Raw genomic sequence first — 53,941 nt, forward strand, 5'->3', positions numbered from 1 at the left:
AGCACCACCAAATCAGCGGCCGAGGCGCTGTTCCGCCGCGAATAGTTTCCAGAGCCGAAGCGCCCGCCGGCGAAAAGCTCGAAACTTCAGACCCTCCCTAAATTCCAGCCGGATCAGCTAAATGTTTGCAAGCTACCGACCGATCCTCTCGCTGCTTCGCGGCACCGCTTTCCTGCTGGCGGCGACCGGACTGCACGGGCTGCTGTTGCCGCTGCGCGGCCAGTTGGAAGGTTTCTCGACCGCATCGCTCGGCCTGATGGGCACGGCCTGGGCCGGCGGCTTCGTCACCGGCTGCTTCTTTGCGCCGCGCCTCGTGCGTCGAGCCGGTCATGTACGCGCTTTCGGCGCCTTTGCGGCATCGGGAGCCATCGTCGCACTGCTCACCGGCCTGATCATCGACGAATATGTCTGGATCCTGCTGCGCGCCTTCACCGGCTTCACCATGGCCGGCGCTTTCATGGTCATCGAAAGCTGGCTGAACGAGAAGTCCACCAACGAGAACCGCGGCACCGTCTTCGGTCTTTACATGATGGTCACCTATGCCTCGATCATGGGCGGCCAGATGATCGTTGCCGGCGGCGACGTGAAGTCGGCCTCGCTGTTCATGATCACCGGTATCCTGTTCTGCCTATCGCTGATTCCGACCGCGGTGTCGACGGCTTCGCACCCCAAGCCGCTGCAGGACGTCTCGCTCGACGTCAAGGGGCTCTATGCCAATTCGCCGGTGTCGGCGATCGCCTGCGTTTTGATCGGCATCGCTAACGGCGCCTGGGGCACGCTTGGTGCCGTCTATGGCGCCCGTATCGGCATTTCCACGGCCGAGATCGCGCTGATGATGAGCTTGGTGGTCGTTGCCGGCGCAGCCATGCAACTTCCGGCCGGGCGTCTTTCCGACAAGACCGACCGCCGCTTTGTGCTTGCAGGCCTGGCCTTCGGCGCGGCGCTGTTCGCCCTCGCGGTCTTCCTGTTCGAACCGCGCTCCGGCGTCTTCGTCATCGTCTGCACCGCCGCCTACGGCGCCTTTGCGTATACGCTATATTCGATCGCCGTAGCCCATGCCAACGACCACGCCCGGGCCGAGGATTTCGTCAAAGTGTCGGGCGGCCTGCTGCTGCTCTATGGTTTCGGCACGATGATCGGTCCGCTGCTGGCCGCCGGCCTGATGGGCTGGATGCGGCCGGAAGGCCTGTTCCTTGCGACGGCCTTCGCGCATCTTTGCCTGGCGGGCTATACACTGCTGCGCATCAGCCGGCGCGCGCCGGTGCCGATCGAAGACCGCGACGCCTTCAAGACGCAACCGGCCGAGCGCTCGATCACGCCGGAAGCATTGCGGCTCGATCCGCGCAGAAAGCCTGAAACCAACGGTTGAGATTTAGAAAACTTTGCCCCACAAATAAGGCATGATGTTTTCCGACGCCTTCATGGCGATTGCCGATCCCAACCGGCGCTATCTCTTGGAAGAGCTCCGGCGCGGCCCGAAGACCGTCAACGAACTGGCCGCCGGGTTGCCGGTCTCGCGTCCGGCTGTTTCGCAGCATCTGAAGGTGCTGCTCGACGCCGGACTGGTCAATGCCAAGCCGGAAGGGACAAGGCGCGTCTATACGGTCAGCAATGCCGGCTTCCTGAAGCTCAACATCTGGCTCGACCAGTTCTGGGATGCCGAGCAGCTTGGCTCGCCAGGAAACTGAGTTGCGCCGTGACGTCTTGGCCGTGGCGCACAAAGCGCGTCGAGCAGCTCGCCTGTGTCATGCTTGCGAGTGCCGAGATCATCGTGGCTGTCGAGAAGGCATCCCTGCTCGGTCCTATCGCCTGGCAAGCCGATGAGCTAGCTCAATGGTTGTTGCGTGACGAAAACGCCGTCCTTGTAGGTAGCGCCGAAATAAACCTCGACGCTGCGCAGCCTACCGTCCTGGAACGAATGCAGTTCGGTGTTGCGGAAGACCTTGCCGTCGAGCGTTTCGCAGCGATAGAGAACGAAAGCATCGTTGCCGTCCTCGCAAATCCTCTCGACGGCGATCGACTTGAACAGTGTGCTGTTTGGCCAGCAGCGCGCGAAGTAAGTCGCGCGGTCGATGGCGTCGTCGTAAGGGCTGGTGAAGGTGAAATCGTCTGTCAGCACCGCCTCAATGACGCTGCGGTCGTTGGCCTGGTAGGCGGCGAAGTACCTGCGGATCAAGTCCGATCTGATTTTGACAGGCATGGCGAAAGCTCCTTTGGATTCAGGTGCTGGCGTTGAGCCGCACATCGTCCCATTGAAACAGTGTCGGGCAGCCTAAGCGTTCCAACTTGGACGTTTCTGAACACGGTCGAGCCAATGATGGACATTGACGAGCGCGTCCGGAATGTCGGTTCCGAAGAAAGCGCCAAGCCACGCTGCGACGGCGGCGGTGATATCGGCGACGGAGTACTGGTCACCGGCGATGAACGGACGGCCATCGGCGATCTCCCGGTCGAGCCACGCCCACTTTGCCGGAACGGCTTCTCGCTGCGTTTCGGCGAAAGCCGGGAACTGCACGAGCCGCTCCGCAAACATGGGATCGGAATGCTGGGCAATGCTGCCGATCGTTCCGAAGATCTCGATCTCGGCGCGGCGGTTCCACATTTCGACCTTGCCCTGGCTGACCGCGTGCGAGCCGAACAGTGCCGGCGTCGGATGAAGCGCCTCCAGATAGCGGCAGATGGCGATACATTCGGTGATCACCGTGCCGTCGTCGAGCACGAGCACGGGAATCTGGCCTAGTGAGTTCAGCTCAAGGAATTGCGGCGCCTTGTGCTCGCCTTTTGTGAGGTCGACATTAACCCGCGGAACGTCGATGCCTTTCTCAGCCATGAAGATGCGAACGCGGTAGGAATTCGGACCGATGCCGCAGTAGAGTTTCATACTATCCTCCCAATTCTGCTGGTCTTGGCTTGGGCTGCGGCGCTCACGCGCATTCTACCCGCAGGTTGTCGAGCATCTGGCTCCAGCCGGCCTGATGGTTTTCGGGCTGATCATGGCCATCAAGAAAGGCGCCTTGCTCGGTCATCACCAGCCGGCAGCCTGTGCCTTCTCGACGGAATTCAACCGTCAGCAGGCCGACAAACAATCGCTGGCCGCTGCTGGTCATGCCGCCAGCCGAGACGATGCGTTGGTCGCGCACGATGTCGAGGTAGCGCGTCTCGTTCACATAACTCTCGCCGCCCTTGGGTCCGAAACGGCTGAGCGCAATGCCGCCCACCTGGACTCGAAGCAGTCAATGCTGGTTTCCCACCACTCGCCGGGCGAGCCCCAGCGCTGCAATGCGGCGGGATCGGACCAGGCGGCGAACACCCGCGCCGGCGAGGCGTCGTAGCTGCGTTCGAGCACTATGGTCGAATGGACGACGGAGCGTTCGCTCATGTTGGCCTCCTCAGTTTCCTACCGTTTCGTCCTTGGTTTCCGCAAGAAAGGCGCCGAGCCGGTCGAGCCGCTGTTCCCAGTTCAGGCGCCGTTCGTTGATCCAGTGTTCGGCGGTCCTCAGCGCCTTCGGCTCGATCCGGCAGGTGCGCACCCGGCCCAGCTTTTCGGTGCGGACGAGGCCGCTCGCCTCCAGCACGTTCAGGTGCTGGACGACCGCCGACAGCGACATCGCCAGCGGCTCGGCCAACTGGCTGACCGAGGCGGAGCCGCGCGACAGCCGCTCCACCATGTGCCGCCGCGCCGGGTCGGCGAGCGCCTGGAACATCAGGTCGAGTTGGGCGCTATCTTGCAGCATCGGGCTTAACCGTTGTTGCAGGGGAAGAGCTTGAAGTAGGGCATAGTTTCGCTCGTTCCTTTGGTGGTTCGCCGCTGCGTGGTTTTACGGAGGGCCGAAATACTGAAGCGATTACTTAACTATTGCCACGGAGATAGTGTGTCAAGGTCCGGCTCCGCGTTTATTTGGCTTGGCTATGGGTGACGATGGCATCAACGATCGCGGCCCAGTCGTCGGGATGGAGTTCGTGGCCGCCGCCTTCGATGCGGACAAGGCTTGCGCCGGCAACTGCTTCGGCAAGGGCGGCGCCATGCTCGACCGGAAAGATCGGATCCGCGGTGCCGTGGATAACGAGGAGCGGAACCTTCAATTCGTGCAGGCGACCCCTCCAGACTTCGCCGCCCCGATCTTCACCGCCCCGATCTTCACCGCCCGGATCTTCACCGCTCGTGAGCAAGAAGTGATTGGTCGCGCTCAAGAAGCCGCCGGATCGGTCGTAATCCTGTTCGACGAACGCCCTCGTCAGGTTCTCGTCGAATGGATGCGCGGTGCCGGCGATTGCGTGCGCGTCCTGGACCATGAAGTCGACCACCTGGTCACGGTTCGACCAGTCGACTTTCGCGCCTTCGGCGGAATGCTTCATATAGGCGTCGGTCGTCCCTGGCAGATGCGACGTGTCGATCCCGATTGGCGAAGTGCTGATCGCCGTAAGCGAGATGACCCGCGACGGATGTTTCAGCGCGACAAGCTGCGCGATCATGCCGCCCATCGACATGCCGGCCACATGCGCTTTCGCGATGCCATAACTGTCTAGTACGCGGATGGCGTCGTCCGCCATGTCGACGAAAGTGTAAGGCGGTTCGCCCGGCGCATATTTGGTCGAACGGCCGGTATCGCGATTGTCATAGCGGATTACGAACAGACCCTTGCCGGCCAATTTCCGGCAGAACGCCTCCGGCCACCAGAGCATCGAAGCCATGGCGCCCATAATCAGCAGCATCGGTGGATGCGCGGGATCGCCAAATGCCTGGGACGCGATTTCCGGTTCCACTACCTTCGTCATCTTCGCAGTCTCCTCCTAAACCGATTGCTTTTTGCAATCAGTTGCACGATAATAAGACTGATATGATAATGCAACCGGTTTCTATCGGAGAATCGCATGAGCATCGATCGCCGGTCTGGGTGCCCGATCAATCTGTCGCTTGAAGTGTTTGGCGACCGGTGGAGCCTGATCATCCTTCGCGACATGATTTTCGCCGGCAAACGCCACTTTCGCGACCTGCTCAACGGGTCGCTGGAAGGAATCGCTTCCAACATACTCGCTGACCGGCTGAAGCGGCTGATGGAGCTCGGCATGCTGACCAGGGCGGACGATCCCACCCACAAGCAGAAGGCAATCTACAGCCTGACCGAAATGGCGATCACGCTGGTGCCGATCCTGGCGCATCTCGGCGCCTGGGGTCGCGTCTGGCTGCCTGTCAGCGAGGAGCTCTCGATCCGCGCCGAGCTTCTGGAGAAGGGCGGCCCGCCGATGTGGGAAAAGTTCATGGACGAACTGCGCCACGAACATCTGGGCACGCCTTCCGACACGCCCCCGGATGCCACCGTGCGTGCCACCCTGCGGGCCGAATATGAGGCGATTGCCGCCCGAAAGGCGCCGGGCGCCAGGTGCGATTCCCGCGCCTGACCAACTTATTTTCCCCATTGCAGGTCGGCTCTGCTATTAAAGGAATGAAAACTATAATTTACGGGATTGGAAAAGCCCTTGGTTGAGAACTCTAAGGATACTGCCCGCGCGCGGGCCGATTTGCGTTTCAAGAAGCAGGAAGAGGCAGCCACGGTTCGCCAGAAGGCGATGGCGGAATATGTCGCCGAGAGCGACGCCCGCCAGATAAAGACCAACAAACTGAGGGCGCTCCGCCTTGCCAAGGAAGCGGAAGACCTCGCCAATGCGCCGGCTGCTCCGGTGAAGAAGCCGGCGCGCGCCAAGAAAAAATAGGGCTGGTTCGCAGCGCATAATGCTGGAAGCCGGAATCGGTTTCCGGAAAGAAGCTTTCGCGATTCAAATTGCAGACCGTCCTTTGCGCGTCGCACTGCGCTCTAATCTTCGATAACCTATCTGAAAATCGCCGGCGTCTCCGACGTGCCGGCGCGGGCGTGTCCTGCCCGTCGCCGGCGGGTGCTGATCCGCGACGAGGCCGGCGCCATCATCGGCGCTGTTGAGGCCGGGCCCCTCTAGCCCATGTTTATGTCACGAGTGGCCGCTCGCATCGACACCGAGAAGCCGGCCAGGACGTCGACCAGTGCGATGACCATCAGCGTGAAGAAAACCGAGTGCGCCGCGCCCTTCACCAGCAGGAACTCGACCAGGAACGCCACGAAGACGAAAGTCGACAACAGGTGATCCATGATCGAGGCGTTTGTCGTGCGCGTCGATTTTACGATTTCGATGAAGAAGAGAAGCAGCCCGATCAGCACGATCAGATCGCCGAGCGTCATCGAGAACACCCCGCCCGACATCATGCGGATCGAGAACATTTGGCTTGCCCAGGGATCGTCGCCGCCGCCGAATATTCCCAGAAGCCCGAGATTATAAAGGACGAAGGGCACGATCAGCAGCGGGATGGCACCGAACATCAGAAGGCTCCGGTTGGACAACCTTCTCTAGTATGCGCTCGGCGTTCGCCGTCAAGAATTTTCGTACGCGACCGCGAACACGGACAAAGACCGTGCGAAATAACAATCTCAGCCGGCACGGCTGCCGTCCGGTACGGCTGCTGAGCTCTCTGAAATTGGTTCGGTGGGCGATCATCTCCGCCAAATGCAAAAAGACCGGCGCGATGGCCGGTCTTCGGGAGTCACAAAACCGTCGAAAGCGTTCTCAGCTTTCCTTCGGCTCCAGAACCTGGCGACCGCGATACATGCCGGTCTTCATGTCGATATGGTGGGGGCGGCGCATCTCGCCGGAATTCTTGTCCTCGACATAGGTCGGGGCCTTCAAGGCATCGGCCGAACGGCGCATACCGCGCTTCGACGGAGAGGTTTTTCGTTTCGGTACGGCCATGGATATGCTCCATTACATGGTCAAAATGCCCCGGCTGCCCTCGTGAAAGGGCCGCGTCAGGGGCCGGAATCTGAGAAAGTCGGGTGCCTATACACGCCCTGCGCCGTTTTGGCCAGCGTCGCCGCAAATTTTTTTAAGCTAACGCAGACAGCCGACATAGGCGCCGGACCGGCCCGCGCGCCGCTCGATCAGCGCGGCCAGCCGTCTCAGCCCCGGTCCGGGCTTCGCCGGGTTGCGCGCGATTGGGTTCGGCAAGGTGACGGCAAGCAGCGCCGCCTGGCGACGCGACAATCGTTTTGCCGAAACCCCGAAATGATGCTGGGCGGCGGCCTCGATGCCATAGATGCCCGGCCCCCATTCGGCGATATTGAGATAGATTTCCATGATGCGCCGTTTCGACAGCACCATGTCGACATAGACGGCCAGCGGCAGCTCGACGACTTTCCGGACCGAGCCCAGCGGCCGCGACCAGAGATAAAGGTTCTTCACGGTCTGCATGGTGATGGTCGAGGCGCCGCGCGTCATCTCGCCGGCCAGCGCATCGTCGACGACGCCCCTCAACTCGCCAAGGTCGATGCCGCGATGGAAACAGAACTGCCCGTCTTCCGACATGATGACCGAATTCGCCAGCGCCGGCGCCACATCGTCGATCGAGACCCAGCGCCGGTCATAGCCGGAAAACGTCGCCAGATCCTTCAGCATCAGTGTCGATACCGGATGGACGAACGGCGGGAGATAAAGAAAGGTCAGCACCACCGGCATCAGCGCCAGCACGACGGCGACGGTGATACCGCGCCGGACCCAGTACCGGGGCCAACGCTTGAGACCGATGCGGTTGCCGCGTTTCGGCCCCACCATGTCCAGCCCTTCGGTTTCGTGATCGACGATCGGTTCCGCCAAGCCGCTCAATCCATGCTGCTCCCTGCCCCCGGCATAATGGCGCTTGGCTTCTTGCGCAACGTCTGAGTGTCGGCTACCGGTCCCCGGCATGACGAAAGACGATCAAATGCCGTTCGAGGCAGCGCTTGTCGCGCGCACAGGTCCGGTTGAGGCGCTGCTCAGGCGACTGCTCGACGACCGCCCGCTCTCAGGCGAGATCGCGCGGCCGCAACGTCTGATGGAGGCGATGCGCCACGGCGTGCTGAACGGCGGCAAGCGCCTGCGCCCCTTCCTGGTCATGGAAAGCGCCGCGCTGTTTTCCGCGGACGGCGAGGCGGCGCTGCGCGTGGCGGCGGCGCTCGAATGCGTGCATTGCTATTCGCTGATCCATGACGATCTGCCGGCCATGGACGACGACGATTTACGCCGTGGCCAGCCGACCGTGCACAAGGCCTTCGACGAGGCGACCGCTATCCTCGCCGGCGACGCCTTGCTGGCGCTCGCCTTCGACATCATTGCCGACGAAGCGACAATGCTGCCGGCTGAGCGACGGGCGGCGCTGGTGCTGGCGCTGGCCCGCGCTGCCGGAGCTGGCGGCATGGTCGGCGGCCAGATGCTCGATCTCGAAGCCGAGCGTATCAGGCCGGATGAGGCAGGCATCATCCGGCTTCAGGCGATGAAGACCGGCGCACTGATCCGCTTCGCCTGCGAGGCGGGCGCAATCCTTGCCGGCGCGCCAGCGGCCGACCGTGCAAGACTGGCGGAATTCGGCTCCGCGATCGGGCTTGCCTTTCAACTTGCCGACGATTTGCTCGACCTGACGGCGGACGCGCACCAAGTGGGCAAGGCAACCGGCAAGGATGCAGCCGCCGGCAAGGCGACGCTGGTGGCGCTGCACGGCCCCAATTGGGCGCGGGACCAGCTTCAGCGCCTCGTCGACCAGGCCCACGCCTTGCTTCATCCCTATGGCGACGAGGCCGTGCTTCTGAAGCAGGCAGCCGAATTCGTGGCGGCCCGCAACAGCTGACGCTGTTCCAAGTTGTACTCGCGTCCTATGGCGCGCCGTGTAGCCAAGGAGGGTTGGCGAATTGTTCGGCCAGGAAATCCACGAACACGCGCACACGCGGCGACAGGATTCGGCCAGGCGGATAGACGGCGCAGATTGGTGGTCCGTCATGATGATTGTATCCGGTGAGCAATGCGGTCAGTCTGCCTACTCTGATATCCGGTCCAACCAATATCTCCGACATGCGGACGATGCCGACACCGGCGAGCGCCAGCCGGCGTAGCGCTTCCGTGCTGTTGGCCTCTATCGGGCTGCGGATACGCATGCTTTGCGGACCGTCCGGGCCATCGAATTCCCAGATGTTGAGGCCGCCGCGTGATGTGATGCCAAGACATGTATGATGTTGAAGATCGCCTGGCGTCATCGGGATACCGTGTTTTTCGAGATACCGAGCTGACGCGCAAATGACACGGTGATTGGGCGCCAGCCGCCGCATCACCAGCCTGGAATCGCTCTGGGCGGCAACGCGCACGGCGACGTCCGTTTCCTCAGCCAATAGGTCGACAATCGTATCTGTGAACATTAGCTCGAGCTCGATGGCAGGGTAGCGATCGATGAAGGCCGGTAACATCGGCACGATCAAACGATGGCCGAAGGCGCTTGGAAGACTGACCCGCAGCCGGCCGCGCGGTTCTGCGCCGGGTTGAATCGCGATTTCAGCCTCTTTGATGTCGTTCAGGATACGGCGAGCGCTATCGGCATAGGTGCTGCCTTCCGCCGTCAAGCTGATGCGCCGCGTCGAGCGTTGCAGCAATCGCACGCCAAGGCGGGACTCAAGCCGCCCGATGATCTTGCTGACGGCCGATGGGCTCATCCGCAGCCGGCGTGCCGCCGCCGAGAAATCGCCTTCCTCGACAACCGACAGGAATACACCCATCGTTTCTGGCCGGTCCATGTCATCTATTCCAATTCGTCACAGATGAACGGAAATTATCATGGATTATCGGCACGCGCGATACATAATATGATTTTCCTCTTCAGCATCCAAGATACCGGCGAGGAGGTGCGATGCGATCAGAACAGCCAAATCTGCGCGATGCTCACGAGTTGCATCGGTGGGCACGTCGCCAGCGCAGCGCCGCAATTGGCCGGTTATGTCTTCGTATTATCCGCGTGCTCAGTCGGTCACGTCAAAGGATGGGGAACCGCTCAAGCGAAGCAACGTCCGGGCTAGCGCAACCGGCCGATCGGGATGATTTCCGGCGATGTCGGACCGTATGGCTCGCCACGCCAGTTGCCGAGCCATGCTTCGACGACCAGCCCGGTCTCGTCCAGCATCTGCGCAAGACTTTCCTTTACCGGGAAGGCTATTTTCGATTCGGCGCTGAGCACCCGCCCGCTATCGGAGATGACGTAGTGGGTCGAGTAAGTGACGACGCCGGTAGCGGGATCGCGCCGAAAATCGTTCCACGCTCTTACAGTGCCCAATCTTGGATGACTCAGTTCCCGTTCGGACCGGTCCGGCGTCCACTCGAGCCATTCCTCCGTGGCTGGATTTCGCGTGTCGAAGATGAAGCGCCCATCGGCAGCCAGATGAGCAGCGATCGTGGCAAGCACCGCCTCTCGATCTTCTGGCGTCAGAAACACCTGGAAGGCGTGCCCGGTCAAAATCACCAGATCGAAGCGTCGTCCGAGCCGGACGTTGCGCGCATCGGCCTCGACCCAGTCGACCCTCTGCCCGCCGGCTCTGCGGCGCGCGATGTCGAGCATCGCCGGCGCGGGGTCGACGCCGGTCACGCTGCGCCGATCGGCGAGCGCGGCGGCCAATTGCCCGGTACCGCAGCCGAGATCGAGAACCGAGCCCGCGTCCTTGGCAAAGCCGACGCAATAGTCGAAGTCCACGCCACCTTCGTTCTCGATATCATAGAACTGGACGAGGTCGGGATCGCTGTAAAGAAGGTCGGTCATTGTGGGCCTATAGCTGGAGCCAGAGAGCGGCAGAATTCGTGAATGCGCAGCTTCGGCGGTTTCTTGGCAAATCGGTCGCTACCCATCACCGATTGCGCACCACAATGCATGCACCGCCGACGCTTTGCAGTTTCTGGCAGATGTTGTTGGCCTTGGCTTTGGAGTCGGCGCCGATCCGGACCGCATAGATGCCGCGTCTGCCGATCGGCGTGCGCACCCGGCTGACCACCGGATCATGCCCGCCAAGCAAGTCCGGAAACCGGCGCTTCACACCATTCCATTGACTGAGCGCCGCGGCGCGGCGGAAATTGCCGGCCACCTGCACGCCCCACGGCTTGATATTGATCGACGCCATGGCCACGGTTCTGGACTTGATTACCGGCAGCTTGCGGCAGGCGACCGCGAAGCTCGCTTTCTTGTCGAGCGGCTGGATGGTGCCGGCATAGGCGATGTCGGTGAACCTGTCGGCCGGCTCGCCCATGATGTCCAGAACGTAGTTTTCGGTCTCCATCGGCAGCAAGCCACCGGAACTCAGCCAGCGCGATACCCGGCTTTCACCGGCATTGTAGGCGGCGGCGGCCAGGCCCAGATTGCCGAAGCCGGTTTTCATTTCGGCGAGATATTTTGCCGAAGCCGGGATGGCCTGCTCGATATCGAAGGAATTGGCGAGGCCGCGTATCTTGGCGGTACCCGGCATGAACTGGGCGATGCCTTCGGCGCCGACCGGACTGACCGCATTGGGATCGAAGCGGCTTTCTTTCCAGATCAGCCGGGCAAAGAAGTCCTTGGGCAGGCCGTTTTGATATGCATGGGCCTCGATCAGGTTGCAAACCCGGTCGAGCAGCCGCTGTTTGGCGGGGCGGGGCGGATCGGCGTGGGCGGCTGTCGCCCAGCCGAGCCCGCCAAGCAAAACCAATCCACCAAGCAAAACCGGCGTCGCCCAGGGGAAGCGCCGCACCGACCTACTCCGCCGCGGCCTTGCCAGGTTGCCCAAACCGCTGCTTGATATAATCGGCGACCATTTTTTCGAAGTCGGCGGCAATCGAAGGGCCGCGCAGCGTCGCCGCTTTCCTGCCGTCGACGAACACCGGCGCCGTCGGCGTCTCGCCGGTACCGGGCAGCGAAATGCCGATGTCAGCATGCTTGGATTCACCTGGACCGTTGACGATGCAGCCCATCACCGCGACCTTGAGGTTTTCGACGCCGGGATATTTTTCACGCCACACCGGCATGTTCTTGCGCAGATCCGCCTGGATATTCTGGGCGAGTTCCTGGAACACGGTAGAGGTCGTGCGACCGCAGCCGGGGCAGGCGGCGACGATCGGCACGAACTGCCGGAAACCCATGGTCTGCAGGAGTTCTTGCGACACCTGCACCTCGCGCGTGCGGTCGCCATTCGGCTCCGGTGTCAGCGAGATGCGGATCGTATCGCCAATGCCTTGCTGGAGCAGGATGCCCATCGCCGCAGACGAGGCGACGATGCCTTTCGAACCCATGCCGGCCTCTGTGAGGCCGAGATGCAGCGAGTGGTTGGAGCGGGTGGCAAGCTCGGTGTAGACGGCGATCAGATCCTGCACGCCGCTGACCTTGGCCGACAGGATGATCTTCTCGCGGCCAAGGCCGATCTCCTCGGCCATTTCGGCCGAAAGGATCGCCGACTGCACGATCGCCTCGCGCGTTACCTCCTGCGCGGTCAGCGGAAAGCCTTGGCGCTGGTTGTCGTCCATCAGCCGGGTCAGAAGCTCCTGGTCGAGCGACCCCCAGTTGACGCCGATGCGCACCGGCTTGTCGTACCGGATCGCCATCTCGACGATCGCCGCGAACTGCCGGTCCTTCTTGTCCTTGAAGCCGACATTGCCCGGATTGATGCGGTATTTGGCCAGCGCCTCGGCGCAAGACGGGTGGTCGGCGAGCAGCTTATGGCCGATATAGTGGAAATCGCCGACCAGCGGCACATCGATGCCGAGCCGTTCGAGCCGCTCGCGGATGGCGGGCACGGCGGCAGCACTCTCGTCGCGATCGACGGTGATGCGCACGATCTCGGAGCCGGCGCGATGCAGCGCCGCAACTTGAGCGACTGTCTGGTCGACGTCGGCGGTGTCGGTGTTGGTCATCGACTGAACGACGACAGGCGCACCCCCGCCGACCATCACGCCGCCGACATCGACACCGACCGATGTACGGCGCGGGAAGGGTGAAGAAAAATATCCGGTCATGGCCGGCTGCCCTTTGTTAGCGCCGAATTCCGGAATCGGTTTCCGGAAACAATCATGCGCAAAAATCAAAATACAGCGTCGTTTGCGCGTCCGAAAGGACGCGCGGCGCCGTAGAAGGTCCCGGCATGAGGTGGAGGAGCAAAGATGGCTTGTCAATGGCGACAGGCAGGCAGACCTGTCAAATCGACCGCCGGACAAAAAAGGAAATGCTCCGGCGGCATTGGTTGCCACCGGAGAAGATGGTCGCGCAAAGCGCGCACCCCGCACATGACCCCGAAAATCGAAACGATTTTCGGAAAGGATCATGCGCCAAAATCAGAAGCACGACAGCGCCCTTTGCGCGTCCAAAGGACGCGCGGCGCTGTAGATGAGCGTCAGTGCGTGGTGGGTTTCGGTTTCGCCTTCAATTTCTCAATCTCGTCCTTGAGTGCCAGCTTGCGCCGCTTGAGATTCACGATTTCCAGGTCGTCGACCGATGGATGGTTCATCGCATCATCGATTTCGCGTTCGATGTCGCCGTGTTTCCGCTGCAGCTCATCAAGATGGGATGCAAGAGACATGATTGGTTCTCCCTTTCATGGTTTCCTCGATTGCAGCCGTCAAGGCGCGTCCACCGCAGGCTCGCTTCTGTGACGGCATAATGACAGTTTGCCACTATCGGGCGTCGATGTCGAATGCTGCGTGGTAGCATTCCACGACAATACGAAATGTGGTATTGGCTGCGCGCCGGTGCAAGATACCTCCGGCCCCGCCCAATCAGGCCCATTTTTGGGCGCCGCAGACGTGCAGACGGTAGATAATGTCCGAACAGGAACAGGCCGATATCCGCCTCGAATATTCTCGGCTGAAGCAAGAGCACGCCGATTTTGACGCGGCGATCAACGCGATGATCGCCATCGGCTGCGACCCTCTGCAGATCCAGCGCATGAAGAAGAAAAAGCTTTTCCTGAAAGACCGGCTGATGGCGCTGGAAGACCGGATCATCCCCGACATCATCGCGTGAGAGAATCGACTTACCGTCGCGGCAAATCCTGCTCATCCCGCGATCGAAAGCCTTGCGGCGCGTTCGCGCAGCAGGGCAATGAGATGGCCGGTCTTCTCCTCGGAAGTGTCGATGGGAACCACCAGGCATATCGTCGCCTCGACCTTGCCGGCAGCTGAAAACACCGGCGCGGCCAGGCATTTTGTATAGGCGTCGACAAGACCGGAGGTCACACAGTAGCCGGCAGCCCCGGCCGTGACGATGTCTTTTATGAAGTCGTCCAGCAGCAATCTCCGGCCGTCCGGCAGGACGAGATCGTCCTCAGACACCATGTCTTCGATCACGGCCCGTTCGAAACCGGCGAGAAGCAATCGCCCGGACGCGGTCCAGGGAAGCGGGATCTGCAGACCTGTGGCCGAACTGATCCGGAACGGCCTAGTGCCCGGGCTTGAATGGACAATCGTATAGCGGCCGCTTTGCAGCATGCACAATTCAGAGGTCTCGCCTGTCTCGCGCGACAGATTGTCGACTTCGTGACGCCCTCTCCTGAGCAAGTCGTTGCCGCGCACATAGTCCATTCCGTAGAGATAAAGCTTCTTCCCGAAATAGACCCGATTGCCGTCGACGGCCATTTCCAGCAGGCCGGCATCCACGAGCGAGCGCACAAGCGTGTAGATCGTGGAGCGTGGCGCATTCACTCCTTTGGCGAGATCCCCAATCCCGATCGCTCGCTGGTTCGCGTGAAGAAACTCTAGGATATGGAGCACCCGGTTGAGACCCTTCTCGCGGGAACTCGCAACCTTGTCTTCGTCCGGACCAGCTTCCGACCGCGCTGCCAAGGCATTGCCATCTTGCATTACTGATTCCTGATGATAGTATCTGTCTTGTACAGGATACATGTGTCTTTTGTAAGAGACAATCCAGCAGATCACTGACGCATGTATCGGCAAGGGGAACACGACACGAAGGAGGTCGCCGTGAACGACACATCCAAAAGACGTGAATTTCTGAAACTGGGAATGGCAGGGCTTGCAACGGCCGGAGTGGTGGGCGCAGCAGCAACGATCGATGTTCAGAAGGCGGCAGCGCAAGCTGCACCCGACAGCCTGCTGCGCACCGTTCTTGAGCGCGGCAAGGTGATCGTCGGCACCGGCAGCACCAACGCGCCCTGGCACTTCGAAAACGATGCCGGCGAGCTGGTCGGCATGGATATCACCATGGGGCGCATTCTTGCCAAGGGACTTTTCGACGATACGACCAAGGTCGAATTCGTCATGCAGGATCCGGCACAGCGCATTCCGAACGTGACCACCAACAAGGTCGACATCTCGATCCAGTTCATGACCATGACCGCCCAGCGCTCGCAGCTGATCCACTTCTCCCGGCCCTATTACGTCGAAGGCATCGCCTTGCTGACTCTTCCGAACGCCGAAAACAAGACCTTCGACAAGCTGCTTGCCGGCGGTTCGGCGACACGGATTTCCATCCTGCAGAACGTCGATGCCGAGGCAAATGTGCGAATCGTCCTGCCGGAGGCGCAGGTGATGCAGATAGACACGCAGGCCAACGTGCTGCAGGCACTGGAATCGAAGCGCGTCGACGGCGCCGCCGTCGATCTGTCGACGGTCCGCTGGCTCGCCTCGCGTAATCCGGACAAATACTTCGATGCCGGCAAGAGCTGGTTCTCGATGCTTTACGGCGCCGCACTTCGGCAAGGCGACCTCGACTGGCTGACCTTCGTCAACACGACCTTCACCACTGCCATGTTCGGCCATGAGACGGCGCTCTATGACGCTGCATTCAAGGACTATTTCGGACAGGAGCCGCCGGCGCGCCATCCCGGCTTCCCGGTCATCTGATGCAAGCTGGCGGAAGGGCCGCACCCTTCCGCCTCCTTCTCGTCGACGGCCCTCGATATCACAGGGACACATGGGCTATACCCTAAATTTCAACCTGATCTGGCGGCATTTCGACAAGCTCTGGGGAGGGCTGCTGCTCAGCCTCGAGCTGGCCGTGATCTCCATCGCGATCGGCATCGTCATCGGGCTGCTTCTGGCGGTCTGGTACGTGTCGGCCGGGCGTGCGGTGCGGACCGTCATCGCCGCCTATGTCGAGTTCATCCGCAACGTGCCGCTGATCCTGCTCGTCTATCTCGTCTTCTACGGCCTGCCGACGGTGGTCGACATCGCCTACAGCGCGCAGACCTCATTCATTGCCACGCTGTCGCTCTATAGCGGCGCTTATCTGGTCGAGGTGTTCCGCTCGGGGCTCGAAGCGGTTCCGCGCGGACAGCTCGACGCCGGCAAGGCGATCGGCCTGACGCCCTGGCAAAGGCTGGTCCATGTGCGCCTGCCGACGATGTTGCGGATAACGCTGCCCGCGCTTTCCAACACGTTCCTGTCGCTGTTCAAGGACACGTCCGTTGCCTCGGTCATTTCGGTGCCCGAGCTCACCTACGGCGCCCAGTGGATCAACTTCAACACCTTCCGCATCGTCGAGGTCTATCTTGTAGTGACGGCGATGTACCTCTTGACCGGCTATGCGCTTCTTTATGCGCTTCGGCTTGTCGAGCGCCGGTTCAGGGCGGCGCATTAGGATGCTTGGCCAGATCGCCTATGCCTTGCCTTTCCTGGCCCAGGGTTTTGCCGTGACACTATGGGTGTCGCTGCTGGTCGTGGTGTTGTCGCTCGTCGCCGGCGTGATGATGGGCGTCGGTCTTGTCTATGGCCCGGCCCCGCTGCGCTGGGCGGTGCGGATTTTCAGCGACACCATACGCGGCATTCCGATCCTGGTGCTCATCTTCTTCGTCTATTACGGCCTGCCTGCCGTCGGCATCCATCTGGAATCCTTCTGGGCAGCCGTGCTGGCACTCACCCTGTTCAAGACGGCGCAGGTCATCGAGTATCTGCGCGGTGCGGTCGGTTCCATACCGAAGGGGCAGTCCGAAGCGGCGATGGCGATCGGGCTGACCTTTCGCCAGCGACTGGCTTACGTCATCTTCCCGCAAGCGTTCAGGCGCTTCCTGCCGCCTTGGATCAATGGCGTCACCGATGCGGTGAAGGGCAGCGCGCTGGTCTCGCTGCTCGGTATCACCGACCTGATGCACGCCATCAACCAGGTCATCGGCCGCACCTACGAGGCGATGCCGCTCTACATCCTCGGTGCGGTCATCTACTTCGTCGTCAATTACGCCCTCTCCCTGGCCAGCCGACGGTTGGAGCGGCGTTTCTCCTTTATCCGGGAATAGCAAGATGTCCATCGCCCCGCCCGCCAATCCGGCGCTTCTCGACATCTCCGACGTTTCCAAATCCTTTGGATCCGTCGAGGTCCTGCGCTCCGTCAGCCTGCAGGTGACAAGCGGCGAGGTGGTGACTGTGATCGGACCTTCCGGCAGCGGCAAGACCACGCTGCTGCGCTGCGTCAACTTCCTGGAGAGCTACGACAGCGGCTCCATCCGCATCGACGGCAAGGAGGTCGGCTTCCGCGACGCGGGAACACGCCAGCGCCGCAGCGAGCGCGACCTGGCGAAGATGCGCGCCGAAACCGGAATGGTGTTCCAGAGTTTCAATCTGTTTCCGCATCTGACGGCGGCCGGCAACATCATGCTTGGCCTGCGCAAGGTGCGCGGCAAGAGCAGTACCGAAGCACGTGCCATTGCCGAGCACTGGCTCGGCCGGGTCGGCCTCGCCCACAAGGCCGACAGCCTGCCCGCCGAGCTTTCCGGCGGCCAGCAGCAGCGTGTCGGCATCGCCCGGGCGGTGGCGATGGAGCCGAAAATCCTGCTTCTCGACGAGATAACATCCGCGCTCGACCCGGAACTCGTCGGCGAGGTGCTCGAGGTCGTGCGCAGCCTGGCCGAGGACGGCATGACGATGGTGATGGTCACGCACGAGATGGCCTTTGCGCGCGACGCCTCGAGCCGCATCGTCTTCATGGCGGATGGCGGCGTCAGCGCCGCAGGCCCGCCTGCCGAGATTCTCGGCACCGAGATCGATAATGAGCGTCTCCGCAGTTTCCTGGCGCGGTTTCGTGCCTCGCATTTCTGACATCGGACGGCGAAAGCTGTCGCAAGGAGCCTTTCATGACGCCTTACATCCGGCTCGCCGAATTGGGCCTGACGCTGCCCGAGCCGCCGGCGCCGATCGCCAACTTTGTCACCCACGCCGAAAGCGGACGGCTGATCTTCCTCTCCGGCCAGGGGCCGTTGCGCGCCGACGGCACACTTTGTACGGGCAAGGTGGGCGAGGACGTCACGGTGGAGGAGGCCTATAGGCATGCCCGTCTCACCGGCCTGAACCTGCTCGCCGTCATGCATGCCGCGGCAGGCGACCTCGGCCGCATCGTGCGTGTCGTCAAGCTGCTTGGCTTCGTTAACGCCATTCCGACCTTCAGTGACCATCCGCAAGTGGTCAACGGCTGCTCCGATCTTTTCGCCGCTGTCTTTGATAATATCGGCGGGCACGCCCGCTCGGCGATCGGTGTCGGCTCATTGCCGGGCAACATCACTGTCGAAATCGAGGCGGTGGTCGAGATCGCCGCCTGATGTCTACCAAATGGGATCCGCAAAAATGAAAACCTATTCGGCAAACGGCTCCAACACCATAATTCGCGAACGGCTCGGCCTCCGCCCGATCATCAACGTTTCCGGCACGATGACAGCGCTCGGCGCCTCGATTATCGTCCCGGAAGCGATAGCCGCGATGTCGGAGATCGCGTCGCAGTGGGTGGAGATGGACGACCTGCAACGCGCCGCAAGCACGGTCGTCGCGCGCCTCACAGGAGGCGAGGCCGGCTTCGTCACGGCTTGCTGCGCCAGCGGCATCACCATGGCCATTGCCGGTACAATGACCGGCACCAACCTACTCGCGATCGAGCGGCTGCCGGACGACACGGAGGGCCTCAAGTCGGAGGTCATCGTCCAGCTCGGCCACATCGTCAACTACGGCGCGCCGATCGACCAGTCGATCCGGCTTGCCGGGGCCAGGGTCGTACCGGCCGGCACTGTCAGCGTGACGCAGGACTATCATGTGCGCGAGGCGATTCACGACCGTACCGCGTCAGGCCTCTATGTCGTTGCGCATCACACCGTGCAATACGGCATGCTTTCGCTCGAGGAATTCTGTGAAATCTGCCATGCCAGGGGCGTCCCGGTGATCGTTGACGCCGCCTCCGAATACGATTTGCGCGGCTTTCTCGCACGCGGCGCCGACATCGTCGTCTATAGCGGGCACAAATTCCTCAGCGGACCGACAAGCGGCATCGTCACCGGGCGCAAGGATCTGGTGCGGGCCGCCTATCTGCAGAATCGTGGCGTTGCGCGGGCGATGAAAATCGGCAAGGAAAGCATCGCCGGCACCATGGCCGCCCTGGAGGCCTGGGAGCGACGCGACCATGCCGGCATCCGGAAGCGGGAAGAAGTGGCTTTGCATCTGTGGAGAGACGCATTGCAAGGGCTGCCCGGTATCGCCGCGCATGTCATTCCCGATCCGACCGGCAATCCGCTCGACCGCCTGCAGGTGTTTGTTAAGCCCGAAAGCAGGTTCACCGCCGCTGGCCTTGCCTCGGCGCTGGCGGCAGATTCGCCTCCCGTTATCGTACGCAACCACGAGGTCGAGCGCGGTCACTTCTTCCTCGACCCTTGCAACCTTCATCCTGGCGAGGCGGAGATCGTCGCCGAGCGCCTGCGGGCAGTGTTGAGCGCAAGTGACCGTCCTGCGGATGCCATGAAGTCGGCTCGCAAGGATAGCGCCGGCGCCTTGCGCTGGCCGGATTAGGTAACGATGGCGCCATGCGCCCGAATGCTGCGCAAAGGCATCGCATGCTTGCCGTCGATCCCGAAGTCCGCTAAATGCGCGCCTTTGCCGCCGGGAGCAGAAGCTTGGACGATCACCGCGCCGACGTCGCCATCATCATGGGAAGCCAGTCCGACTGGGCGACGATGCGCCACGCCGCCGAAACGCTGGAGGCACTGGGCATCCCGCACAAGCGGCTGATCGTTTCGGCTCATCGCACTCCCGACCGGCTCTATGACTTCGCCAAGGGCGCCAAGGCCGCCGGTTTTCGGGTGATCATCGCCGGCGCCGGCGGTGCGGCGCACCTGCCGGGCATGACGGCGGCGATGACGCCGCTTCCCGTTTTTGGCGTACCGGTAGAATCGAAGGCGCTTTCCGGACAGGACTCGCTGCTCTCTATCGTGCAGATGCCGGCCGGCATCCCGGTCGGCACGCTGGCCATCGGCAAGGCGGGCGCCACAAATGCCGCCCTTCTGGCCGCGGCCGTGCTGGCGCTGACCGACGAAAAGCTCGCCGCCCGGCTCGATGCCTGGCGCGCCGCCCAGACCGCCAAGGTCGCCGCAGAGCCCACGGACACGCCATGAGCCTGCCTGCCGGATCGACCATCGGCATCATCGGCGGCGGCCAGCTCGGCCGCATGCTGGCCATGGCCGCCGCCCGCCTCGGCTACCGCACGGTCGTGCTGGAGCCGCAGCCGGATTGCCCGGCGGCACAGGTCGCCAACCGGCAGATTGCCGCCGCCTATGACGACACGGCTGCGCTCGCCGAACTGGCGGCAGTCAGCGCCGTCGTCACCTACGAGTTCGAGAACGTGCCGGTCATGGCCGCCAGCGCGCTTGCCGTCACAGTCCCGGTCTATCCGCCGGCGCGCGCGCTGGAAGTGGCGCAGGACCGGGTGGCGGAGAAGAAATTCCTCAACGGCATCGGCATTCCCACGGCAGATTTCTGTCCCGTCGACAATGACGACGAGTTGACGGCGGCGCTGAAAAAGTTCGACGGCAGCGGCATATTGAAGACGCGGCGCATGGGCTATGACGGCAAGGGCCAGCGCGTGTTCCGCAACATGGAAACGGGCGGCTTTGCCGGCACCTGCGAGGCGATGGGCAACGTACCGTTGATCCTCGAATCCTTCGTCGACTTCGAACGCGAGATTTCGGTGATCGCGACGCGCGGCATGGATGGTTCGCTCGCCGCCTACGATCCGGCAGAAAACGTCCACCGTGACGGCATCCTGCACAGCTCGACCCTGCCGGCCAGGATAGGGTCCGAAACCGCCGCTGCAGCGCAGGCGGCGGCGGCAAAAATACTTGCGGCGCTCGATTATGTCGGCGTCATCGGCATCGAGTTCTTTGTCCTTGCCGACGGCGCGCTGCTGGCCAATGAGATCGCGCCGCGCGTCCACAATTCCGGCCACTGGACGGAAGCCGCCTGCATTGTCTCGCAGTTCGAGCAGCACATTCGCGCCGTCGCCGGCCTGCCGCTGGGAAATCCCGGCCGCCATCTCGACTGCGTCATGGAGAACCTGATCGGCGACGATGTCCTGCGCGTCCCGGCCCTGCTCGCCGAGCCCGATCTGATGCTGCATCTCTACGGCAAGGCCGAAGCGCGTCCCGGCCGCAAGATGGGCCATTTTACGCGAATGAGCCGTCACCGTTGAGGCTAGGGGGCGCCCCTCTACTGCCGTAGATAGAGCAGAAACTCAAAATCCGCCACACTGGCTTCATCCATGAAGCATGCTGCGGTTGACACGGGCAAGGCTCCTCGTTTATGAGCCACGCACAAGTTGAGAGGCGCGCTTTCCGAGCGCGCCTTAATAATTCGGCCCAAGCGGGCCCAGACCGACGGGCAAGACCATGAAGATCAAGAATTCGCTCAAGGCGCTCAAGGCGCGTCACCGCGACAACCAGCTGGTTCGCCGCAAGGGCCGCGTCTACATCATCAACAAGACCGCTCCGCGCTACAAGGCACGCCAGGGCTGAGTCTCTTCGCGTGGGGTGCCTGCCTCCGCGCTTGCATGATTTGCCGGCCTGCCGGCCCTTTCACGCTAAATTCAGTTTGACGATCTGCTGTCCGGGGTTAGATTCCGGTCATGCGGATTCTCTTTGCATTCTTCGCGGCGCTTTTTCTTTTCGGTTCCGCCTCGCTTCCGGCTCAAGCGGACGACGCGGTCGCCCCTCCGGTTGCCACGACCAGGGAGGCAAGGCTCGACCAGCTGTTTGTCGACCTGAAGCGCGAGCGCAATGAAAAGGCCGCCGAGCGCATCGCCGCGCGCATCTCGCACGAGTGGTCGCAATCCGGCAGCGCCTCGATCGACCTGATGATGCAATGGTCGCAAAAGGCGGCCGAAGAAAAAAAGTTCGACGTGGCGCTGGACTTCCTCGACCAGGTAGTGACCTTGCAACCGGCCTATGCGGAAGGCTGGAACCGGCGCGCGACCGTGCATTTCATGATGAATAACTTTGGAAAATCGATGGCGGACATCGACCGCACGCTGCAGCTCGAGCCGCGCCATTTTGGCGCACTGTCCGGCCTGGCGCAGATCATGGCCGTAACCGGCCACAAGCAGTCGGCGCTGGAAGCCTGGCAGCGCGTGCTCATTATCTACCCGATGATGCGCAGCGCCCAGGATCAGGTCGGCACGCTTTCGGAAGAACTTGCCGGCGAGGGTATTTGATTCCGCTAGTCTAGACTGAAAGTCTGGTGAGACCGTCGCGTCAGCCCAGTTCAAGAGCGCATACCCGGTTTCCTGCTACCGATGTCGCTCCGCAGGTGGCATTGTCAGTGCCGATATGAACCAACTTCTGCGACGAGTTTTTCCACAAGGACAGCCGCCGGCATCTCCCGCGACTTCGCAACGCCCTGCCCGGCCCAAATGGGCAAGAAATCAGCCCGCCTGCTTTCATCCGCTGCCATTGAAAGCGGCAAGACCAGGCTCGCCTGCAACGGAAACGCCAGCGCTGCATCTTCCTCGCCAGCCATCTCCATCACAAACCGGTTGCGCACCACGCGCGCCGGGCGGCCAGTGAAGCTGCGGGTCACCGCCGTGCTCTCGTCAGTGGCCGAGCGCAACGCCGCACGATAGACTGGCTGCACATTGGCCTCGGGGCACGCCAGGAATGCCGTGCCGATCTGCACACCGGAGGCACCGAGTGCAAAGCTGGCAGCAATACCGCGACCGTCGAAGATGCCGCCGGCTGCAATTACAGGCACGCGCACGGCATCAACGATCTGCGGCACCAGCGCCATTGTGCCGACTGTGCCGATAGCAAGGTCACCGGTGAATGTGCCGCGATGGCCACCCGCCTCGTATCCCTGAGCGATGATAGCGTCCACCCCCGCAGCCTCAAGCTGCTGCGCTTCTGAGACGGTGGTAGCCGAGCACAAGAGAGCACAGCCGGCCTCTTTCAGCTGCTGCACAATTTTGGCGTCGGGCAGGCCAAAGTGGAAGCTGACCACCTTTGGGCGTAGTTCGAGCACAATGTCGAGGCGCTCTTGATCGAAAGTGGGAAAGGGCTCGCCCGGCTGGGGCACGGGCCCGATGCCGACCTCGTCGTAGTAGCCGTGAAGGCGATCGCGCATGTGTTGAGCCGCCTCATCATCATGGGCTGGCAACGGGTGCGCAAAGAAGTTCACATTAATCGGACGATTGGTAGCGCGCTGTGTCGCCGTGAGTTGCTCCCGAATGGCGGCCCCTGGCAGAATGCCACATCCGAGCGAGCCAAGCGCCCCGGCATTGCTGACTGCCGCCGCGAGGTCCGGCGTGGCGATGCTGCTCATCGGCGCTTGGACAATCGGGTGCTCAATCCCCAGGAGCTTCAGAAGATCGGTGCGAATCCACATTGGATCACCTCCTCTTTTCCTCGAAGAGACTACCTCAACTGACTTCAAGCTCAAGTACGATGGGACCTACGACCTGCTTCAAACCGGGTGCAGTCTGATGCAAACCGCGGAGATGATCCCTAAGTCAGGCCTGAAACTGATGATGCTGGCTGCCGACATATTCAAGCCGCGCACCGTCCGGTCAGTGAAATCAGCAATCTCGTCGCTTCACCTATCTCGGCACTGCTTGTCGGTGAGGGCGACGTGTGGTTTCCTGTCCAGGATTGGGGTTGTTAGGCATCATGATTGCAGCTTATATCGACGAATTTATAATGTTTTGCGTCGGCCTATGGATGTCGGGCATCGGCTACGGGTTTCTCCAGATGCCAAACCAACCCCAGGCTGGACAACGGGCCTGGTTGGCACGCCTTCCCAGCCATTTCAAATGGATGGGGCCGCTCTTGCTGATAATCTCGATCGTACTCGCCGTCGCCTCGCGGACTTGATTCGGCCGCGGCCAGAACGTCGCTGCGCTCATGGTCTCATAGATGCAAGGCGTCAGCTTGGTGAATTCGCCGGTGAGCGGCTTAAAGCCCGTCGCGTTTGAAGAGATTCATGCGACGCGCTTTGGATGTTTGTTTTCATCCCAAGATCGCTGCGCATTTTTGGGCGACTTGCATTAGCCTCTGGCCTGCACGTCCGACCCGACATAGGCGATGCGCAGCATGTTGGTGGAGCCAGGCGTCCTCAGCGGCACGCCGGCCGTGATGATGACCCGATCGCCCGGCTTGCCGAACCCTTCATCCAAAGCGATGCGGCAGGCGCGGTCCACCATGTCGTCGAGGTCAATGGCGTCGGGCGAGACGACGCAATGCGTGCCCCACAGAAGCGACAGCCGCCGCGCCGTGTTGACGATCGGCGACAGCGCGACGATCGGCACCTGCGGCCGCTCGCGCGCGGCGCGCAGGCCGGTCGTGCCCGACGCCGTATAGCTGATGATCGCCGACAGTTTCAGCGTCTCGGCGATTTCGCGGGCGGCGAGCGAGATGGCGTCGGCGCCGGTCGCTTCCGGCTCCGAGCGCTGCGCATTGATGATGCCGGCATAGGTCGGGTCGGTTTCGACCTTGCTGGCGATGCGGTTCATCATCGCCACTGCCTCGACCGGGTAGGCGCCGGCCGCGGACTCGGCCGAGAGCATGATGGCGTCGGCGCCTTCGAACACGGCGATCGAGACGTCCGACACCTCGGCGCGGGTCGGCACCGGCGCGGCGATCATCGATTCCAGCATCTGCGTGGCGATCACCACCGGCTTGCCGGCGCGGCGCGCGGCGCGGGTGATCTGCTTTTGGATGCCGGGCACGGCTTCGAGCGGCATTTCGACGCCGAGATCGCCGCGGGCAACCATCAAGGCATCCGAAAGTTCGATGATCTCGGGCAGCCGGGCGACGGCCTGAGGCTTTTCGATCTTGGCCATGATGAGCGCCCGGCCGCGCGCGATCTTGCGCGCTTCCGCCAAATCCTCCGGACGCTGGACGAATGACAGCGCCACCCAGTCGACGCCGGTGGCCAGCACCGCATCGAGATCCCTGCGGTCCTTTTCGGTCAGCGCGCCGACCGGCAGGTCGGTGTCGGGCAGGCTGACGCCCTTCTTGTCGGAGATGCTGGTGCCGGCGACGACGATGCAGACGATCGCCTTGCCGTCGCTCTTCACCGCCTTCAGCTCGAGCTTGCCGTCGTCGATCAAAAGGCGGTGACCGGCCTCGACCGATCTCAGGATTTCCGGGTGGGGCAGATAGACCCTGGTCGAATTGCCGGGCTCGGGATTGTCGTCGAGCGTGAAGGTCTGGCCGAGTGTCAGCGTCTCTTTGCCGTTGGCAAACTTGCCGACCCGCAGCTTGGGCCCCTGCAGATCGGCGAGAATGCCGATCGGCCGGCCGACCGCTTTCTCGACGGTGCGGATGCGACCGACAAGTGTGCGCATCAATTCATGATCGGTGTGGCTCATATTGATGCGAAACACGTCGGCGCCGGCTTCGAAGAGCTTCTTCAGCATGTCCTCGGAGGAGGAGGCCGGACCGATAGTGGCGAGTATCTTGACCTTGCGGCTGCGTCTCATTGACTGTTTGTTCCCGGGGCGGCTGGAACGCCCCCCGTTGCGGGGTCATCGGTCAGCTGGACCATCCAGCTTGCCTGCTCGCCCGTGTCATATTCCTGGAATCCGGCGCGCTGGAAGCCCCGGGCGACGCAATCGGTAACGCCGGCGATCTTGAACTCTTTTTCGGCCACGCACATGTTGATCGGGCCATCCCAGCGCCCGCCGCGCTCGGCGTCTTCTGCATAAAGATAGTAAAATCTTGATGACAGCGGCCCTTCGATCAGCGTCTTGCAGCTCGATCCCTCGATGTGCCACCAGCCTTCGGTGATCCAGCCGGCTTTGGCGCGATAGCCGATGCCGACGCCGACCAGATTCTGCGTGGCGTTGCAGACACGGAAATCGGCGCGCGCCGGCGAGGCCGCAACCATCGCGGCGAGGCCCACAGCAAGGGTGAGGAGCGGCATGGCGAAGGCATAGCGCACGCGCGGCCTGCCGGCGGAACCCATCCTGAAATCCCTCAAGAACCACATTCGCATCTCTCAACGCCCCTTTTCGGAAAAGTCCGGGCGCATGTCAACGCGCCCTTTTGCTCAATTCCAATCGATTTAGAAAGGCTTCGGCGCACGATCTTTTGTCTTCCGCCAGATTTCCGCAGAAACCGTGGCCAAACGACGGCATTGCGTAATCATCCCCTTCGTGGGATGACGATACCATCCTCCCCGGAAGCCAGCGAACAGACCATTTCCCGCCGATGACCCGATCCACAGTTTTCGCGCCTTTCGACATCGTCGAGGGCGACCGCAAGCGAGGCATCGTGCTTTTGGCCGATCACGCCCGTCGCGACTTGCCGGAAGAGTATGGCAGCCTCGGCTTGCCGGCGGCGGAATTCGGTCGCCATATCGCCTACGACATCGGTGTCGAGACGGTGACGCGCGAACTGGCAGCTTTGCTCGGCGTGCCGGCGGTACTCGCCAATTTTTCGCGACTTCTGATCGATCCCAATCGCGGCGAGGACGATCCGACGCTGATCCGCCAACTCTATGACGGCACCGTCATTTCGGGAAATTATCCACTTGCCTTGAAAGAACGTGAAAGGCGGCTCGACCGCTTCTATCGGCCCTATCACGATGCGGTCGGCGCTATGATCGCCTCGGTGGCACAGGCTTCCGCAAGCGCGCCCTTCATCTTTTCGGTACATTCCTTCACCCCATTCATGCAGGGATTCGTGCGCCCTTGGCATGTTGGAGTCTTGTGGGATCGCGACGACCGGGTGGCGCGACCGCTGATCGAAATGCTTGCCGAGGACAAAAGCCTTGTCGTTGGCGACAACGAGCCCTATGACGGCGCATTGCGGGGCGACACCATGTTCAGGCATGCCATAGTCAATGGCTTTGCCCATGCGCTGATCGAAATCCGTCAGGACCTGATCGCCGGTCGCAAGGATGCGGTCTCCTGGGCCGAACGGCTGGCGCCGATCGTTGACGCGATCAACCGCCGTCCCGATATACATCACGTCAAACGATTCGGCTCGCGCACCGGGCCGCTGTAAGGAGGTTTCGATGACGGAACTCAGCGACGAGCAAAAACGCGATTTCGAAGCCGCCGCCTTTCGCCGGCTGGTCGCGCATCTGCGCGAACGCACGGACGTGCAGAACATCGACCTGATGAACCTCGCCGGCTTCTGCCGCAACTGTCTCTCCAACTGGTATCGCGACGCCGCGGAGGCCGAGGGCATCGATCTCAGCAAGGACCAATCGCGCGAGATCATCTACGGCATGCCCTATGCCGAATGGCAGGCGCTCAACCAGACTGATGCCTCCGATGCCAAGAAGGCGGAGTTCGAGGCAAGAGTCCCCACGGATCACTAACCGATCGGCTCTCGCCAACCTCGAGCTCAAGCGAGTCGCTTGGCCCAAGCACTTTCAAGAACGAGCGCTTGACTGAGGATTGAATCGATCTAATTTGCCGCGCGAAGCTATTTTGGCACCGGATTCTACACGATGGACACGCTAAAAATCATGCAGACCGCCATTCGTGGACGATGGGCCGTGGCGGCCATCTTCCTCGCCAATGGTTTTCTGACCGGCGCCTGGGCGCCGCAGATCCCGGTGGTCCTGACCCGGCTGGATATCAGCAAATTTACGCTTGGCCTGCTGATCTTGCTGTTCGGTGCCGGCGCGGTCACAGCCATGACTTGGTGCGGCCACCTGATCTCCAGGCATGGTTCGCGCACCGTGCTGCGCTGGTTCGGTCTCATCGGCAGCTTCGGCCTGCTGGTTGTGGCGCTTGCCCCCAACGTGCCGCTGGCGGCCATAGCCATGTTCATCTTCGGCGGTTCGATCGGCGGCATGGATGTCGCTATGAACGCTAATGCGGTCGTGGTGGAACGGCGGTTGTCCCGCGCCATCATGTCGTCCTCGCACGGCTTCTGGAGCCTTGGCGGTTTCGCCGGCGGCGCTCTCGGCGGCTTCGCCATCCAGAACTACGGTCATCTCGCCCATGCGATGGTCGTGACAGCTGTCGCTTTCGCAGTGATTGCAGTGGCAGTCCGCTACCTGATCGCCGAGGATAAGCCTCAGGTGACCAACCATCACAAATTCGCGCTGCCTGGAAATCCGCTGGTCTATCTGGTCGGACTGATGGCGTTGCTGACGATGATCTCCGAGGGTGCGGTGCTCGACTGGGCGGCGCTTTACCTGCAACAGGAGCTCGGCACCGACCTTGCCATAGCGGGTTTGGCCTACGCCGCTTTTTCCGGCGTCATGGCCGTCATGCGCTTCGCTGGCGACGGAGTCCGCAACCGTTTCGGTGCCGTGACGACGCTGCGCGTCTCGGCGCTTGTCGCCGCCGCCGGCATGCTGGTGGCCGGGCTGGCGCCCTCGCCCTGGCTCGCCATCTCAGCCTTTGCCTTTTGCGGCTTCGGCATCGCCAATATGGTGCCGATCCTGTTTTCGGCCGGTGGCAACCAGGAAGGCATGTCGTCCGGCACCGGCATGAGCGTCGTCACCACCATGGGCTATTCCGGCATTCTGGTGGCGCCGTCGGCAATCGGCTTCATCGCCGAGCATTCAAGCTTCGGTCCGATCTTCGTGGCTTTGTCGGGACTGCTGGTCGTCGTATTTTTGATGGCCGGGCTCGCTCACCGCGCCGAATTCGCGCCCGACGCAGCACCAGCCGAATAGCGTTTCAACTCCTTATAGAGGAAATCCGCGACACGGCGGATGCGCACGCTGGTGCGCACGTCCCGGTGCATGGCCAGCCATACCGGCAGCGTCGGCAGCGCGAGGGCCGGCAGCACTGTCTCCACCAGCGGATCGCGATCGGCCAGCGGCTCCTGGCCGAAGCCGATGCCGTTTCCCGACCGCACCGCCTCCCAAAGCACGATTTGGTTGTCGGTCCTGAAGCGGAAGGCATTGCGGGTGAGCGGGACACCAAACTGGGCAAAGCCGCGAATGATCTCATCGCTGCGGTCGAAGCCGATCAGATCGTGGCCGGCAAGATCGCCGGGTTCGCGCGGACGGCCACGCCGGTCGAGATAGGATTTTGCCGCGCAGGCGCGGAGCGGAATGTCTGCCACTTTACGCGCCACCAACTCGTTCTGCGCCGGCTTCACCATGCGGATGGCAATGTCTGCATCGCGGCGCAAGAGATTCTCGACCTGGTTCGACGCGACGATCTCGACCTCGATGCCGGGTTCCTCGGCGCCCAGCCGAGCCGTCATCTCGGGCAGGACATAGGCAGCCACCACCTCGCTGGCGGCAATGCGTACCGTGCCTTCGATCGCCTCGACCGATCCCAGCGCCAATAGCGAAAAGGCGCTTGCCTGCTCGCTCACTGCCCGGCCGCGTTCGTAGAGCGTGCTGCCGGCTTCCGTCAGCGCATAGCCGCGCCGCCCGCGCCGGAACAGGGTGACGCCGAGCGCCTGCTCCAGCTCGGCGATATGGCGGCCGAGCGTCGGCTGGCTTGCAGCCAGCTTGCGCGCGGCCGCGGACAGACTGCCGGTTTCCGCCACTGTGACGAAACTCTTGATCAGATTCCAGTCGATTTCCATTCAAAAATGAATATCACGTCGCCAAATCCAGTCAATTTCCATTCGTTTGCAGACGGATCATATTGTGGCTGTGACGCAAACACGGAGACGACAAATGACTAAGATCGCAATTCTGGGTGCCAATGGCCGACTCGGCCGCGTGGTGACTAAGGCCTTCATCAACGCTGGCTATGAAGTCCGCGCTATCACCCGCAGCGGCAAGATCGCGGCAGAACTCACAGGCGCCATCGCCGTCGCCGGCGACGGGCTCGATCGCGAAGCGCTTATCCGCGCCACCGAAGGCGTCGACATAATCTTCAACGGCCTCAACCCGATCTACACCGACTGGGGCAAGTGCCTGCCGATGGCCGAGAATGTCATGGCGGCGTGCCGGGCGAACGACGCATTGCACCTCGCTCCCGGCAGCGTTTACAATTACGGCTCGCCGATGCCGGAGGTCATCACCGAAGACACGCCGTTCCACCCGACGACCGAAAAGGGCCACATCCGCGTCGCCATGGAAGACCTCTTTCGCCGCGATGCCGAAGCGGGTCGAGTGCGCACCATTCTGCTGCGGGCCGGCGATTTCTTCGGCGGCACCGGCAGCGGAGCGTGGTTCGATCTGATCGTCGCCGCCAAGATGGACAAGGGCGTCTATACCGCTCCCGGGCCGGTCGATCTCGTGCATGAATGGGCCTACCTTCCGGACTTGGCCAAGGCGTTCGTCGGGCTAGCCGAGAATCTCTACAAGCTCGGCTCCTACGAAGCGCTGAACTTTCCCGGCCACGCCGTTACCGATCTCGAGATCAAGGCGGCCGCGGAAAAAGCGCTCGGGCGCACGCTGAAACTGACGTCGATGCCGTGGTGGGTGCTGCGCGCTGGCAGCCCGTTCGTGGCAATGTGGCGCGAGATCGTGTCGATGTCCTATCTGCGCTTCGAACCGCACCGGCTGGTCTCGGCAAGGCTGGAAGGCATCATCGGCACGATCGCGCATACGCCTCTGCATAAGGCGGTGGCAGGCGCTCTCGATGATCTCAATGTCGCTACGATTGACGGCGTTTCGAAAGCTGCCTGAAAACGGAAAGTGGTCACTACCCAGCGGATGATCCGAACCGAAGGCTCGGAAAGGACCAAGCGAAAATCAAATGCTACAGCGCTGCGCCCTCAGAAGGCGCGCAGCGCTGTACGTTGTCGAGCGCACCAAACTCCGGGTCAAATCCTGCCCATCAGCAGCAACACCAGCAGCACGATCAGGATGACGCCGACGATGCCGGAGGGACCATAACCCCAGGAACGCGAATGAGGCCATGCCGGCACCGCGCCGATCAGAATGAGGATCAGAATGATGACGAGAATGGTGCTGAGCGTCATGAGAAACTCCCCGCTTTGAGGTGTCGCATGACAGACAATGCAAAAGGCCGCTGGGTTGTTCCCGGCGGCCTTTTCTTTGCGCGATCAGAATACGCTCGGCACTCCAAGCAAAGTTGGCCTATTCGGCGGCCTTCGGGAAGGCGACCGCCGACTCGTCAAACGAGCCCGGTCTTGCGGGCGCCTCGACAGTCGCACCGACTGTCTTGCCGCGCCGGAACACCCGACGGAAGAATGCATAAAAGCGGCTGTTCTTACTGCGCGTGAACACCATCAGCATCGACGGTGTCACCACTAGCGTCAGCAAGGTGGCGAAGGACAGGCCGAAGACGATCGCCGACGACAGCGATATCCACCATTGCGTCGACGGCGCGTTGATCGTCGTCTCGTGATGGAAGATTTCGAGACCGAGGCCGAAAGCGATCGGCAGCACGCCGAGGATCGCCGACACCGCCGTCAGCACGACCGGCCGGGCACGCTCACGGCAGGTCTGCAGCACCGCGTCCATCTTGTCCCAGCCCTCTTCGCGCAGCCGGTCATAAGTGTCGATCAGCACGATGTTGTTGTTCACCACCACGCCGGCGAGCGCGATGACGCCGATGCCCGACATGACGATGCCGAACGCCTCTCCTGTCAAAAGCAATCCCAGGAACACCCCGACCGTCGCCATGACCACGCAGGACAGCACCAGCCAGACGCTGGTGAACTTGTTGAACTGCATCAGAAGCACCAGGAAGATCAGGAAGATCGCGGCACCGAAGGCCTTGCTGAGAAAGGCGCTGGCCTCGGCGCTGTCCTCGTTCGAGCCGGCGAGCTTCCAGCGTATGCCGCTGCCGAGATCCATATCGGCGACCGCCTGGCTGACCTGCTGCTGGACAGAAGCGACTTGCTCGCCGGCGGCGACATTGGCCTGGACGACCACCGTGCGCGCGCCGTCGATGCGGTTGAGGATACCGACGGTCGGCTCGGGCTTGCGCACGACGAAATTCGAGATCGGCACCGAACCTTGCGAAGTCTGCACCCTGAGGTCGTCGAGTGTCGACAGCGTGCGCCGGTCCTCGGGCAGACGCAGCCTGATGTCGACGGCGTCGTCAGCACCGGCTGGCCGGTATTCACTGAGTTTCAGCCCGTTCGTCACCAGTTGCACAACCGTTCCGACCGAGGTCGGGCTGATGCCGTATTGCGCCGCCTTGGCGCGATCGACGTCGAGCGCCCAGTCGACGCCGGGCGGCGGCAGGCCGTCGGAAATGTCGATGACGCCGGGCACCTTGGCAATGCGCGCGGCGACGGCGCGCGCCTTGTCGTCGAGACCTTTCGGGTCGACGGCCGAAAGCCTGATCTGGATCGGCTTGCCGGTGGGCGGGCCGGCCTCGGGCACGCGAACCTCGACGTCAACGCCGGGAATGCCGGCCATGACGCCGCGCAGTTCGTCCAGGATCGCGTTCGCCGATTTGCGCTCGCGCCAGTCGACGAACTCGTACTGGATTACGCCGACTACGTCTTCAGGAATGTCCTGGCCGCCGCCTTGGGTCTTGCCGACACGGGTGTAGACCGATTTCACGCCCGGCCAGCCAAGAAGCCGGTTCTCGGCGGTCTTCGTGGCGGCATCCATTTCGGCGAGCGAAAGGTTGCCGCGGGCGTGCACATAGAGCAGGCCGTAGTCAGGCTCGACATTCGGGAAGAACTCGACGCCGGCGCCGTATTTCGAATAGGCAAAGCCGACACCGAACAAAAGGCCAACGGTGAGCAGAAGTACGGTAATGGGAAAGCGAACCGCCTGCTTGACCACGGCCATGTACCAGCCGTCGCGGTTGTCATTCTCGTGATGCGGCGGCGCCTTGGCGACCAGAGCGCCGAGCGCCGGCGCAAAGACCAGCGCATAGAGCATCGAGGCCGAAAGCGTGACGATCAGCGTGATCGGCATGTATTTCATGAAATCGCCGATGATACCCGGCCAGAACAGCAGCGGCGAGAAGGCGGCGATGCGCGTCATCGTCGCGGCGATAACTGGACCGGCCATGCGCTTGGCGGCAAGTGCGAAGGCCTCTGCCTTAGGCATGCCTTCGCTCATCCGCCGCTCGGCGAATTCGGTGACGATGATGGCGTCATCGACGAGCATGCCGACCGCCAGGATGAGGCTGAACAGCACGATCATATTGATCGTGTAGCCCATCATGGCCAACAGCAGAATGCCGATCAGGAAGGACGATGGGATGGCCAGTCCGATCAGCAGCGATGCACGGCCCGAGAGCGCGTAGAGAATGACGATGAACACCAGGATCACGGCGATCATGACGTGATTCTGCAGATCGCCGAGCAACTGGTTGACGAAGACCGATTTGTCCTGCGTGTAGGTGACGTGCATACCTTCCGGCATGGTTTTTATGAAGGCATCGGACACGGCCCTCACCTGGGCGATCGTGTCGATCAGGTTGGAGCCGATGCGCTTCTTCACCTCGATGGCGATCGCCGGCTTGCCGTCGAGACGGGTCACCGTCTCGGCGTCCTTGAAGGTGGAGCGGACGGTGGCGATATCCTTGGCCTGCACCACGGCATTGGGGCCGGCGACGATCGGAAGCGTCGCCACGTCCTCCGGCGTCTCGATCAGCGACGGCACCTTGACCGCGTATTTGCCCTCGGATCCTTCGATGTTGCCGGCGGCGACAAGACTGTTGGAATCACCGACAGCGCCGATCAGTTGCTCGAGCTGCAGCCCGTAGGAAGACAGTTTCATCGGATCGATGACGACTTCGACGAGATCGTCGCGGGCGCCCTGCAGCGAGCCCTCCAGCACGCCAGGCACTTCCTCAATGCGGTCGCGCAACTCGCGCGCCGCCGCCGTCAGCATGCGCTCGGGCACTTCGCCCGACAGGGTCACGACAAGGACGGGGAACTCGGAGACGTTGACTTCGGAGACTACAGGCTCCTCGGCAGCCTGCGGCAGGTCGGCCTTGCCATCCTGGACCTTGCTGCGCGTGTCCTGCAACGCCGTCGCCAGATCCGTCTGCGGGTGGAATTCGACCAGCACGTAACCGCCGCCCTGGAAGGCCGCCGAACGCATCTCCTTGAGACCTTTGAGGCTTTTCAGCTTGGCTTCCATCGGCCGCAGCAGAAGGCGTTCCGAATCCTCAGGCGAGATGCCCTGATAGATCAGGCTGACATACATCATGGGAATCGGAACGTCGGGTTCCGCCTCCTTCGGTGTCGACTGATAGGCGACCGCACCCGCAAGGATGAGGAAGACCAAGACCGAAATGGTCAGCCGGGCGTTCTTGATTGCGAGTTTTACGATATCCATGATTACTGCGTCCCGGCCGTCGCTTCGCCCAACAGCTTTTGGATGGTCGCCCGGTCGGCCTCGACCGGCTTGACCACTTCGCCTTCCTTCACCAGTTCCTGGCCGGCGACGATGATGCGCGCATCGGCGGGGATGCCGCCGAGCACTAGGCCGGTTGGCGTGTCGTCGACCAGGTCGATCGGGAAGAACACGACCTTGTCGTCCTTGTCGACGGCGCGAATGCCGAGGTCGCCCTTGTCGCCCAGCGTCACCACGGAGCGCGGCAGAATGACGGCGTCGGTCGGTTGCGCGCTTAGCGCGATCTCGGCGGTCATCCCGGCCGGAATAGTGCCCTTGGGGTTGGGGATTGCGATCTCGACGCGGAAGGTGCGGGTGGCGGACGAGGCGTCGCGGCTGATATAACGCACGGTGCCCTCGACATTCTGGCCGCTGACCAACCGGACATTCGCCTTGTCGCCGATCTTCAGATAGCCGAGATCGCGTTCGCTGACCTCGCCGCGGGCGATCACCGGATCAAGGCTCAGAATGGTCGCCACTTCGCCGCCCTGCATCACGGAACTGCCAAGCTCCACCGGCACTCGGTCGATGACGCCGTCGAAGGGCGCCTTCACTTCGTTGCGGTCAAGCTCGGCTTGCGCCGTCTCCAGCAGAGCCTGCGCCGAGGTCAAATTCGAGCGCGCCGTATCGAGCTGCAGCTTGGGCAGATTGCCGGTTTTCGCCAACCGCAACGCCGCATCGAGTTCGGCCTGACGCTGAACCAGAAGCTGCTTGGCGTTGCTGACCGCTGAAAGCTTTTCCTCGGCTGCCAACATCAGCACAAGGTCGCCGGTCTTGACGCGCTGTCCCTGCTTGACCGGAAGCTTGTCGATGACGCCGGCGACGCGCGTCGCCAGGACCGCGCGCTTATCGGCTTCGGTCAGTCCGGAAATACGGATGGCGCGCGCATAGGTACGCCTGGGCGGAGTTATGGTCGCGACGGTGCGCAGGGGCGCCTTGGGCTGTTCTGCCTCACTGGGCTTGGCCTTGCTGGCGTCAGCCGCCTTTGGCTGCTCGACCTCCCCCGCCTTCGCCTTGGGTTCGTTGTCGGCGGCCGCGCTGCCGACGGACGAGAACTCGCCCGTCACCATCCATGCAGCGAACCCGACAAGCACAACAATGGCTGCAAGCTTGTGAAACCTGTATTTCGGCATCGTCGTTTTTCCAGTGCGCGGGGTTCGGCCAGGCCGCGTCCTCTAACTCGGGCGCGTCGCCGATATGGGTGCGCGCAAGGCCGTGTTCAACTTGCCGTGATCGGCGAATGAGCTTCTACATCAAAGTTGCACCGCAATATAGTCAGAAAAGTCGATGGGTAATACTTCGCTGGGCAGGATTCGCCCGCCGCCATGAGGCGCGCCGGATCAGCGCAGCCGTTCCGTCTGCCACATGGCGGTCGGCGCAGCGCGGATACGAAAGCAACCGCTAGACCGCGACCCTCGGACGAACCCTCGGCTGCATCAACCGTCATCGTTGCCGTGCCTTAGGCTTTCCTCTGCCGCTGGGGAGGCGCTATCGAAACGGCATGGCAGCAGCTGTCAGCATGATGGGAATATTTCATGCAAAGGTCACCTCCTTCGACAAGGGCAGCGTCCGGATGCGCTTGCCGGTCAGTGCGAAGACGGCGTTGGCGAGTGCCGGTGCCGCCGGCGGTGTGCCGACTTCGCCGACGCCGCCCATCTTGTGAAAATTCTCCAGGATAGCAACTTCGAACGCCGGGCACTGGAAGATGCGCATGGCATCGTAATCGTGAAAATTCGACTGCTCGACCATGCCGTCGGCGAACGTAATCTCCTGACCCATCGCCGCCGACAAGCCATAGACGGCGGCGGAGATGAGCTGCGCCTCGATGATATCAGGATCGAGTGCGGTGCCGACATCGGCCGCGATCCATACCTTCTCAATGCGGATTCCGGACGGCGTGTCGGCGACCTGGACGATCTCGCCGACCCAACTGCCGAAAGACAGCGTGAACGCGATGCCCTTGGCCTTGCCGGCGGGCAGCGTCTCGCCCCATTTCGCCATTTCGGCGACCTTCTCGACCACCTTCACCGCTGCCGGATAGGCAGCCATAAGCTTCTTGCGCAGATCGACCGGGTCGGTTTTCCCGGCGACAGTGATCTCGTCCAGAAATCCTTCATGGAAGAAACCGTTGATCGAACTGCCGACCGATCGCCAGGAGCCGACGGGGATCGAGACGGGTGCAGCGACGCCGGTCACCCGGCAATTCGGGATCGTATAGGGCTGGTTATGGGCTCCGTCGACTATGGACTTGTCGGGCCCGAGCGGCGATATCGAAGGAAACAGCCGGCGCAAGGTGCTGGCTATCAGCGATGGCGAGGCGATTGTCATGTCGACGGCAATCGGCATGCCGTCGTTGCCAAGCCGCGCCTGGAATTTGCCGACAGAAGCCGGCCGGTAGGCATCGTGGCGCATGTCCTCCTCGCGCGTCCAGATCACCTTGATCGGCCGGCCTGCCGTTTCTTTCGCCATCAGTGCGGCACAGAGCGCATAATCCACCTCGACACGTCGGCCGAAGCCGCCGCCCATGAAGGTGGTGTGGACGTTGACATTGTCCTGCTCGATGCCGACAGCATTGGCGCAAAGCTGCCGCACCAAGGTCGGCGCTTGGTTGCCGCACCAGATGTCGAGGACGCCATCCTTCAACCGCGCCGTGGCATTCATCGGCTCCATCGTCGCATGTGCCAGATAAGGCACCGCGTAGTCGGCCTCGACGATCTTTTCGCGCGGCGCGTCGGCGAAGGCGGTATTCACGTCGCCATCGTCGCGCATCACCGACCCTTTTGTGCCGAGTGCCCGCTTCAGCGCCTCTGAAATGCCGGCGCTATCCAGCGGATATTCGGGATCGGCCCATTCGGTGTCGATCGCCTCCGCCGCCTTGAACGCCGCCCAGGTGTTTTCGGCGATGATGCCGAAGCCGTGGCCGTAATTCGTGTCGATCGGCACGATTTTAATCACGCCAGGCATTTTCTCAGCCTTGGAGAAATCGGCCTTGACCGGCTTGGCCCAGAAACGCGGGCTCATCTTGACCGTGCCGTACAGCAGGTCCGGCAGCGTCACGTCGATGCCGAAGATCGGCGCCCCGGTAACCTTGGCCAGCATGTCGATGCGTTTTTGCGGTTTGCCGAGCAGTTTCCAGTCGGCTTTGTCCTTGAGCCTGGTATCCGCAGGCGGCGCCATTATCGCAGCGGTCGCGGCGACCGCGCCATAGGTCAGCGACTTGCCCGACGCCTTGTGCAGGATCGAGCCGTTGGCCGTTTCCAGATCGGCGGCAGCTATACCGAGCTTTTGCGCGGCCGCTGCAATCAGCATCTGCCGCGCGGCGGCGCCGGCTTGCCGCATCTTGTCGAAACCGTCGCGCGTCGAGGCCGAGCCGCCGGTGCCCTGGAGGGCGAGAAATTTTCCGGCCACGCCCATGCCGGCGCGCACTATTTCCGCCGTCATGCTTTCGTCGAAGAAGGCGAACGGACCGCCCTCTTCCAGGATCGCCGCATTGTAATAGGCGTAGGAGGCCGGGCCGTGCTCGAGCTTGACCTGTCCGAGGTCGACATCGAGCTCTTCGGCAACCATGGCGGCAAGCGTCGTCGAGATGCCTTGGCCCATCTCGGCACGCGGCGCGATGATGGTGATCGTGTTGTCGGCGCCGATCTTCACATAGGGGTTGAAGGTCGCTTCGTCAGCGGCGAGATCGCCCTCCAGCGGATTCGGATAGGGTTTGCGGTAGTAATAGTAGCCCACGGCGACACCGCCCGCGATGGCAGCCGCGCCGATGAGAAACGTGCGGCGGGCGATCTTTCCGACACTGGCCATGTTCAGATCCCCGCCGACTTGAGGACGGCCGCTCGTTTGATCGCGGCGCGGATCTTCGGGTAGGTGCCGCAGCGGCAGAGATTGCCGCCCATTGCATTGTCGATGTCGGCATCGGTCGGCTCGGCAACCTCGTCGAGCAGCGCCACCGCGCTCATGATCTGGCCGGCCTGGCAGTAGCCGCATTGGGCGACCTGCACTTCCAGCCATGCCTGCTGTACCGGATGCAGTCTGCCTTCGGTGCCGATGCCTTCGATCGTGGTGACTGTGCCGGTGACCTCACCGACCGGCAATGAACAGGAGCGCACCGGCTGGCCATCGACATGCACCGTGCAGGCGCCGCAGGCGGCAATGCCGCAGCTGAACTTCGGCTCGGTCTTGCCCATGAGATCGCGCAGCGCCCACAGCAGCGGCATTTCGGGATCGGCATTGATGTCGAATGCCTGCCCGTCGACGGTGAGGCGCATGGGATACCCTTTGTTGTCGTCCGCAGCCCAAGGCGAAAGGCCGGTCGGCCATTTCATCCTCATACATCTTGACAAATTACGTCATTTTGTCAACAGAGCTTTTGCAGGATAAAGTCGCGCCATGATCGAGATCGAGAACATCGCCACCAACCCCAAGCGCGCCCGCATTCTGGACAGCGCGATGAAGGTGTTTCTGGCCTATGGGTTCGCTCGCACTACCATGGACGACATTGCGCGTGCCGCCGACATGTCGCGGCCGGCGCTTTATCTCCAGTTCAAGAATAAGACCGACATTTATCGCGCCATCGCGCTGATGCTGCTTTCCCGCTCGCTCGAGCAGGCGAAAACGGCGCTCGCCGGCGAAGAACCATTTGCCGAGCGCACGATGCGGGCCATCGACGAAGCACTGATCTCGATGATGCGGGCCGTCAATGCCTCGCCGCATGGCGCCGAACTCCTTGACATGAAGTCGAGCCTCGCCGATCTGATCGGCTGCTGGCGCGGCCGGTTTGCCGAGCATATCGCCGCAGCGATCCAGAGCGAAGCCGAACGCAATGGCGTCGACCTCACCGCCAAGGGCTTGTCGGTAAAACTGCTCGCCGACATGCTGCTCGACGGGCTGGATGGCATGAAGATGCGTATCAGCGATCCGGACGAGCAGCGGCAGGCGGCGGCCGCGCTGATCAAGGTGATCGATCTGGCCTTGCAAAAAAGCTGACAATCCAAAACGCCTCAGGCTTGGCGACGCGCTGCCTCGGGCTTCTTGCGGGCCGCGAGGAACTCCTTGACCCGCCGGCCCGGTGCCGGACCACGCATCGGCTTGAAGCCGCCGTCGAGCTCGCCTGAGAGATCAAGCGTCGGCCGTTTGCCGACGGCGTCGTAATTCTCCTCCAGCCAATCGCTGGCGGCAGTGCGGCCAAGGTCGCGCAGATAGGTCAGGAACGCCCATTCGGCATTGACCTTGGACGATGCCGACAGATCCTTGAACGCCTCGTCGGCATCGATGCGGTGCATGCGGATGTCGCGGTATTCGCCATGCGGCAACCGGCCGGCGGCGATCAGCTCCTTGACGAAGGCGATCGAACGGAATTCGCGCAGCAGCCCGGCATTGAAAGTGATCTCGTCGATGCGATTCTGGATTTCGTTGGCGCTCTTCGGCGTTCCCTCGCGGACCACCGGATTGATCTGCACCAGAAGCACGTCCTCAGTGGCAGCCGTCTTGAAGAACGGGAATAGCGCCGGATTGCCGCCATAGCCGCCATCCCAGTAGGGCACCCCCTTGATCTCGACAGCGCGGAACAGCTGCGGCAGGCAGGCCGACGCCATCACCGTGTCGAGATCGATCTCGCCATCCGAAAAGACGCGCAACTGCCCGGTCTCGACATTGGTCGCGGAGATGAACAGCTCAATCGACTTGCAGGCGCGCACATTGCCGAAATCGATCTCCTGTTCGATCACGTCGCGCAGCGGGTTGAGACCCAGCGGGTTGGCGACATAGGGCGAAAACACCCGCGACATGGTGTCGAAAAAGAGATAGCCCGGCGTATTCTCGATCGACCAATTACCCCAGGCCACGTCCCACGGCATGCGCTGTACCGGGCTGAACCGGCCCTTCAGCGCCACCGCGCGCCAGAAATCGTCGAGCTTCTGCCGCGCCCCTTCGACGCCGCCTCGGACGAAGCCGTCGGCCAGCGCCACCGCGTTCATCGCGCCGGCGCTGGTGCCCGAAACCGCCGCGATGTCGAGCCGTCCGTCCTCCAGCAGCTGGTCGAGCACCCCCCAGGAGAAGGCGCCGTGCGAGCCGCCGCCCTGCAGCGCGACGTTGATCTTCTTGGGCTCCTCCACCTTGCCGTTTGTCGTCATGGCGTTGCCCTTGATTTGTGGGCCAGATTTGTTTCGCGTAGCAAATTCACTAGGCGGTCCAGCCGCCGTCGACCGAAATATGCGTGCCGTTGATCTGCGCCGCTGCATCCGAACACAGGAACACCGCGGCAGCGGCAACTTGCTCGACCGTGACGAATTCCTTGGTCGGCTGCTTTTCGAGCATGACCTCGCGGACCACAGTGTCGCGGTCCATCTTGTTCGCCTTCATCTGGTCGGGGATCTGCGCCTCGACCAGCGGCGTCAGCACATAGCCGGGGCAGATGGCGTTGCATGTGATCTTGTCGCGCGCCAGTTCCAAGGCGACGGTCTTGGTCAGCCCCATGATGCCGTGCTTGGCCGAGACATAGGCCGACTTGAACGGCGAGGCGACCAGCCCGTGGGCCGAGGCGATGTTGACGATCCTGCCGCCGCCGGCTTGCTTCATCAGCGGGATCGCGGCGGCGATGGTGTGGAAGGCCGACGACAAATTGATGGCAATGATCGCGTCCCACTTCTCGATCGGAAATTCTTCCACGGGCGCGACATGCTGGATGCCGGCATTGTTGACCAGGATGTCGACCGAGCCGAATGTCTCGGCTGCTTTCACGATCAAAGCTCGGCATTCGGCCGGCTTCGACATGTCTGCCTTGATGTACGCGGTCTTCACCTTGTGATGTTTGGCGATCGCATCGGTGATGGCCTGGTCGTCGGCCGTGTCGGAAAAGGAATTGACGACGATGTTGCACCCTTCCGCTGCGAGCGCATGGGCGATGGCCAGCCCGATGCCCGAGGTGGAACCGGTGACGATGGCGGTTTTTCTGCTGGGCAAGGCGAAATCCTTCAGTGCGGTGCTAACGGAGACATATTGCAGTGCAGCATATATGTCTCGTGTGGCGCAAGAACAGCGGCGTGATGCACGCAATGACATGAAATTTTTGTCATGAAGAGGCCGTTCTCACTCGAAGTTGTGCGCCTGAACAGGCTGTGTGAAACAGTGTGTCAGCGATCCCCGCAAGCCACTTCGGGGTGCTCGTGAGGTTGCGTTTTGGAATTGGTCACCCGGCTCATGAAAAGGTGGAGAGCTCTCCGCGCGGCGAGGGATGGCGGCTCGGACGGATGCCACTCCGGGAAATGACCATCGATTGCCATGCGTGCCAATCCGTAGACAAATGCGCGCGCGGCAAGCACCAGATGATCGAAGTCAGTGTCCGGAGCGAGCCGACCTTGTTGTTGCGCTTGGGTCAGCAGGTCGATCATCTTCCGGCGAATGGCTTCATTCTGATCACGAAGACTATCCGACGCGTCGAAATCAATCAGCGTTCGAGAACTGATGATCTGGAAATGCGTGGGATTGCTGATCGCCCATTCCAGATAGCCCTGTCCGATTGCTTCGAAGGCCACAATGGGATCTGCGCTGTCGACTTTGGACTGTGCACTGGCAACGGCCTCAGTCAGCCGGTTCATGGCCTGTTCGGCGACTGCGGTCAGCAATGCTGATTTCGACCGAAAATGGCGGAATGGCGCGCCTGGCGAAACGCCGGCACGCTTTGCGGCCTCGCGCACAGACACATGCTCTGCTCCGCGTTCCTCGATGATCTCCACGGTTGCCGCGATCAAGGCCTCGACCAGATTGCCGTGATGATAGCGCTTGGGGTTGGCGGCTTCGCTGGAATGCGTGGTGTTGGTCATGCCTCCCAGTAGCACGAGGCCGAAATGTAATCACCGATTATTTTCTTGCGCCCCAGCGATTCATATGTAATCAGTGATTACAACATCAACGGAGATTACCATGCTTCGCATCATCGCAACGACTGCCCTCGCTTTCTCCCTATTGTCGCTCGGGTCTGCCCAGGCCGAAGATCCGCCAACTTTGGAAATCGTCTGGCCGGTGGCCGGTTCAGTCATCGAACTCGGCAATGATCCCGAAAGGGCGATAGGCGTCGTGGTCAGGAGCAACTTCACGCTGCTTCCAGCGGGTGAATGCGACGGCGTCAGCCAATGCGGCCACGTGCATATGAAGATCGATCCCGCCGGAGATACGTGCAATATCGCCGGCAAGCCGTACAACAGCATGAACAGCGACTTTGGCGGCGATCTTATCAAGGCTCGTTTCGGCCATTGTCCGGATGCCGCCGGCAAGCACGTGATCGGCGTCCTACTTGCCGATGATCATCACAAGCCCATTCTTGTGGACGGCAAACCCGTTACCGCGCTGGTGACGGTGACGACGAAATAGCGTGGCAGAGATGTTCTGACACGGTCTGCTGATGGGAGATTTCGGCTGGGTTTAGTCCAGCCGGCGATCACGACATCGTGTCGAGCTTGCGCTGCATGGCGGCGATCTGTTCCTTCAACTCCTGAAGGTCGTCGGGTTTATCCGACGTTTCTTTCCTGGCCGGCTCCGCCGGCGCTGCGGAAGAGCCATTCGAGCCTGCAGGTGGGAAGGGCGTGAACAGGCGCATGGCATTCTGGAACATCTCCATGTTGCGGCGCGTCTGCTCTTCCAGCGCCTTGATCGGCGTGGCGATCTTCATCATGTCCAGCGGCGACTTGCCCAACGCACCCTTCAACTGCTCGCGGAAGCGTTCCTGTTCCTTTGAGAAGGCGATCATCGACTGCTCGAGGAAGCTCGGCACGATCATCTGCATCTGGTCGCCGTAAAAGGCGATCAACTGGCGCAGGAACGGAATTGGCAGCATGTTTTGCCCATCCTTGTTCTCCAGTTCAAAGATGATCTGGGTCAGCACCGGATGCGTGATGTCGTCGCCGGTCTTGGCGTCCTGGACGGTGAACTCCTCGCCCTTCTTGACCATTTCGGCAAGGTCCTCGAGCGTCACATAAGTGCTGGTGCCGGTGTTGTAGAGGCGGCGATTGGCATATTTCTTGATGATAATCGGTTCGTCTTTCGCGGCCATCAGCATCCTCCCAGGACACCGGCGCACTTGTGTAAGCTGCCGGTAACGATTGCGCTTTTTCAAGGATATGCCCAAAAGCGTCGCAATTCCAAGTGGTTTGTGCAGTGCGGGATCAATTAATGCTGCATGGCGGGCAGAAAATGCTGCGCAGCAATGGGCGGGCTGTTTCCACCACGAGGCGCAACCTGCTTGCGGCGCATGGCCAGCGTGCCCATTTCCGGTTTGACTTGGACCATTGAAAGGGCAAGAAAAGCCCTGACGATACGATACCTCGAAGTCTGGAGAAGAACATGTCCGCTGCCATCGTTGTCGCCAGTGCGGCGCGCACGCCCGTCGGTTCCTTCAACGGCGCCTTTGCCGCCACCCCGGCGCATGAGCTTGGTGCCGTCGTCATCAAGGAACTGCTGTCTCGTGCCGGTGTCGAGCCGGCGGAGGTCGACGAGGTCATCCTCGGCCAGGTGCTGACCGCGGCTCAGGGCCAGAACCCCGCCCGCCAGGCATCTATCAATGCCGGCCTGCCAAAGGAAACCACCGCTTGGGGCCTCAATCAGGTTTGCGGCTCAGGTCTGCGCGCTATTGCTCTCGGCATGCAGCAGATCGCCACCGGCGATGCCAAGGTGATCGTCGCCGGCGGGCAGGAATCGATGTCGCTGGCCCCGCACGCTCAACACCTGCGTGCCGGCGTCAAGATGGGCGACTACAAGATGATCGACACCATGATCAAGGACGGGCTGTGGGATGCCTTCAATGGCTACCACATGGGCAACACGGCCGAAAACGTCGCACGCCAGTTCCAGATTACCCGCGAGGACCAGGACCGGCTCGCATTGGCCTCCCAGAACAAGGCAGAGGCCGCGCAGAAGGCCGGCAAATTCAAGGACGAGATTGTGGCTTTCACCGTCAAGGGCAAGAAGGGCGACACCATTGTCGACCAAGACGAATACATCCGCCACGGGGCCACGATCGACGCCATGACGAAGCTAAGACCGGCCTTCGATAAGGAGGGCACCGTGACCGCCGCCAATGCCTCCGGCATCAATGACGGCGCCGCCGCCGTGCTGCTGATGACCGAAGCGGAAGCCGCAAGGCGCGGCATCACGCCGCTGGCGCGCATCGTGTCCTGGGCGACCGCTGGCGTCGATCCGCAGATCATGGGCACCGGGCCTATTCCCGCCTCGCGCAAGGCGCTGGCCAAGGCCGGCTGGTCGGTCGGCGATCTCGACCTGGTCGAGGCCAACGAAGCCTTCGCCGCGCAGGCCTGCGCCGTCAACAAGGACATGGGCTGGGATCCGTCCATCGTCAATGTCAATGGCGGCGCCATCGCCATCGGCCACCCGATCGGCGCCTCCGGTGCCCGAATCTTCAACACGCTGGTCTACGAGATGCGCCGCAGAAGTGCTAGGAAAGGCCTTGCCACGCTGTGCATCGGCGGCGGCATGGGCGTTGCCATGTGCGTGGAAGCGCTGTGAAGTCATATGCGAAGCGTCGTGAAGACAAGGTGAGCGAGCCGTGAAATAGTCGGTGGCGAACGGGGCTCAATCGCCGTTAGAGCGTTCCCGGTTTCGTCGCCCGCCGTTCATGAAAGAAAAAAGGGAGGACATCATGACAAAGATAGCACTCGTCACCGGTGGGTCGCGCGGTATTGGCGCCGCGATTTCGATCGGCCTGAAAAGCGCCGGCTACAAGGTTGCCGCGAACTACGCCGGCAATGACGAAGCGGCGCAGAAATTCAAGGCAGAGACCGACATCCCGGTCTACAAATGGTCCGTCGCCGACTATGATGCTTGCGCTGCCGGCATCAAGCAGGTCGAGGCCGATCTCGGTCCGGTTTCCGTGCTGGTCAACAATGCCGGCATCACCCGCGACGCCATGTTCCACAAGATGACGCGCGAGCAGTGGAAAGAGGTCGTCGACACCAATCTTTCCGGTGTCTTCAACATGACGCACCCGCTGTGGGGCGGCATGCGCGACCGCAAGTTCGGCCGCGTCATCACCATCTCCTCGATCAATGGCCAGAAGGGCCAGACCGGCCAGGTCAATTATTCGGCCTCGAAGGCCGGCGATATCGGTTTCACCAAAGCGCTCGCCCAGGAAGGGGCGCGGGCCGGCATCACCGTCAATGTCATCTGTCCCGGCTATATCGCCACCGAGATGGTCAGGGCGATGGACGAAAAGGTGCTCAACGAGCGCGTTATCCCGCAGATCCCGGTCGGCCGCCTCGGCGAGCCGGAAGAGATCGCACGCTGCGTCGTCTTCCTCGCTTCCGACGATGCCGGCTTCATCACCGGCTCGACCCTAACCGCCAATGGCGGCCAGTATATCACCTGAGGCGTCGGCCCTCGCTGGTAGCTGATGTACCGGGCCGACGCCCAATCGCCAAGAGCGAGGCTGGGAGCCGCACAATCGCCGCTGTCAGGCGACAAGCTTCAGCCCTGGTTCGGCTGCAGGCTTGGTCTGGGGGATCGGCTCGCGCGAAGGTGCCGGCAGGCGGGCAAGCGGCCCCCGGCTGAGGCCTGTCAGTTTCAAGGCGATGCGACGTCTCAGGAATGAATTGAGGTTCAGCACCGAAAGCACGAGATTGCGGACGAACCGCTTCACCGGACTGCGGGTAAGCGCCATGTCGGTCATCGTGCCCGCTAGTTCAAGCACCTCTTCGGCCGCCGGGCGCCGCAGCGTTTCGTAAAGGTCGAGCTCCGCTTCCGGGCGCACGCCGTTCACCACGTCGCCAAGCAACTGGCCAAGCACGACCGCGTCGATGATGCCGGTGTTCATGCCCTGCCCTCCCGCCGGGCTGTGCACGTGCGCGGCATCACCCATGAGAAACAACCGGTCCTTGCGGTACGAGCGGACCAAGCGGTGATGGACGCGAAAACGCGAGCTCCACGACAGATCGAGCACCCGGGCTCTTTTTTTGGTCGGTCCACGGCTGTCGAGCAGCGCCTGGATGTCAGGGATCTCGGGCTTTTCCGGTGCGTCATCCATTGTTGCGACGACCCGGTACGATCCGTCCGGGAGCGGCGCCACCACCACCAGCCCGGCCGGTGCAAAGAACAGCGACACTTCGGTCGGCCCAACCGGCCAGTCGAGACGAACATCGGCGAGGACGAACGAAGCGTCATAGGCCGCGCCGTCGAACTCGATGCCGGTCGACCTGCGCACCAGGCTGTGCATGCCGTCGGCACCAACGACGTAGCGTGCCGATATCAGTTTCTCGCGGCCGTTCTCGATCACCGTCACGCGTGCGCCGTCAGCGTCCTGAACGACCGCCTTGGCCTCGACCGTGCGGTGAATCACGCCGCCCAGGGCTGCGATCCGTTCGGCGAACACCTGCTCGGTCAGGTTCTGAGGCAGCATCATCAGATAGGGATGCCTTGACGGAAGCTTGCTGAAATCGAGCTTGAGCAGCGCCCGATTGCGGTCGCGGATGGCGAAATTCTGCAGCTTCAGGGCAAGTTCGCTCAGCCGCTGCGTGACGCCGAGCGGCTGCAGCGTTTCCAGCGTCTGCGCGTGGATGACGCCAGCCCGCGACGTCTGAAGCCCCTGCGCCAGCCTGTCGATCAAAACATGATCGACGCCGGCCTGGTGCAGCACGATGGACAGCGCCATGCCGGTCGGCCCGGCGCCGATGATCAGGACTTCCGTAGTTTTCGGCAACATTTCTGTCTCCATTTGTCAACGATCGTTGACTTTCTAGCCGAACCCATTGCATTTGTCAACGGCCGTTGGCATATGAATTTCATGACCGAGAAGCAGCCGAAGAAACCCAGCAAGTCGGACCGCACGCGCGCCCAAATTCTCGAGGCCGCGAGGCTCCTGTTCGCCGAGCACGGCTATGACGGCGCCTCCATCCGCGACGTCGCGGCGCATGCCTCGATCGATCCGGCCATGGTGATCCGCTATTTCCGCAGCAAGGACGAACTGTTTGCCAGGGCGGCGGTCGTCGACCTGCAATTGCCGGCGCTACGGGTGATCGATCGAAACGCCATCGGTCAAACGCTGGTCAGGCGTTTTCTCGAAATCTGGGAAGGCCCGGCCAGCGGTCCCGGCATGGCAATTCTGCTGCGTTCGTCGACGTCGAACGAATTCGCCGCGGAAAAATTGCGCGACGTGTTTGGCAACCAGGTGAGGCCGGTGGTTGCGGCGGTCTCTGACCCCGCCGATGCGGGTCGACGGGCCGGGCTCGTTTCGAGCCAGCTGCTGGGTCTGGCGATGTGCCGGTACCTGCTGCGGCTTCCGCCAGTCGTCGCCCTGTCCCACGACGAAATTATCCAGAAAGTCGGCCCTACTTTGCAGCGCTATGCCGTGGGAGAGGACGGGTCTTGAACCAATCCGTTCTGCATTGCTGGCACGCTGGTCCTCGTGCAGCGACTGCGCCGACGATGGACGCGACGGCGACCTTGTGCCGAAGCGGCACGCAAAACTTAATGGCGGCCGCACAGCCTGTGCAAAACCCTGTTCCCCGCCTGTGGATACCCGGTGGAAAACCTGTTCACGACACTACATATTGGGGTGAACAAACCGGGAAACTCCCGCCAGCGCTGATTCGTCGCCGTTTCGTTCCGGCTTTGAGCGGAAGGTTAACGACAAAAGGCTGAAAACATCCCCAAATGGTTAAGGCGCGTTAGGAAAGATTAATAATTTCAAAATGTTGGATGACGCCGCCGACCTGCTGTCGATCGTTCATCGGCAAAGGTTAACGGCGAGTCAGCCCTGCATGAAACGGGCCATTTCGGCGATTCAGCATGTGGTGAGACTCGCCGGCGAAAAATCCAGATGTAGCCGTGAACAAACCCTGAATCCGCGCGAGTCAGCGATTCGTAGCCGATTCGTTCCAGACTCGTTCCAACTGTTAAATCGGACCGCCCTACTGTCTAATCGGAAGCTGAGGGGAGCCTTCGAGCTGCCGTCGGAACATTCCGCTTTCGCTTCGCGCCCGAAATCCCTATGTGTCGCTTGTCACACGCGCCAGCACGGGGCGCGCTCCCGACAACGCGAGGCAGAGAGCCTTATTTCCAGGTCGATGAACATCCAGCCGAAACACACTGAACCGCTGATCCTGTCGGGCCGCGACGTGACCGCCGTGCTCGGGCCGACCAACACCGGTAAGACCCATCTCGCCATCGAGCGCATGGTGGCGCATGAAAGCGGCATTATCGGCCTGCCGCTCAGGCTCCTCGCCCGCGAGGTTTATACACGCGTCTGCGAGAAGGTCGGCGCTCACAAGGTGGCGCTCATCACCGGCGAGGAGAAGATCCAGCCCGACGGCGCCAGATATTCGGTCTGTACGGTGGAAGCCATGCCGCGCGAGACCGACGCCGCGTTCGTTGCCATCGACGAGGTTCAGCTGGCCGGCGATCTAGAGCGCGGCCACATCTTCACCGACCGCATCCTGCATCTGCGCGGCCGCCAGGAGACACTGCTGCTGGGTGCGGCCACCATGCACGGCATCCTCCAGCGTCTGCTGAAGGGCGTGTCGGTGGTGACGCGGCCACGGCTGTCGCATCTCGCCTATGCCGGCTCGAAGAAGCTCACCCGCTTGCCGCGACGTACGGCGATCGTCGCCTTTTCCGCCGACGAGGTTTATGCGATCGCCGAACTGATCCGCCGCCAGCAGGGCGGTGCGGCCGTCGTGCTCGGTGCGCTATCGCCCCGCACCCGCAACGCGCAGGTGGCGCTGTTCCAATCGGGTGATGTCGATTATCTGATCGCCACCGATGCGATCGGCATGGGCCTCAACCTCGATCTCGATCATGTCGCCTTCGCCCAGAACCGCAAATTCGACGGCTACCAGTACCGCAATCTGACGGCGGCCGAGCTCGGCCAGATCGCCGGCCGCGCCGGCCGGCACTTGCGCGACGGAACCTTCGGCGTCACCGGCCAGGTCGATCCACTGGATGAGGAACTGGTCAAGAAGATCGAAGCGCATGATTTCGACCCGGTGAAGGTGCTGCAATGGCGCACCGCGCGTTTCGATTTCGCCAACCTCGACGCGCTGAAGCGCTCGATCGAGACCAACGCCCCGGTTGAAGGCCTGACGCGCGCGCTGCCGGCGGTGGATGCGCAGGCGCTCGAGCACCTGTCCCGCGACGAGGACATTCGGGCGCTTGCCACCGACGCCAGGCGCGTGGCGCTGTTGTGGGAGGCCTGCGCCCTTCCCGACTACAGGAAGATCGCGCCAGCCCAGCATGCCGACCTGATCGCCTCGATCTACATGGACCTTGCCAGGCATGGCCATGTCGACGAGAACTACATGGCCGAGCAGGTGCGCCGTGCCGACACCACCGAGGGCGACATCGACACGCTGTCGCACCGGATCGCCCAGATCCGCACCTGGACTTTCGTTTCCAACCGGCCCGGCTGGCTGGCCGATCAGGCACACTGGCAGGAAAAGACGCGCGAAATCGAAGACAGATTGTCGGATGCGCTGCATGAGCGGTTGACGAAACGCTTCGTAGACCGCAGGACTTCCGTCCTCATGCGGCGCCTTAGAGAAAATACCATGCCTGAAGCCGAAATCAGCCCAACCGGAACCGTCCTCGTCGAAGGCCATCATGTCGGCGAGTTGCAGGGGTTCCGCTTCACCGCCGACCAAAGCGCCGGCGGCGAGGACGCCAAGGCGGTGCGTGCAGCAGCCCAGAAGGCGCTTGCAGCCGAATTCGAGGCGCGGGCCGAACGCTTCGGCGCCTCGGCCAACGGCGACATCGCGCTCGGCTCCGACGGCACGTTGCGCTGGATCGGCGCGCCGATCGGCACGCTGGTAGCAGGCGACGAGCCGCTGAAGCCGCGCCTTGTGCTGCTGGCCGACGAGCAGCTCACCGGACCCGCCCGCGATAAGGTCGCGGCCCGGGCCGAGCGCTTCGTCAATTTCCAGATCGAGTCCCTGCTGAAGCCGCTGGTCGACCTCAAGAACGCCGAGCAGATCACCGGCATCGGCCGCGGCATCGCCTTCCAGCTCGTCGAGCATTTCGGCCTCATCAACCGCCGTGACATCGCCGAGGAGATGAAGTCGCTCGACCAGGAAGGCCGCGCCGCCCTTCGCCGACTCGGCGTGCGCTTCGGCGCCTACCACGTCTTCGTGCCCGCGCTGATCAAGCCCGCCCCGGCTGGACTGGTGACGCTGTTGTGGGCGCTGAGGAGCGACGGCAAGGACAAGCCCGGCTTTGGCGACGTGGTTCACGCGCTGGCCTCCGGCCGCACCTCGGTGGTCATCGATCCCACGTTCGACAAGACCTTCTACAAGCTGGCCGGCTACCGCAATCTCGGCCGTCGCGCGGTGCGCGTCGACATCCTTGAACGGCTGGCCGACCTGATCCGGCCCGCAACCAATTGGAAGCCGGGCCTCGGCCAGCGCCCCGACGGCGCCTATGATGGTCAGTCCTTCATGGTGACGCCGCCGATGATGTCGATCCTCGGCGCCACGGCCGACGACATGGAAGAGATTTTGAAAGGCCTCGGCTACCGGGCAGAGCCGAAGCCGGCGGTCGAGGTGAGGGCGCGGCTCGAGGCACAGGACAGCGCCGCGCGCGAAGCCGCCGCGGCCAAGCAGGCGGCGGAGGCCAAGGCAGCCGAAGCCGCGATTGCGGACGCAGCCGCCGAGGCGCCGGCCGGGAGTTCTGAGCCGGATGCAGTGGCAAAAGCCGCGGCCGAAGCCCCTGCGGAACCCTCCACCGAAGGTGAAGCGGAACCTGTCGCGGAAGCTCAGTTGGAAACTCCGGCTGAGGTCACGGAAGAGGAGCTGCCTGCAGCCGAAGCCGCAGCCGAAGCGCCTCCGGTATCAGCGGCTCAGCCAGAGGCAGAACTCGAAACCGCCGAGGTTGAAGTCGCATCGGCGGAGCCGGCCTCCGAAGCCTCGCCTGCAACGGAAGCAGTGTCGGCCGAACCTGCCGCGGCGGCGGAAGCCGCCACCGGCGAAGCTGCTCCCCAGGCCGGGAAAGAGGCCGAGGAACCAAAACCCATCCTGTTGTGGCGGCAGGGCCGCTTCGACCAGCGCCCGCGCCACCGCCACCATGACAACCGGCCCCGTGATAGGGACAATCGCCCGCGCAACGGGCAAGCCGCGCGCGATGGCCGTGGCGACGCACCGGCAGATGCCACCGGCGGACAACCGGTCGGCGCTCCAGGCAGCCGGCCCGCCCATGAAGGACGCCGCGAAGGCGCCGGCAAACCGCGCTTCGACCGCAGCAAGTTCAATCCCAAGCCCCAGGGCGAGACGGGAGAGCGGCGCGACGGCAAGCCGCAGGGCGAGCGTTCCGATCGTCGCGAAAGCCGGCCCGACTGGAAGGGCGGCAGGCCGGAGGGCAAGGGTGGCGCCCCCGGTGGAAAGCCCGCGTTCCAGCCGAAGCCGCGCGAGGAGCGTCCCGTGCGCTTCGACCCGGATTCCCCCTTCGCCAAGCTCGCCGCGTTGCGCGACCAGTTGAAGAAGTAGGTTCGCTCGCTCCAATGGTCGCTGATGCCCGCCAGCGGATCGACAAATGGCTGTTCTTTTCGCGTGCGGTGAAATCGCGCTCGCTTGCAGCGAAGCTGGTGGTGGCCGGACGCGTCCGCATCAATCGCGACAAAGCAGCGCAGGCCTCCGATCTGGTCCGCGCCGGCGACGTCCTGACCATCACTCTCGAGCGGCGCATCTTCGTCTGGAAGGTGCTCGGCACGGGAAGCCGGCGCGGCCCCGCAGAGGAAGCGCGCTTGCTCTACGAGGATATGTCGCCACCGCCGGTGCCAACAGGCGAGGCCGTTCCCGATGCGATTCCCGCACTGCGCGATGCCGGCAGCGGCCGCCCCACCAAGAAGGAACGCCGAGAGACCGACCGCCTGCTCGGCGATGACTGACGCATAACCGGCTTTCGTCGCATGGCCCGTCTGGAATTCCATTCCGAAAACGCCGGTATCGCGCGCAATGGCTGCTCTTGCAAGCGGCGGGCAAAGACGTTACCTCACCAAAAAAGCCTACCGCATTGGGGAACACGATGCGCGAATTCAAAGTGTTAGAGCGTGCTTTGTGCGTCCATTGGACGCATCTCGCTCTGATAAAACGTGACGTCCCGGAGCCGACTGATGACCTATGTCGTGACCGATAATTGCATAAAATGCAAATACATGGACTGCATCGAGGTCTGTCCGGTCGACTGTTTCTATGAGGGCGAGAACATGCTCGTCATCCATCCCGACGAGTGCATCGACTGTGGCGTCTGCGAACCGGAATGCCCGGCCGACGCGATTAAGCCTGACACCGAGCCGGGGCTCGACAAATGGCTGCAGATCAACACCGAATATGCCGATAAATGGCCCAACATCACTGCCAAGAAGGAGCCTCCGGCCGACGCCAAATCCTTCGATGGCGAGGCCGGCAAGTTCGAGAAGTATTTCTCCCCCGAGCCCGGCGAGGGCGACTAGCGCCTGACTCCGAAAATCGGAATCGATTTTCGAAAAGTATCATGCGCAAGATCAAAAGTGTCACAGCGTCCCGTGCACGTCCAAAACTGGCGCGTGGCGCTGTACGGCAACGCCGATTTGATCGGCATGACGCGGCGTAATAGGCACCGCACATTAACTGCCCTGATAGGCGGAGATCGCGCTTGACCTTCGCGCGTGCAGCAAAGCCTTGATTCTTCCGACTTTTTGTGCTACATCAGCCAAACATGCCGGTGACACAACGTCGATTTATGGCGCAAACGCCCCAAATCACTGAAAGGTGAATTTCTCAATCCGGACCAGAGTGATCTGGGGCAGGCAGTCGCAATTATGCGGCTTGCCGACCTCGGCTATTCCGGTGGTTTCGTAGTTGTGCGGCTAACGATCGGTTACCCGATCGCGCGAGTTCGGCCGGCAGAATGCCGGTACCACACCAAGGAGTTCATGGCGTAATGGCAACAATCACCCCGCAGAAGAAGTCCAGCGCAGCGCGTCACGGTTTTAAGACCGGCGAGTACATCGTCTATCCGGCGCATGGCGTCGGCCAGATCGTCTCGATCGACGAGCAGGAAGTTGCGGGCCACAAGCTGGAACTGTTCGTCATCGACTTCCAGAAGGACAAGATGCGTCTGAAGGTTCCGGTTGCCAAGGCGACCTCCATCGGCATGCGCAAGCTGTCGGAAGAGGATTATGTCGATCGCGCGCTGAAGGTCGTGCAGGGCCGCGCCCGCGTCAAGCGCACCATGTGGTCGCGCCGGGCTCAGGAATATGATGCGAAGATCAATTCCGGCGACCTGATCTCGATCTCGGAAGTGGTGCGCGACCTCTACCGCGCCGACAACCAGCCGGAGCAGTCCTATTCCGAGCGCCAGCTTTATGAGGCGGCACTCGACCGCATGGCGCGCGAGATCGCGGCCGTCAACCGCATGTCGGAAACCGAAGCGGTGCGCCTCATCGAGGTTAACCTCAACAAGGGTCCGAAGCGCGGCGCCAAGGCCGACAACGAAGAAGCCGAGCAGGAAGAAGCTGCCTGAGCGCTTCTCGCCTTCGAATTGGAAAAACCCGGCCTCGCGCCGGGTTTTTCTTTGTATGCATGTCGTTATCCCAAAACCGCTACGAACTTTTGGGCGACATGCATTAACCTTCGCCGCCTCCTTCCTTCTCTGCCTCCTGCTTCAGCGTCGCGATGAACCGCCT

The 53,941-nt window shown here is 62.3% G+C and carries 60 protein-coding genes (2 of these 60 cut by a window edge); 30 read left to right on the plus strand and 30 right to left on the minus strand.

What is annotated here, in order from left to right:
- The 3 genes from ACWTU8_RS24565 to ACWTU8_RS24575 form a co-directional block, all read left to right on the plus strand.
- Positions 1-45 carry the 3' portion of a DUF1192 domain-containing protein gene (locus ACWTU8_RS24565; protein WP_455850387.1) on the plus strand. Its footprint begins 150 nt before the window's first position, so 45 of the gene's 195 nt are visible here — the last part of the coding sequence; its start codon lies beyond the left edge, outside the window; the stop codon is at positions 43-45.
- A 76-nt stretch (positions 46-121) separates the two neighbouring features.
- A complete protein-coding gene (locus ACWTU8_RS24570) occupies positions 122-1,369 on the plus strand; it encodes an MFS transporter (protein ID WP_455850198.1) in 1,248 nt (415 codons plus the stop codon).
- A 31-nt stretch (positions 1,370-1,400) separates the two neighbouring features.
- Positions 1,401-1,688 carry an ArsR/SmtB family transcription factor gene (locus tag ACWTU8_RS24575; RefSeq protein ID WP_065011314.1) on the plus strand — a complete coding sequence of 96 codons (288 nt, stop codon included), beginning with the start codon at positions 1,401-1,403 and terminating at the stop codon, positions 1,686-1,688.
- Positions 1,689-1,825: 137 nt separating this feature from the next.
- Here ACWTU8_RS24575 and ACWTU8_RS24580 read toward each other — a convergent pair whose 3' ends face one another.
- The 6 genes from ACWTU8_RS24580 to ACWTU8_RS24605 form a co-directional block, all read right to left on the minus strand.
- The gene (locus ACWTU8_RS24580) at positions 1,826-2,200 is read right to left on the minus strand and encodes a nuclear transport factor 2 family protein (RefSeq protein ID WP_455850199.1); all 375 of its coding nucleotides are present in this window, start codon (positions 2,198-2,200) and stop codon (positions 1,826-1,828) included.
- 72 nt (positions 2,201-2,272) lie between these two features.
- Positions 2,273-2,881, minus strand: coding sequence for a glutathione S-transferase family protein (locus ACWTU8_RS24585; protein WP_455850200.1), 609 nt, complete (start codon positions 2,879-2,881; stop codon positions 2,273-2,275).
- A 43-nt stretch (positions 2,882-2,924) separates the two neighbouring features.
- Positions 2,925-3,167, minus strand: coding sequence for an SRPBCC domain-containing protein (locus ACWTU8_RS24590; RefSeq protein WP_455850201.1), 243 nt, complete (start codon positions 3,165-3,167; stop codon positions 2,925-2,927).
- Positions 3,164-3,379 (minus strand): hypothetical protein, encoded by a 216-nt coding sequence (locus ACWTU8_RS24595; RefSeq protein WP_455850202.1) that lies wholly within the window; start codon positions 3,377-3,379, stop codon positions 3,164-3,166. Before ACWTU8_RS24595 ends, ACWTU8_RS24590 begins: the two co-directional genes overlap by 4 nt.
- A gap of 10 nt (positions 3,380-3,389) precedes the next feature.
- A complete protein-coding gene (locus tag ACWTU8_RS24600; RefSeq protein WP_455850203.1) occupies positions 3,390-3,734 on the minus strand; it encodes an ArsR/SmtB family transcription factor in 345 nt (114 codons plus the stop codon).
- Between the two features lie 160 nt (positions 3,735-3,894).
- The gene (locus tag ACWTU8_RS24605; protein ID WP_455850204.1) at positions 3,895-4,776 is read right to left on the minus strand and encodes an alpha/beta fold hydrolase; all 882 of its coding nucleotides are present in this window, start codon (positions 4,774-4,776) and stop codon (positions 3,895-3,897) included.
- A 96-nt stretch (positions 4,777-4,872) separates the two neighbouring features.
- Here ACWTU8_RS24605 and ACWTU8_RS24610 point away from each other — a divergent pair, with 96 nt between their 5' ends.
- Positions 4,873-5,400, plus strand: coding sequence for a winged helix-turn-helix transcriptional regulator (locus ACWTU8_RS24610; protein ID WP_455850205.1), 528 nt, complete (start codon positions 4,873-4,875; stop codon positions 5,398-5,400).
- Between the two features lie 78 nt (positions 5,401-5,478).
- Positions 5,479-5,712 carry a hypothetical protein gene (locus tag ACWTU8_RS24615; protein ID WP_029348749.1) on the plus strand — a complete coding sequence of 78 codons (234 nt, stop codon included), beginning with the start codon at positions 5,479-5,481 and terminating at the stop codon, positions 5,710-5,712.
- 236 nt (positions 5,713-5,948) lie between these two features.
- Here ACWTU8_RS24615 and ACWTU8_RS24620 read toward each other — a convergent pair whose 3' ends face one another.
- The 3 genes from ACWTU8_RS24620 to ACWTU8_RS24630 form a co-directional block, all read right to left on the minus strand.
- Positions 5,949-6,350: a hypothetical protein gene (locus ACWTU8_RS24620; protein ID WP_029348750.1), complete on the minus strand. Its 402-nt coding sequence runs from the start codon at positions 6,348-6,350 to the stop codon at positions 5,949-5,951.
- Between the two features lie 244 nt (positions 6,351-6,594).
- On the minus strand, positions 6,595-6,777 hold the full coding sequence (gene rpmF / locus ACWTU8_RS24625) for a 50S ribosomal protein L32 (RefSeq protein WP_029348751.1): 183 nt from the start codon (positions 6,775-6,777) through the stop codon (positions 6,595-6,597).
- Between the two features lie 138 nt (positions 6,778-6,915).
- Positions 6,916-7,686: a biosynthetic peptidoglycan transglycosylase gene (locus ACWTU8_RS24630; protein WP_455850206.1), complete on the minus strand. Its 771-nt coding sequence runs from the start codon at positions 7,684-7,686 to the stop codon at positions 6,916-6,918.
- A 79-nt stretch (positions 7,687-7,765) separates the two neighbouring features.
- On the opposite strand from ACWTU8_RS24630, the gene ACWTU8_RS24635 reads away from it, so the two are divergent.
- The gene (locus ACWTU8_RS24635) at positions 7,766-8,683 is read left to right on the plus strand and encodes a polyprenyl synthetase family protein (RefSeq protein ID WP_455850207.1); all 918 of its coding nucleotides are present in this window, start codon (positions 7,766-7,768) and stop codon (positions 8,681-8,683) included.
- 25 nt (positions 8,684-8,708) lie between these two features.
- Here ACWTU8_RS24635 and ACWTU8_RS24640 read toward each other — a convergent pair whose 3' ends face one another.
- From ACWTU8_RS24640 to ACWTU8_RS24660, 5 genes are all read right to left on the minus strand, one after another.
- Positions 8,709-9,617: a LysR family transcriptional regulator gene (locus ACWTU8_RS24640; protein WP_455850208.1), complete on the minus strand. Its 909-nt coding sequence runs from the start codon at positions 9,615-9,617 to the stop codon at positions 8,709-8,711.
- A gap of 275 nt (positions 9,618-9,892) precedes the next feature.
- Positions 9,893-10,630 carry a class I SAM-dependent methyltransferase gene (locus ACWTU8_RS24645; protein ID WP_455850209.1) on the minus strand — a complete coding sequence of 246 codons (738 nt, stop codon included), beginning with the start codon at positions 10,628-10,630 and terminating at the stop codon, positions 9,893-9,895.
- A gap of 85 nt (positions 10,631-10,715) precedes the next feature.
- Positions 10,716-11,588 carry a lytic transglycosylase domain-containing protein gene (locus ACWTU8_RS24650; RefSeq protein WP_455850210.1) on the minus strand — a complete coding sequence of 291 codons (873 nt, stop codon included), beginning with the start codon at positions 11,586-11,588 and terminating at the stop codon, positions 10,716-10,718.
- A gap of 4 nt (positions 11,589-11,592) precedes the next feature.
- Positions 11,593-12,846, minus strand: coding sequence for a flavodoxin-dependent (E)-4-hydroxy-3-methylbut-2-enyl-diphosphate synthase (gene ispG / locus ACWTU8_RS24655; RefSeq protein ID WP_455850211.1), 1,254 nt, complete (start codon positions 12,844-12,846; stop codon positions 11,593-11,595).
- Positions 12,847-13,220: 374 nt separating this feature from the next.
- Complete coding sequence (locus ACWTU8_RS24660; RefSeq protein ID WP_023797036.1) at positions 13,221-13,406, minus strand: YdcH family protein; 186 nt, start codon at positions 13,404-13,406, stop codon at positions 13,221-13,223.
- Positions 13,407-13,645: 239 nt separating this feature from the next.
- Between ACWTU8_RS24660 and ACWTU8_RS24665 the strand changes: the two genes are divergently transcribed.
- The gene (locus ACWTU8_RS24665; RefSeq protein ID WP_029348759.1) at positions 13,646-13,849 is read left to right on the plus strand and encodes a YdcH family protein; all 204 of its coding nucleotides are present in this window, start codon (positions 13,646-13,648) and stop codon (positions 13,847-13,849) included.
- 32 nt (positions 13,850-13,881) lie between these two features.
- Here the strand turns inward: ACWTU8_RS24665 and ACWTU8_RS24670 are convergent, their stop codons facing one another.
- The gene (locus ACWTU8_RS24670) at positions 13,882-14,685 is read right to left on the minus strand and encodes an IclR family transcriptional regulator (RefSeq protein WP_455850212.1); all 804 of its coding nucleotides are present in this window, start codon (positions 14,683-14,685) and stop codon (positions 13,882-13,884) included.
- Positions 14,686-14,805: 120 nt separating this feature from the next.
- On the opposite strand from ACWTU8_RS24670, the gene ACWTU8_RS24675 reads away from it, so the two are divergent.
- The 10 genes from ACWTU8_RS24675 to ACWTU8_RS24720 all read left to right on the plus strand — a co-directional run bounded on the left by ACWTU8_RS24675 (position 14,806) and on the right by ACWTU8_RS24720 (position 22,294).
- On the plus strand, positions 14,806-15,687 hold the full coding sequence (locus tag ACWTU8_RS24675; protein WP_127208722.1) for a transporter substrate-binding domain-containing protein: 882 nt from the start codon (positions 14,806-14,808) through the stop codon (positions 15,685-15,687).
- A gap of 70 nt (positions 15,688-15,757) precedes the next feature.
- The gene (locus ACWTU8_RS24680; protein WP_065011301.1) at positions 15,758-16,423 is read left to right on the plus strand and encodes an amino acid ABC transporter permease; all 666 of its coding nucleotides are present in this window, start codon (positions 15,758-15,760) and stop codon (positions 16,421-16,423) included.
- Position 16,424: 1 nt separating this feature from the next.
- Positions 16,425-17,075, plus strand: coding sequence for an amino acid ABC transporter permease (locus ACWTU8_RS24685; protein WP_095517947.1), 651 nt, complete (start codon positions 16,425-16,427; stop codon positions 17,073-17,075).
- A gap of 4 nt (positions 17,076-17,079) precedes the next feature.
- Positions 17,080-17,874 (plus strand): amino acid ABC transporter ATP-binding protein, encoded by a 795-nt coding sequence (locus tag ACWTU8_RS24690; protein WP_455850213.1) that lies wholly within the window; start codon positions 17,080-17,082, stop codon positions 17,872-17,874.
- Positions 17,875-17,909: 35 nt separating this feature from the next.
- The gene (locus ACWTU8_RS24695; RefSeq protein ID WP_455850214.1) at positions 17,910-18,371 is read left to right on the plus strand and encodes a RidA family protein; all 462 of its coding nucleotides are present in this window, start codon (positions 17,910-17,912) and stop codon (positions 18,369-18,371) included.
- 25 nt (positions 18,372-18,396) lie between these two features.
- A complete protein-coding gene (locus tag ACWTU8_RS24700; RefSeq protein ID WP_455850215.1) occupies positions 18,397-19,602 on the plus strand; it encodes an aminotransferase class V-fold PLP-dependent enzyme in 1,206 nt (401 codons plus the stop codon).
- A gap of 104 nt (positions 19,603-19,706) precedes the next feature.
- Complete coding sequence (purE, locus tag ACWTU8_RS24705; RefSeq protein WP_065011353.1) at positions 19,707-20,204, plus strand: 5-(carboxyamino)imidazole ribonucleotide mutase; 498 nt, start codon at positions 19,707-19,709, stop codon at positions 20,202-20,204.
- A complete protein-coding gene (locus ACWTU8_RS24710; RefSeq protein ID WP_455850216.1) occupies positions 20,201-21,277 on the plus strand; it encodes a 5-(carboxyamino)imidazole ribonucleotide synthase in 1,077 nt (358 codons plus the stop codon). Before purE ends, ACWTU8_RS24710 begins: the two co-directional genes overlap by 4 nt.
- A 196-nt stretch (positions 21,278-21,473) precedes the next feature.
- Positions 21,474-21,599: a type B 50S ribosomal protein L36 gene (gene ykgO / locus ACWTU8_RS24715; protein WP_006327841.1), complete on the plus strand. Its 126-nt coding sequence runs from the start codon at positions 21,474-21,476 to the stop codon at positions 21,597-21,599.
- A 110-nt stretch (positions 21,600-21,709) separates the two neighbouring features.
- A complete protein-coding gene (locus ACWTU8_RS24720) occupies positions 21,710-22,294 on the plus strand; it encodes a tetratricopeptide repeat protein (RefSeq protein WP_455850217.1) in 585 nt (194 codons plus the stop codon).
- Between the two features lie 104 nt (positions 22,295-22,398).
- On the opposite strand, the gene ACWTU8_RS24725 is transcribed toward ACWTU8_RS24720, so the two are convergent.
- The 3 genes from ACWTU8_RS24725 to ACWTU8_RS24735 all read right to left on the minus strand — a co-directional run bounded on the left by ACWTU8_RS24725 (position 22,399) and on the right by ACWTU8_RS24735 (position 25,998).
- A complete protein-coding gene (locus tag ACWTU8_RS24725; protein ID WP_455850218.1) occupies positions 22,399-23,460 on the minus strand; it encodes an NAD(P)H-dependent flavin oxidoreductase in 1,062 nt (353 codons plus the stop codon).
- A 658-nt stretch (positions 23,461-24,118) separates the two neighbouring features.
- Positions 24,119-25,555, minus strand: a complete 1,437-nt coding sequence (gene pyk / locus ACWTU8_RS24730; RefSeq protein WP_455850219.1) for a pyruvate kinase — start codon at positions 25,553-25,555, stop codon at positions 24,119-24,121.
- Complete coding sequence (locus ACWTU8_RS24735) at positions 25,552-25,998, minus strand: DUF1036 domain-containing protein (RefSeq protein WP_245316137.1); 447 nt, start codon at positions 25,996-25,998, stop codon at positions 25,552-25,554. The genes pyk and ACWTU8_RS24735 overlap by 4 nt, the downstream gene beginning before the upstream one ends.
- 287 nt (positions 25,999-26,285) lie before the next feature.
- Between ACWTU8_RS24735 and ACWTU8_RS24740 the strand changes: the two genes are divergently transcribed.
- The 3 genes from ACWTU8_RS24740 (at position 26,286) to ACWTU8_RS24750 (ending at position 28,716) form a co-directional block, all read left to right on the plus strand.
- Positions 26,286-27,083: an N-formylglutamate amidohydrolase gene (locus ACWTU8_RS24740; RefSeq protein ID WP_455850220.1), complete on the plus strand. Its 798-nt coding sequence runs from the start codon at positions 26,286-26,288 to the stop codon at positions 27,081-27,083.
- A gap of 10 nt (positions 27,084-27,093) precedes the next feature.
- Positions 27,094-27,402 (plus strand): DUF1244 domain-containing protein, encoded by a 309-nt coding sequence (locus ACWTU8_RS24745; RefSeq protein WP_455850221.1) that lies wholly within the window; start codon positions 27,094-27,096, stop codon positions 27,400-27,402.
- A 132-nt stretch (positions 27,403-27,534) separates the two neighbouring features.
- Entirely contained in the window at positions 27,535-28,716 is a 1,182-nt protein-coding gene (locus tag ACWTU8_RS24750; protein ID WP_455850222.1) for an MFS transporter, read from the plus strand.
- Here ACWTU8_RS24750 and ACWTU8_RS24755 read toward each other — a convergent pair.
- Positions 28,674-29,585 (minus strand): LysR family transcriptional regulator, encoded by a 912-nt coding sequence (locus ACWTU8_RS24755; RefSeq protein WP_455850223.1) that lies wholly within the window; start codon positions 29,583-29,585, stop codon positions 28,674-28,676. The two genes, ACWTU8_RS24750 and ACWTU8_RS24755, sit on opposite strands and share 43 nt — an antisense overlap.
- 94 nt (positions 29,586-29,679) lie before the next feature.
- Between ACWTU8_RS24755 and ACWTU8_RS24760 the strand changes: the two genes are divergently transcribed.
- A complete protein-coding gene (locus ACWTU8_RS24760; protein ID WP_455850224.1) occupies positions 29,680-30,639 on the plus strand; it encodes an SDR family oxidoreductase in 960 nt (319 codons plus the stop codon).
- Positions 30,640-30,776: 137 nt separating this feature from the next.
- On the opposite strand, the gene ACWTU8_RS24765 is transcribed toward ACWTU8_RS24760, so the two are convergent.
- The 5 genes from ACWTU8_RS24765 to ACWTU8_RS24785 all read right to left on the minus strand — a co-directional run bounded on the left by ACWTU8_RS24765 (position 30,777) and on the right by ACWTU8_RS24785 (position 38,558).
- Positions 30,777-30,935, minus strand: a complete 159-nt coding sequence (locus ACWTU8_RS24765) for a DUF3309 family protein (RefSeq protein ID WP_036267059.1) — start codon at positions 30,933-30,935, stop codon at positions 30,777-30,779.
- Between the two features lie 118 nt (positions 30,936-31,053).
- Positions 31,054-34,230, minus strand: coding sequence for an efflux RND transporter permease subunit (locus ACWTU8_RS24770; protein ID WP_455850225.1), 3,177 nt, complete (start codon positions 34,228-34,230; stop codon positions 31,054-31,056).
- A gap of 2 nt (positions 34,231-34,232) precedes the next feature.
- Positions 34,233-35,420, minus strand: a complete 1,188-nt coding sequence (locus ACWTU8_RS24775; RefSeq protein WP_455850226.1) for an efflux RND transporter periplasmic adaptor subunit — start codon at positions 35,418-35,420, stop codon at positions 34,233-34,235.
- Positions 35,421-35,820: 400 nt separating this feature from the next.
- Complete coding sequence (locus tag ACWTU8_RS24780; RefSeq protein ID WP_455850227.1) at positions 35,821-38,094, minus strand: molybdopterin cofactor-binding domain-containing protein; 2,274 nt, start codon at positions 38,092-38,094, stop codon at positions 35,821-35,823.
- A gap of 2 nt (positions 38,095-38,096) precedes the next feature.
- The gene (locus ACWTU8_RS24785) at positions 38,097-38,558 is read right to left on the minus strand and encodes a (2Fe-2S)-binding protein (protein WP_455850228.1); all 462 of its coding nucleotides are present in this window, start codon (positions 38,556-38,558) and stop codon (positions 38,097-38,099) included.
- Between the two features lie 121 nt (positions 38,559-38,679).
- On the opposite strand from ACWTU8_RS24785, the gene ACWTU8_RS24790 reads away from it, so the two are divergent.
- Positions 38,680-39,276, plus strand: a complete 597-nt coding sequence (locus ACWTU8_RS24790) for a TetR/AcrR family transcriptional regulator (protein WP_455850229.1) — start codon at positions 38,680-38,682, stop codon at positions 39,274-39,276.
- A gap of 14 nt (positions 39,277-39,290) precedes the next feature.
- Here the strand turns inward: ACWTU8_RS24790 and ACWTU8_RS24795 are convergent, their stop codons facing one another.
- The 3 genes from ACWTU8_RS24795 to ACWTU8_RS24805 form a co-directional block, all read right to left on the minus strand.
- A complete protein-coding gene (locus ACWTU8_RS24795; protein WP_455850230.1) occupies positions 39,291-40,421 on the minus strand; it encodes a patatin-like phospholipase family protein in 1,131 nt (376 codons plus the stop codon).
- Positions 40,422-40,470: 49 nt separating this feature from the next.
- Entirely contained in the window at positions 40,471-41,250 is a 780-nt protein-coding gene (locus ACWTU8_RS24800) for a 3-hydroxybutyrate dehydrogenase (protein WP_455850231.1), read from the minus strand.
- A gap of 170 nt (positions 41,251-41,420) precedes the next feature.
- Positions 41,421-42,110, minus strand: coding sequence for a TetR/AcrR family transcriptional regulator (locus tag ACWTU8_RS24805; RefSeq protein ID WP_455850232.1), 690 nt, complete (start codon positions 42,108-42,110; stop codon positions 41,421-41,423).
- 100 nt (positions 42,111-42,210) lie between these two features.
- Between ACWTU8_RS24805 and ACWTU8_RS24810 the strand changes: the two genes are divergently transcribed.
- Entirely contained in the window at positions 42,211-42,657 is a 447-nt protein-coding gene (locus tag ACWTU8_RS24810) for a hypothetical protein (protein ID WP_455850233.1), read from the plus strand.
- Positions 42,658-42,724: 67 nt separating this feature from the next.
- Here the strand turns inward: ACWTU8_RS24810 and phaR are convergent, their stop codons facing one another.
- Positions 42,725-43,336, minus strand: a complete 612-nt coding sequence (phaR, locus tag ACWTU8_RS24815; RefSeq protein ID WP_455850234.1) for a polyhydroxyalkanoate synthesis repressor PhaR — start codon at positions 43,334-43,336, stop codon at positions 42,725-42,727.
- Positions 43,337-43,626: 290 nt separating this feature from the next.
- Between phaR and ACWTU8_RS24820 the strand changes: the two genes are divergently transcribed.
- Entirely contained in the window at positions 43,627-44,805 is a 1,179-nt protein-coding gene (locus ACWTU8_RS24820; RefSeq protein ID WP_455850235.1) for an acetyl-CoA C-acetyltransferase, read from the plus strand.
- A 133-nt stretch (positions 44,806-44,938) separates the two neighbouring features.
- Positions 44,939-45,664, plus strand: coding sequence for an acetoacetyl-CoA reductase (gene phbB / locus ACWTU8_RS24825; RefSeq protein WP_455850236.1), 726 nt, complete (start codon positions 44,939-44,941; stop codon positions 45,662-45,664).
- Positions 45,665-45,748: 84 nt separating this feature from the next.
- On the opposite strand, the gene ACWTU8_RS24830 is transcribed toward phbB, so the two are convergent.
- A complete protein-coding gene (locus tag ACWTU8_RS24830; RefSeq protein WP_455850237.1) occupies positions 45,749-46,942 on the minus strand; it encodes an FAD-dependent oxidoreductase in 1,194 nt (397 codons plus the stop codon).
- On the opposite strand from ACWTU8_RS24830, the gene ACWTU8_RS24835 reads away from it, so the two are divergent.
- The 5 genes from ACWTU8_RS24835 (at position 46,901) to ACWTU8_RS24855 (ending at position 53,778) form a co-directional block, all read left to right on the plus strand.
- On the plus strand, positions 46,901-47,659 hold the full coding sequence (locus tag ACWTU8_RS24835) for a TetR/AcrR family transcriptional regulator (protein WP_455850238.1): 759 nt from the start codon (positions 46,901-46,903) through the stop codon (positions 47,657-47,659). The genes ACWTU8_RS24830 and ACWTU8_RS24835 overlap by 42 nt on opposite strands.
- 697 nt (positions 47,660-48,356) lie before the next feature.
- A complete protein-coding gene (locus ACWTU8_RS24840; protein WP_455850239.1) occupies positions 48,357-51,761 on the plus strand; it encodes a helicase-related protein in 3,405 nt (1,134 codons plus the stop codon).
- A 14-nt stretch (positions 51,762-51,775) separates the two neighbouring features.
- Positions 51,776-52,162 carry an RNA-binding S4 domain-containing protein gene (locus tag ACWTU8_RS24845; RefSeq protein WP_455850240.1) on the plus strand — a complete coding sequence of 129 codons (387 nt, stop codon included), beginning with the start codon at positions 51,776-51,778 and terminating at the stop codon, positions 52,160-52,162.
- Between the two features lie 225 nt (positions 52,163-52,387).
- The gene (gene fdxA, locus ACWTU8_RS24850) at positions 52,388-52,726 is read left to right on the plus strand and encodes a ferredoxin FdxA (protein WP_023762879.1); all 339 of its coding nucleotides are present in this window, start codon (positions 52,388-52,390) and stop codon (positions 52,724-52,726) included.
- Positions 52,727-53,196: 470 nt separating this feature from the next.
- Positions 53,197-53,778 (plus strand): CarD family transcriptional regulator, encoded by a 582-nt coding sequence (locus ACWTU8_RS24855; RefSeq protein ID WP_027152934.1) that lies wholly within the window; start codon positions 53,197-53,199, stop codon positions 53,776-53,778.
- Positions 53,779-53,881: 103 nt separating this feature from the next.
- Here ACWTU8_RS24855 and ACWTU8_RS24860 read toward each other — a convergent pair whose 3' ends face one another.
- Positions 53,882-53,941: the 3' end of an amino acid ABC transporter ATP-binding protein gene (locus ACWTU8_RS24860; RefSeq protein ID WP_455850241.1), read on the minus strand. Its footprint extends 714 nt past the window's final position; 60 of the gene's 774 nt are visible here — the last part of the coding sequence; its start codon lies beyond the right edge, outside the window — the gene reads right to left on this strand; it ends in the stop codon at positions 53,882-53,884.

It is taken from the genome of Mesorhizobium sp. BHbdii, from assembly GCF_053848045.1.

Excerpts from the sequence above, each read along its gene's own strand:
- ACWTU8_RS24810 (WP_455850233.1), top strand. The coding sequence starts at position 42,211 with ATGCTTCGCATCATCGCAACGACTGCCCTCGCTTTCTCCCTATTGTCG.
- ACWTU8_RS24775 (WP_455850226.1), bottom strand. The coding sequence starts at position 35,420 with ATGCCGAAATACAGGTTTCACAAGCTTGCAGCCATTGTTGTGCTTGTC.
- ACWTU8_RS24720 (WP_455850217.1), top strand. The coding sequence starts at position 21,710 with ATGCGGATTCTCTTTGCATTCTTCGCGGCGCTTTTTCTTTTCGGTTCC.
- phaR (WP_455850234.1), bottom strand. The coding sequence starts at position 43,336 with ATGGCCGCGAAAGACGAACCGATTATCATCAAGAAATATGCCAATCGC.
- ACWTU8_RS24645 (WP_455850209.1), bottom strand. The coding sequence starts at position 10,630 with ATGACCGACCTTCTTTACAGCGATCCCGACCTCGTCCAGTTCTATGAT.
- ACWTU8_RS24640 (WP_455850208.1), bottom strand. The coding sequence starts at position 9,617 with ATGGACCGGCCAGAAACGATGGGTGTATTCCTGTCGGTTGTCGAGGAA.
- ACWTU8_RS24790 (WP_455850229.1), top strand. The coding sequence starts at position 38,680 with ATGATCGAGATCGAGAACATCGCCACCAACCCCAAGCGCGCCCGCATT.
- ACWTU8_RS24785 (WP_455850228.1), bottom strand. The coding sequence starts at position 38,558 with ATGCGCCTCACCGTCGACGGGCAGGCATTCGACATCAATGCCGATCCC.
- ACWTU8_RS24840 (WP_455850239.1), top strand. The coding sequence starts at position 48,357 with ATGAACATCCAGCCGAAACACACTGAACCGCTGATCCTGTCGGGCCGC.
- ACWTU8_RS24700 (WP_455850215.1), top strand. The coding sequence starts at position 18,397 with ATGAAAACCTATTCGGCAAACGGCTCCAACACCATAATTCGCGAACGG.
- ACWTU8_RS24595 (WP_455850202.1), bottom strand. The coding sequence starts at position 3,379 with ATGAGCGAACGCTCCGTCGTCCATTCGACCATAGTGCTCGAACGCAGC.
- ACWTU8_RS24760 (WP_455850224.1), top strand. The coding sequence starts at position 29,680 with ATGACTAAGATCGCAATTCTGGGTGCCAATGGCCGACTCGGCCGCGTG.
- ACWTU8_RS24710 (WP_455850216.1), top strand. The coding sequence starts at position 20,201 with ATGAGCCTGCCTGCCGGATCGACCATCGGCATCATCGGCGGCGGCCAG.
- ACWTU8_RS24660 (WP_023797036.1), bottom strand. The coding sequence starts at position 13,406 with ATGTCTCTTGCATCCCATCTTGATGAGCTGCAGCGGAAACACGGCGAC.
- ACWTU8_RS24855 (WP_027152934.1), top strand. The coding sequence starts at position 53,197 with ATGGCAACAATCACCCCGCAGAAGAAGTCCAGCGCAGCGCGTCACGGT.
- phbB (WP_455850236.1), top strand. The coding sequence starts at position 44,939 with ATGACAAAGATAGCACTCGTCACCGGTGGGTCGCGCGGTATTGGCGCC.
- ACWTU8_RS24770 (WP_455850225.1), bottom strand. The coding sequence starts at position 34,230 with ATGGATATCGTAAAACTCGCAATCAAGAACGCCCGGCTGACCATTTCG.
- ACWTU8_RS24620 (WP_029348750.1), bottom strand. The coding sequence starts at position 6,350 with ATGTTCGGTGCCATCCCGCTGCTGATCGTGCCCTTCGTCCTTTATAAT.
- ACWTU8_RS24670 (WP_455850212.1), bottom strand. The coding sequence starts at position 14,685 with ATGCAAGATGGCAATGCCTTGGCAGCGCGGTCGGAAGCTGGTCCGGAC.
- rpmF (WP_029348751.1), bottom strand. The coding sequence starts at position 6,777 with ATGGCCGTACCGAAACGAAAAACCTCTCCGTCGAAGCGCGGTATGCGC.
- ACWTU8_RS24745 (WP_455850221.1), top strand. The coding sequence starts at position 27,094 with ATGACGGAACTCAGCGACGAGCAAAAACGCGATTTCGAAGCCGCCGCC.
- ACWTU8_RS24845 (WP_455850240.1), top strand. The coding sequence starts at position 51,776 with ATGGTCGCTGATGCCCGCCAGCGGATCGACAAATGGCTGTTCTTTTCG.
- ACWTU8_RS24605 (WP_455850204.1), bottom strand. The coding sequence starts at position 4,776 with ATGACGAAGGTAGTGGAACCGGAAATCGCGTCCCAGGCATTTGGCGAT.
- ACWTU8_RS24600 (WP_455850203.1), bottom strand. The coding sequence starts at position 3,734 with ATGCTGCAAGATAGCGCCCAACTCGACCTGATGTTCCAGGCGCTCGCC.
- ACWTU8_RS24665 (WP_029348759.1), top strand. The coding sequence starts at position 13,646 with ATGTCCGAACAGGAACAGGCCGATATCCGCCTCGAATATTCTCGGCTG.
- ACWTU8_RS24635 (WP_455850207.1), top strand. The coding sequence starts at position 7,766 with ATGACGAAAGACGATCAAATGCCGTTCGAGGCAGCGCTTGTCGCGCGC.
- ACWTU8_RS24755 (WP_455850223.1), bottom strand. The coding sequence starts at position 29,585 with ATGGAAATCGACTGGAATCTGATCAAGAGTTTCGTCACAGTGGCGGAA.
- ACWTU8_RS24805 (WP_455850232.1), bottom strand. The coding sequence starts at position 42,110 with ATGACCAACACCACGCATTCCAGCGAAGCCGCCAACCCCAAGCGCTAT.
- ykgO (WP_006327841.1), top strand. The coding sequence starts at position 21,474 with ATGAAGATCAAGAATTCGCTCAAGGCGCTCAAGGCGCGTCACCGCGAC.
- ACWTU8_RS24685 (WP_095517947.1), top strand. The coding sequence starts at position 16,425 with ATGCTTGGCCAGATCGCCTATGCCTTGCCTTTCCTGGCCCAGGGTTTT.
- pyk (WP_455850219.1), bottom strand. The coding sequence starts at position 25,555 with ATGAGACGCAGCCGCAAGGTCAAGATACTCGCCACTATCGGTCCGGCC.
- ispG (WP_455850211.1), bottom strand. The coding sequence starts at position 12,846 with ATGACCGGATATTTTTCTTCACCCTTCCCGCGCCGTACATCGGTCGGT.
- ACWTU8_RS24695 (WP_455850214.1), top strand. The coding sequence starts at position 17,910 with ATGACGCCTTACATCCGGCTCGCCGAATTGGGCCTGACGCTGCCCGAG.
- ACWTU8_RS24585 (WP_455850200.1), bottom strand. The coding sequence starts at position 2,881 with ATGAAACTCTACTGCGGCATCGGTCCGAATTCCTACCGCGTTCGCATC.
- ACWTU8_RS24740 (WP_455850220.1), top strand. The coding sequence starts at position 26,286 with ATGACCCGATCCACAGTTTTCGCGCCTTTCGACATCGTCGAGGGCGAC.
- ACWTU8_RS24690 (WP_455850213.1), top strand. The coding sequence starts at position 17,080 with ATGTCCATCGCCCCGCCCGCCAATCCGGCGCTTCTCGACATCTCCGAC.
- ACWTU8_RS24680 (WP_065011301.1), top strand. The coding sequence starts at position 15,758 with ATGGGCTATACCCTAAATTTCAACCTGATCTGGCGGCATTTCGACAAG.
- ACWTU8_RS24765 (WP_036267059.1), bottom strand. The coding sequence starts at position 30,935 with ATGACGCTCAGCACCATTCTCGTCATCATTCTGATCCTCATTCTGATC.
- ACWTU8_RS24610 (WP_455850205.1), top strand. The coding sequence starts at position 4,873 with ATGAGCATCGATCGCCGGTCTGGGTGCCCGATCAATCTGTCGCTTGAA.
- ACWTU8_RS24830 (WP_455850237.1), bottom strand. The coding sequence starts at position 46,942 with ATGGCGCTGTCCATCGTGCTGCACCAGGCCGGCGTCGATCATGTTTTG.
- ACWTU8_RS24725 (WP_455850218.1), bottom strand. The coding sequence starts at position 23,460 with ATGTGGATTCGCACCGATCTTCTGAAGCTCCTGGGGATTGAGCACCCG.
- fdxA (WP_023762879.1), top strand. The coding sequence starts at position 52,388 with ATGACCTATGTCGTGACCGATAATTGCATAAAATGCAAATACATGGAC.
- ACWTU8_RS24580 (WP_455850199.1), bottom strand. The coding sequence starts at position 2,200 with ATGCCTGTCAAAATCAGATCGGACTTGATCCGCAGGTACTTCGCCGCC.
- ACWTU8_RS24750 (WP_455850222.1), top strand. The coding sequence starts at position 27,535 with ATGGACACGCTAAAAATCATGCAGACCGCCATTCGTGGACGATGGGCC.
- ACWTU8_RS24575 (WP_065011314.1), top strand. The coding sequence starts at position 1,401 with ATGATGTTTTCCGACGCCTTCATGGCGATTGCCGATCCCAACCGGCGC.
- ACWTU8_RS24780 (WP_455850227.1), bottom strand. The coding sequence starts at position 38,094 with ATGGCCAGTGTCGGAAAGATCGCCCGCCGCACGTTTCTCATCGGCGCG.
- ACWTU8_RS24570 (WP_455850198.1), top strand. The coding sequence starts at position 122 with ATGTTTGCAAGCTACCGACCGATCCTCTCGCTGCTTCGCGGCACCGCT.
- ACWTU8_RS24795 (WP_455850230.1), bottom strand. The coding sequence starts at position 40,421 with ATGACGACAAACGGCAAGGTGGAGGAGCCCAAGAAGATCAACGTCGCG.
- ACWTU8_RS24820 (WP_455850235.1), top strand. The coding sequence starts at position 43,627 with ATGTCCGCTGCCATCGTTGTCGCCAGTGCGGCGCGCACGCCCGTCGGT.
- ACWTU8_RS24735 (WP_245316137.1), bottom strand. The coding sequence starts at position 25,998 with ATGCCGCTCCTCACCCTTGCTGTGGGCCTCGCCGCGATGGTTGCGGCC.
- ACWTU8_RS24835 (WP_455850238.1), top strand. The coding sequence starts at position 46,901 with ATGATCGACGCCGGCCTGGTGCAGCACGATGGACAGCGCCATGCCGGT.